At 70.4% G+C, this 55,156-nt stretch carries 59 protein-coding genes (2 of these 59 only partly in view); 37 read left to right on the forward strand and 22 right to left on the reverse strand.

The features are described from left to right. Both ACFQGU_RS05215 and ACFQGU_RS05220 read left to right on the forward strand, forming a co-directional pair. On the forward strand, positions 1–177 hold the 3' portion of the coding sequence (locus tag ACFQGU_RS05215) for a mandelate racemase/muconate lactonizing enzyme family protein (protein ID WP_386764414.1). 912 nt of this gene lie to the left of the window's left edge; 177 of the gene's 1,089 nt are visible here — the last part of the coding sequence; the start codon falls outside the window, past its left edge; the stop codon is at positions 175–177. Continuing rightward, a complete protein-coding gene (locus ACFQGU_RS05220) occupies positions 174–863 on the forward strand; it encodes an HAD family hydrolase (RefSeq protein WP_386764416.1) in 690 nt (229 codons plus the stop codon). The genes ACFQGU_RS05215 and ACFQGU_RS05220 overlap by 4 nt, the downstream gene beginning before the upstream one ends. Here ACFQGU_RS05220 and ACFQGU_RS05225 read toward each other — a convergent pair. From ACFQGU_RS05225 to ACFQGU_RS05250, 6 genes are all read right to left on the reverse strand, one after another. Then, positions 860–1,258, reverse strand: a complete 399-nt coding sequence (locus ACFQGU_RS05225; RefSeq protein WP_386764418.1) for a thioesterase family protein — start codon at positions 1,256–1,258, stop codon at positions 860–862. The genes ACFQGU_RS05220 and ACFQGU_RS05225 overlap by 4 nt on opposite strands. Before the next feature lie 18 nt (positions 1,259–1,276). Continuing rightward, positions 1,277–1,978, reverse strand: a complete 702-nt coding sequence (locus tag ACFQGU_RS05230) for a cyclase family protein (protein ID WP_386764420.1) — start codon at positions 1,976–1,978, stop codon at positions 1,277–1,279. Between the two features lie 212 nt (positions 1,979–2,190). Next, positions 2,191–2,619 (reverse strand): MaoC family dehydratase, encoded by a 429-nt coding sequence (locus ACFQGU_RS05235; RefSeq protein ID WP_386764422.1) that lies wholly within the window; start codon positions 2,617–2,619, stop codon positions 2,191–2,193. After that, positions 2,616–4,259, reverse strand: a complete 1,644-nt coding sequence (locus tag ACFQGU_RS05240) for an AMP-binding protein (protein ID WP_386764423.1) — start codon at positions 4,257–4,259, stop codon at positions 2,616–2,618. Before ACFQGU_RS05240 ends, ACFQGU_RS05235 begins: the two co-directional genes overlap by 4 nt. Before the next feature lie 3 nt (positions 4,260–4,262). Further along, positions 4,263–5,243, reverse strand: coding sequence for an aldo/keto reductase (locus ACFQGU_RS05245; protein ID WP_386764425.1), 981 nt, complete (start codon positions 5,241–5,243; stop codon positions 4,263–4,265). Between the two features lie 2 nt (positions 5,244–5,245). Beyond that, complete coding sequence (locus ACFQGU_RS05250; protein WP_386764427.1) at positions 5,246–5,554, reverse strand: NIPSNAP family protein; 309 nt, start codon at positions 5,552–5,554, stop codon at positions 5,246–5,248. Between the two features lie 113 nt (positions 5,555–5,667). Between ACFQGU_RS05250 and ACFQGU_RS05255 the strand changes: the two genes are divergently transcribed. The 7 genes from ACFQGU_RS05255 (at position 5,668) to ACFQGU_RS05285 (ending at position 11,869) form a co-directional block, all read left to right on the forward strand. Next, a complete protein-coding gene (locus ACFQGU_RS05255; protein WP_386764429.1) occupies positions 5,668–6,618 on the forward strand; it encodes a sugar kinase in 951 nt (316 codons plus the stop codon). Continuing rightward, entirely contained in the window at positions 6,615–7,358 is a 744-nt protein-coding gene (locus ACFQGU_RS05260) for an IclR family transcriptional regulator (RefSeq protein WP_386764431.1), read from the forward strand. Before ACFQGU_RS05255 ends, ACFQGU_RS05260 begins: the two co-directional genes overlap by 4 nt. Further along, positions 7,358–7,972, forward strand: a complete 615-nt coding sequence (locus ACFQGU_RS05265) for a bifunctional 4-hydroxy-2-oxoglutarate aldolase/2-dehydro-3-deoxy-phosphogluconate aldolase (protein WP_386764433.1) — start codon at positions 7,358–7,360, stop codon at positions 7,970–7,972. Before ACFQGU_RS05260 ends, ACFQGU_RS05265 begins: the two co-directional genes overlap by 1 nt. Positions 7,973–8,061: 89 nt before the next feature. Further along, entirely contained in the window at positions 8,062–8,826 is a 765-nt protein-coding gene (locus ACFQGU_RS05270; protein WP_386764435.1) for an electron transfer flavoprotein subunit beta/FixA family protein, read from the forward strand. Then, complete coding sequence (locus tag ACFQGU_RS05275) at positions 8,823–9,767, forward strand: electron transfer flavoprotein subunit alpha/FixB family protein (RefSeq protein WP_386764437.1); 945 nt, start codon at positions 8,823–8,825, stop codon at positions 9,765–9,767. The genes ACFQGU_RS05270 and ACFQGU_RS05275 overlap by 4 nt, the downstream gene beginning before the upstream one ends. Positions 9,768–9,794: 27 nt before the next feature. Next, the gene (locus ACFQGU_RS05280) at positions 9,795–11,420 is read left to right on the forward strand and encodes a GMC family oxidoreductase (RefSeq protein WP_386764439.1); all 1,626 of its coding nucleotides are present in this window, start codon (positions 9,795–9,797) and stop codon (positions 11,418–11,420) included. A 14-nt stretch (positions 11,421–11,434) separates the two neighbouring features. Beyond that, entirely contained in the window at positions 11,435–11,869 is a 435-nt protein-coding gene (locus tag ACFQGU_RS05285; RefSeq protein ID WP_386764441.1) for a hypothetical protein, read from the forward strand. Positions 11,870–11,875: 6 nt separating this feature from the next. On the opposite strand, the gene ACFQGU_RS05290 is transcribed toward ACFQGU_RS05285, so the two are convergent. Further along, positions 11,876–12,823 carry a phosphotriesterase family protein gene (locus ACFQGU_RS05290; RefSeq protein WP_386764443.1) on the reverse strand — a complete coding sequence of 316 codons (948 nt, stop codon included), beginning with the start codon at positions 12,821–12,823 and terminating at the stop codon, positions 11,876–11,878. Positions 12,824–12,850: 27 nt separating this feature from the next. Here ACFQGU_RS05290 and ACFQGU_RS05295 point away from each other — a divergent pair, with 27 nt between their 5' ends. Further along, positions 12,851–13,822: a shikimate dehydrogenase gene (locus ACFQGU_RS05295; RefSeq protein ID WP_386764444.1), complete on the forward strand. Its 972-nt coding sequence runs from the start codon at positions 12,851–12,853 to the stop codon at positions 13,820–13,822. Here ACFQGU_RS05295 and ACFQGU_RS05300 read toward each other — a convergent pair. Continuing rightward, complete coding sequence (locus ACFQGU_RS05300; RefSeq protein WP_386764446.1) at positions 13,809–14,600, reverse strand: GntR family transcriptional regulator; 792 nt, start codon at positions 14,598–14,600, stop codon at positions 13,809–13,811. The two genes, ACFQGU_RS05295 and ACFQGU_RS05300, sit on opposite strands and share 14 nt — an antisense overlap. Positions 14,601–14,700: 100 nt before the next feature. On the opposite strand from ACFQGU_RS05300, the gene ACFQGU_RS05305 reads away from it, so the two are divergent. Genes ACFQGU_RS05305 through ptsP form a run of 6 tightly spaced genes read left to right on the forward strand, consistent with a single transcriptional unit; the run spans position 14,701 to position 19,869 of the window. Next, positions 14,701–15,105, forward strand: a complete 405-nt coding sequence (locus tag ACFQGU_RS05305; RefSeq protein WP_386764448.1) for a DUF2620 family protein — start codon at positions 14,701–14,703, stop codon at positions 15,103–15,105. Next, positions 15,098–15,520, forward strand: coding sequence for a PRD domain-containing protein (locus ACFQGU_RS05310; RefSeq protein ID WP_386764450.1), 423 nt, complete (start codon positions 15,098–15,100; stop codon positions 15,518–15,520). Before ACFQGU_RS05305 ends, ACFQGU_RS05310 begins: the two co-directional genes overlap by 8 nt. Then, on the forward strand, positions 15,520–16,722 hold the full coding sequence (locus ACFQGU_RS05315) for a phosphopentomutase (protein WP_386768161.1): 1,203 nt from the start codon (positions 15,520–15,522) through the stop codon (positions 16,720–16,722). The genes ACFQGU_RS05310 and ACFQGU_RS05315 overlap by 1 nt, the downstream gene beginning before the upstream one ends. Next, positions 16,707–17,915, forward strand: a complete 1,209-nt coding sequence (locus tag ACFQGU_RS05320) for an alanine racemase (RefSeq protein ID WP_386764452.1) — start codon at positions 16,707–16,709, stop codon at positions 17,913–17,915. The genes ACFQGU_RS05315 and ACFQGU_RS05320 overlap by 16 nt, the downstream gene beginning before the upstream one ends. Continuing rightward, positions 17,912–18,187 carry an HPr family phosphocarrier protein gene (locus ACFQGU_RS05325; protein ID WP_386764453.1) on the forward strand — a complete coding sequence of 92 codons (276 nt, stop codon included), beginning with the start codon at positions 17,912–17,914 and terminating at the stop codon, positions 18,185–18,187. The genes ACFQGU_RS05320 and ACFQGU_RS05325 overlap by 4 nt, the downstream gene beginning before the upstream one ends. Continuing rightward, positions 18,184–19,869, forward strand: a complete 1,686-nt coding sequence (gene ptsP, locus ACFQGU_RS05330; RefSeq protein WP_386764455.1) for a phosphoenolpyruvate--protein phosphotransferase — start codon at positions 18,184–18,186, stop codon at positions 19,867–19,869. Before ACFQGU_RS05325 ends, ptsP begins: the two co-directional genes overlap by 4 nt. A gap of 26 nt (positions 19,870–19,895) precedes the next feature. Here the strand turns inward: ptsP and ACFQGU_RS05335 are convergent, their stop codons facing one another. Genes ACFQGU_RS05335 through ACFQGU_RS05355 form a run of 5 tightly spaced genes read right to left on the reverse strand, consistent with a single transcriptional unit; the run spans position 19,896 to position 24,669 of the window. After that, positions 19,896–20,564 carry an HAD family hydrolase gene (locus ACFQGU_RS05335; RefSeq protein WP_386764457.1) on the reverse strand — a complete coding sequence of 223 codons (669 nt, stop codon included), beginning with the start codon at positions 20,562–20,564 and terminating at the stop codon, positions 19,896–19,898. Continuing rightward, positions 20,564–21,505, reverse strand: coding sequence for a phosphoglycerate dehydrogenase (locus tag ACFQGU_RS05340; RefSeq protein WP_386764459.1), 942 nt, complete (start codon positions 21,503–21,505; stop codon positions 20,564–20,566). The genes ACFQGU_RS05335 and ACFQGU_RS05340 overlap by 1 nt, the downstream gene beginning before the upstream one ends. Next, a complete protein-coding gene (locus ACFQGU_RS05345; protein WP_386764461.1) occupies positions 21,502–22,038 on the reverse strand; it encodes a glucose-6-phosphate isomerase family protein in 537 nt (178 codons plus the stop codon). Before ACFQGU_RS05345 ends, ACFQGU_RS05340 begins: the two co-directional genes overlap by 4 nt. A 56-nt stretch (positions 22,039–22,094) precedes the next feature. Beyond that, positions 22,095–23,291 carry an aminotransferase class V-fold PLP-dependent enzyme gene (locus ACFQGU_RS05350; RefSeq protein WP_386764463.1) on the reverse strand — a complete coding sequence of 399 codons (1,197 nt, stop codon included), beginning with the start codon at positions 23,289–23,291 and terminating at the stop codon, positions 22,095–22,097. Further along, positions 23,281–24,669 (reverse strand): aminotransferase family protein, encoded by a 1,389-nt coding sequence (locus ACFQGU_RS05355; RefSeq protein ID WP_386764465.1) that lies wholly within the window; start codon positions 24,667–24,669, stop codon positions 23,281–23,283. Before ACFQGU_RS05355 ends, ACFQGU_RS05350 begins: the two co-directional genes overlap by 11 nt. A gap of 92 nt (positions 24,670–24,761) precedes the next feature. Between ACFQGU_RS05355 and ACFQGU_RS05360 the strand changes: the two genes are divergently transcribed. The 7 genes from ACFQGU_RS05360 to ACFQGU_RS05390 all read left to right on the forward strand — a co-directional run bounded on the left by ACFQGU_RS05360 (position 24,762) and on the right by ACFQGU_RS05390 (position 33,014). Further along, the gene (locus ACFQGU_RS05360; protein ID WP_386764467.1) at positions 24,762–25,808 is read left to right on the forward strand and encodes an SIS domain-containing protein; all 1,047 of its coding nucleotides are present in this window, start codon (positions 24,762–24,764) and stop codon (positions 25,806–25,808) included. An 82-nt stretch (positions 25,809–25,890) separates the two neighbouring features. Next, positions 25,891–27,435, forward strand: a complete 1,545-nt coding sequence (locus tag ACFQGU_RS05365; protein ID WP_386764469.1) for a sugar ABC transporter ATP-binding protein — start codon at positions 25,891–25,893, stop codon at positions 27,433–27,435. Then, positions 27,432–28,421 (forward strand): ABC transporter permease, encoded by a 990-nt coding sequence (locus ACFQGU_RS05370; protein WP_386764471.1) that lies wholly within the window; start codon positions 27,432–27,434, stop codon positions 28,419–28,421. The genes ACFQGU_RS05365 and ACFQGU_RS05370 overlap by 4 nt, the downstream gene beginning before the upstream one ends. After that, on the forward strand, positions 28,418–29,227 hold the full coding sequence (locus ACFQGU_RS05375) for an SDR family NAD(P)-dependent oxidoreductase (RefSeq protein ID WP_386764473.1): 810 nt from the start codon (positions 28,418–28,420) through the stop codon (positions 29,225–29,227). The genes ACFQGU_RS05370 and ACFQGU_RS05375 overlap by 4 nt, the downstream gene beginning before the upstream one ends. Further along, positions 29,224–31,296 carry an oxidoreductase gene (locus ACFQGU_RS05380; RefSeq protein ID WP_386764475.1) on the forward strand — a complete coding sequence of 691 codons (2,073 nt, stop codon included), beginning with the start codon at positions 29,224–29,226 and terminating at the stop codon, positions 31,294–31,296. The genes ACFQGU_RS05375 and ACFQGU_RS05380 overlap by 4 nt, the downstream gene beginning before the upstream one ends. Positions 31,297–31,335: 39 nt before the next feature. Then, entirely contained in the window at positions 31,336–32,049 is a 714-nt protein-coding gene (locus ACFQGU_RS05385) for an electron transfer flavoprotein subunit beta/FixA family protein (RefSeq protein ID WP_386764477.1), read from the forward strand. Then, complete coding sequence (locus ACFQGU_RS05390; protein WP_386764479.1) at positions 32,046–33,014, forward strand: electron transfer flavoprotein subunit alpha/FixB family protein; 969 nt, start codon at positions 32,046–32,048, stop codon at positions 33,012–33,014. The genes ACFQGU_RS05385 and ACFQGU_RS05390 overlap by 4 nt, the downstream gene beginning before the upstream one ends. 79 nt (positions 33,015–33,093) lie before the next feature. Here the strand turns inward: ACFQGU_RS05390 and ACFQGU_RS05395 are convergent, their stop codons facing one another. The 4 genes from ACFQGU_RS05395 to ACFQGU_RS05410 all read right to left on the reverse strand — a co-directional run bounded on the left by ACFQGU_RS05395 (position 33,094) and on the right by ACFQGU_RS05410 (position 37,220). Next, complete coding sequence (locus tag ACFQGU_RS05395) at positions 33,094–34,176, reverse strand: Gfo/Idh/MocA family protein (protein ID WP_386764481.1); 1,083 nt, start codon at positions 34,174–34,176, stop codon at positions 33,094–33,096. Beyond that, positions 34,169–35,329, reverse strand: coding sequence for a Gfo/Idh/MocA family protein (locus tag ACFQGU_RS05400; RefSeq protein ID WP_386764483.1), 1,161 nt, complete (start codon positions 35,327–35,329; stop codon positions 34,169–34,171). The genes ACFQGU_RS05395 and ACFQGU_RS05400 overlap by 8 nt, the downstream gene beginning before the upstream one ends. A gap of 86 nt (positions 35,330–35,415) precedes the next feature. Continuing rightward, a complete protein-coding gene (locus tag ACFQGU_RS05405; protein ID WP_386764485.1) occupies positions 35,416–36,255 on the reverse strand; it encodes a sugar phosphate isomerase/epimerase family protein in 840 nt (279 codons plus the stop codon). 44 nt (positions 36,256–36,299) lie between these two features. After that, positions 36,300–37,220 (reverse strand): sugar phosphate isomerase/epimerase family protein, encoded by a 921-nt coding sequence (locus ACFQGU_RS05410; protein WP_386764487.1) that lies wholly within the window; start codon positions 37,218–37,220, stop codon positions 36,300–36,302. Between the two features lie 108 nt (positions 37,221–37,328). Between ACFQGU_RS05410 and ACFQGU_RS05415 the strand changes: the two genes are divergently transcribed. Together ACFQGU_RS05415 and ACFQGU_RS05420 are read left to right on the forward strand one after the other, a co-directional pair. Beyond that, complete coding sequence (locus tag ACFQGU_RS05415) at positions 37,329–38,588, forward strand: ROK family transcriptional regulator (RefSeq protein WP_386764489.1); 1,260 nt, start codon at positions 37,329–37,331, stop codon at positions 38,586–38,588. Then, entirely contained in the window at positions 38,585–38,872 is a 288-nt protein-coding gene (locus ACFQGU_RS05420) for a putative quinol monooxygenase (protein WP_386764491.1), read from the forward strand. Before ACFQGU_RS05415 ends, ACFQGU_RS05420 begins: the two co-directional genes overlap by 4 nt. Here ACFQGU_RS05420 and ACFQGU_RS05425 read toward each other — a convergent pair. After that, the gene (locus ACFQGU_RS05425) at positions 38,859–40,187 is read right to left on the reverse strand and encodes an ROK family protein (protein WP_386764493.1); all 1,329 of its coding nucleotides are present in this window, start codon (positions 40,185–40,187) and stop codon (positions 38,859–38,861) included. The two genes, ACFQGU_RS05420 and ACFQGU_RS05425, sit on opposite strands and share 14 nt — an antisense overlap. 675 nt (positions 40,188–40,862) lie before the next feature. Here ACFQGU_RS05425 and ACFQGU_RS05430 point away from each other — a divergent pair. Both ACFQGU_RS05430 and ACFQGU_RS05435 read left to right on the forward strand, forming a co-directional pair. Continuing rightward, positions 40,863–42,341 carry a sensor domain-containing diguanylate cyclase gene (locus tag ACFQGU_RS05430; RefSeq protein WP_386764495.1) on the forward strand — a complete coding sequence of 493 codons (1,479 nt, stop codon included), beginning with the start codon at positions 40,863–40,865 and terminating at the stop codon, positions 42,339–42,341. A gap of 289 nt (positions 42,342–42,630) precedes the next feature. Next, positions 42,631–44,007, forward strand: a complete 1,377-nt coding sequence (locus tag ACFQGU_RS05435; RefSeq protein ID WP_386764497.1) for a GH1 family beta-glucosidase — start codon at positions 42,631–42,633, stop codon at positions 44,005–44,007. Positions 44,008–44,081: 74 nt separating this feature from the next. On the opposite strand, the gene ACFQGU_RS05440 is transcribed toward ACFQGU_RS05435, so the two are convergent. Beyond that, complete coding sequence (locus tag ACFQGU_RS05440) at positions 44,082–45,110, reverse strand: LacI family DNA-binding transcriptional regulator (RefSeq protein ID WP_386764499.1); 1,029 nt, start codon at positions 45,108–45,110, stop codon at positions 44,082–44,084. 95 nt (positions 45,111–45,205) lie between these two features. On the opposite strand from ACFQGU_RS05440, the gene ACFQGU_RS05445 reads away from it, so the two are divergent. After that, the gene (locus ACFQGU_RS05445; protein ID WP_386764501.1) at positions 45,206–45,616 is read left to right on the forward strand and encodes a hypothetical protein; all 411 of its coding nucleotides are present in this window, start codon (positions 45,206–45,208) and stop codon (positions 45,614–45,616) included. A 66-nt stretch (positions 45,617–45,682) separates the two neighbouring features. Here ACFQGU_RS05445 and ACFQGU_RS05450 read toward each other — a convergent pair whose 3' ends face one another. Then, positions 45,683–45,910, reverse strand: coding sequence for a hypothetical protein (locus ACFQGU_RS05450; protein ID WP_386764503.1), 228 nt, complete (start codon positions 45,908–45,910; stop codon positions 45,683–45,685). Continuing rightward, positions 45,897–47,000 (reverse strand): PspC domain-containing protein, encoded by a 1,104-nt coding sequence (locus ACFQGU_RS05455; protein ID WP_386764504.1) that lies wholly within the window; start codon positions 46,998–47,000, stop codon positions 45,897–45,899. Before ACFQGU_RS05455 ends, ACFQGU_RS05450 begins: the two co-directional genes overlap by 14 nt. Before the next feature lie 124 nt (positions 47,001–47,124). On the opposite strand from ACFQGU_RS05455, the gene ACFQGU_RS05460 reads away from it, so the two are divergent. The 8 genes from ACFQGU_RS05460 (at position 47,125) to ACFQGU_RS05495 (ending at position 53,812) form a co-directional block, all read left to right on the forward strand. Beyond that, a complete protein-coding gene (locus ACFQGU_RS05460; protein ID WP_386764506.1) occupies positions 47,125–48,525 on the forward strand; it encodes a PspC domain-containing protein in 1,401 nt (466 codons plus the stop codon). 53 nt (positions 48,526–48,578) lie between these two features. Further along, positions 48,579–49,181, forward strand: coding sequence for a LuxR C-terminal-related transcriptional regulator (locus tag ACFQGU_RS05465; RefSeq protein WP_386768163.1), 603 nt, complete (start codon positions 48,579–48,581; stop codon positions 49,179–49,181). Positions 49,182–49,434: 253 nt separating this feature from the next. Then, positions 49,435–50,526 (forward strand): S-(hydroxymethyl)mycothiol dehydrogenase, encoded by a 1,092-nt coding sequence (locus ACFQGU_RS05470; protein ID WP_386764508.1) that lies wholly within the window; start codon positions 49,435–49,437, stop codon positions 50,524–50,526. Beyond that, positions 50,523–51,149 carry an MBL fold metallo-hydrolase gene (locus ACFQGU_RS05475; RefSeq protein ID WP_386764510.1) on the forward strand — a complete coding sequence of 209 codons (627 nt, stop codon included), beginning with the start codon at positions 50,523–50,525 and terminating at the stop codon, positions 51,147–51,149. The genes ACFQGU_RS05470 and ACFQGU_RS05475 overlap by 4 nt, the downstream gene beginning before the upstream one ends. Before the next feature lie 109 nt (positions 51,150–51,258). Beyond that, positions 51,259–51,612 (forward strand): hypothetical protein, encoded by a 354-nt coding sequence (locus ACFQGU_RS05480; RefSeq protein ID WP_386764512.1) that lies wholly within the window; start codon positions 51,259–51,261, stop codon positions 51,610–51,612. A 269-nt stretch (positions 51,613–51,881) separates the two neighbouring features. Beyond that, positions 51,882–52,325, forward strand: coding sequence for a 50S ribosomal protein L25 (locus ACFQGU_RS05485; protein ID WP_386764514.1), 444 nt, complete (start codon positions 51,882–51,884; stop codon positions 52,323–52,325). Between the two features lie 90 nt (positions 52,326–52,415). Further along, the gene (pth, locus tag ACFQGU_RS05490; RefSeq protein ID WP_386764516.1) at positions 52,416–53,006 is read left to right on the forward strand and encodes an aminoacyl-tRNA hydrolase; all 591 of its coding nucleotides are present in this window, start codon (positions 52,416–52,418) and stop codon (positions 53,004–53,006) included. Then, positions 53,003–53,812 (forward strand): inositol monophosphatase family protein, encoded by an 810-nt coding sequence (locus ACFQGU_RS05495; protein WP_386764519.1) that lies wholly within the window; start codon positions 53,003–53,005, stop codon positions 53,810–53,812. Before pth ends, ACFQGU_RS05495 begins: the two co-directional genes overlap by 4 nt. Positions 53,813–53,892: 80 nt before the next feature. Here the strand turns inward: ACFQGU_RS05495 and ACFQGU_RS05500 are convergent, their stop codons facing one another. Continuing rightward, positions 53,893–54,198 carry a hypothetical protein gene (locus ACFQGU_RS05500; RefSeq protein WP_386764521.1) on the reverse strand — a complete coding sequence of 102 codons (306 nt, stop codon included), beginning with the start codon at positions 54,196–54,198 and terminating at the stop codon, positions 53,893–53,895. A 130-nt stretch (positions 54,199–54,328) separates the two neighbouring features. Here ACFQGU_RS05500 and ACFQGU_RS05505 point away from each other — a divergent pair, with 130 nt between their 5' ends. Then, positions 54,329–55,156, forward strand: partial view of a LysR family transcriptional regulator gene (locus ACFQGU_RS05505; RefSeq protein ID WP_386764523.1) — the 5' portion only. Its footprint extends 117 nt past the window's final position; 828 of the gene's 945 nt are visible here — the first part of the coding sequence; it begins with the start codon at positions 54,329–54,331; its stop codon lies off the right edge, out of view.

Raw genomic sequence — 55,156 nt, forward strand, 5'->3', positions numbered from 1 at the left:
ACGGTCCACCTGCTCGCGGCTGCTCCCAACCGGACCTTCATGGAGGCCCATGGCTTCTCGCTGGACCGCTACATCGCCCACCCCATGGCCGTCGTGGACGGGTTCACCATGGCGCCCGAGAGGCCCGGGCACGGCATCGAGCTCGACTGGTCGGCTCTGGAGCAGCACCGGTCGTGACTACGGGAGCGATAAGACGCCGCCTCGTCCTCTGGGATGTCGACGGCACGCTGGTGAGCAACGACGAGAGCGACGAGCGGCTGTTCGTGGCCACCACCGAGTCCGTCCTCGGCCCGTTGCCGCACATCGTGCACCCGTACCGCCATGGCAAGACCGACCGGCAGCAGGTGATCGAGTACCTCAAGGCCAACGGAGGCTCCTCCGCGCAGGCTGACGAGGGCTCGAGGCTTCTTGTCGAGCACTCACGGGTGCACTTCGCCGAGCCCGGAGAGCGTGTGACGCTGCCGGGGGTGCGAGCAACGCTCGAGGCGCTCGCTGCCGCAGGGCACGTCAACGCCATGCTGACCGGGAACAGCGAGGTGCGCGCACGGCTCAAGCTGCGATCCGCCGGCTTGTCATCGGAGCATTTCGACTGGGCGTCCAGCTTCTTCGGCGGAGCCGTCGCCTCCCGCCTAGACCTGACGCGTGCTGCCTCGGAGTACGCCGCTGGCCGCGGCCTGGTGCCGGTGGTGATCGGGGACACCGCCGCGGACTCGCACGCGGCCGAGATCGCGGGGATCGAGTTCATCGGCGTGGCCACGGGCGTGTACGACGCCTCGGAGCTACGAGCGACCCCGAACGTCCTGGTCGTCGACGACCTGGACGTGGGTGGCCGTTCCGTCCTCGACCTTCTCGCGACCCGTTAGGAGCCGACGGCTGCGGCCTTCTCGGCCAGCCTGGACCCGAACTTGTCCAGGTCGACGATGAACCGCTCATGAGTACCGGCGACGACGTCGTCGATACCGTCGTTCGCTGTGATCTCGAAGACGACACGGCGCCGATCGACCTCGGTGACGGTTGCCGTGCAGGTCACGGTCTGCCCCAGCAGTGTCGCGGCGGTGTGCGCGATGTCGACGCGCGTGCCGACGCTCGACTGGGTCGGCGGTAGGTGAGGTGCCAGCGCCTCGATCGCCGTGAGCTCCAGCAGCAGGACGAGATCAGGCGTGGCGAAGATGCGGTAGTCGCCTCGCTCCGTGCAGTCCTCGAGCTCGATCCGCTTGACCAGCGTGCCGCTGGTGCCCACGGTGATGTCGTCGATCATGGTGTCCTCTCGGGTTGTCTAGAGCACTGCCAAAGGGTTCACCGGAGAGCCGGTTCCCCCGGGGATGCGCAGGGGGGCCATGGCGAACAGGAACTCCCAGCGGTCGAGGTCCGCGCAGGCGACCGCGAGGTCCTCGAGGGACATGTTGTCGATGAGCGGCATGCCCATCGCATTGAGCGCCAGCGCATGGATGGGCGAGACGATGCCCGCGACCGGGCTCGGTCGGGCGTCGCTGTCGCCGTCCGAGCCGAGCAGGGCGGACCCGTCGCGGCTGAGCACCTGCATGCAGTCAGGCCCGAGACCCGCACTGAAGTTCGAGGGGTCCCAGGCGCCGAGGGCGTCCTTCCTCGCACGAGCGCCCGTGCGCACGAGGACGGCGTCCCCGGGACGCAGAGACACGCCCTGCTCAGCGAGCACCGATTCGAGCTCGTCGGCTCCGATGGCCGTGCCGGGATCCAGCCACGGCAGTCCGCGGCTGCGCGGGACGTCCACCAGGACACCGCGGGTCACTACCCCGTGTGCCATGTGGGCGACGGTTCCGACGTCGCCACCACGATCGCCGACGTGCGTCTCGGAGTCGTAGCCGTTGTAGAGACGTCCGCGGAACACGCAGTGGCACAGGGCGTCGAGGTGCGTCACGGACTTCCCGTGGAAGTCCATGCCCACGTAGTCGGTGTTGACGCTCGGCTCGGCGTCCCCCGTGGCCGCGTATCCGGTCATGCGGTGCTCGACGGGTCGAGCGTTGTCGGGGCCGGGATCGCGATCCAGGTCATGGCTCAGGCTGATCGAGCGGCCCACCCGGACGAGCGAAGAGGCCTCGACGACCGTGCGGTCCGAGATGTGATGGAGAGTCCCGCGCTGATCGTCGTGACCCCAGCGACCCCAGGTGCTGACCCGATCGAAGAGCGCGTCGAAGTCCGCGGACTCCATGGTCACGGGTTCCTGTCGATCTCGAACATCACGAGCTCCGCCTCGCCCTCGAGCACCACGAGTCCCTCGCCCTTGGAGACCGTGGTGGTGACGAATACCCGGCCGCGCTCCTCGTTCTTGTCGGTGACGACGCACTCCACGGTGATGCGGTCCCCGATGAGCACAGGTCCTCGGAAGCGCATGGTCTGCGACACATACGCGCTGCCGACGCCCAGCAGCTGGGCCAACGTCGCACCGATATAGCCGCCGCACTGCATGCCGTAGGCGACCCGCCCTCCGAAGCGTGTCGAGGCAGCGAACACCTCGTCCAGGTGCAGCGGACCTCGGTCGCCGATGATGCCGGCGTACATGACGACGTCGGCCTCCGTGACCGTGCGCGTCCACTCCTCACGGTCGCCGACCTGGACCTGGTCGATGGTCAGGTACTTCACGTCTGCGCTCCTGTGATGAGTTGCCGCAGGGACACCCCGGCGGCATGACGGTCCCACGTGTCCGGCGTGACGCCCTCGTTGCGCAGGGCGACCTTCTGCGGCTTCCCGTTAGGGGTCCTGGGCAGCTGATCGAGCACGCGGACGTAGCGAGGCACCATGAAGTGCGGCAGTCGTTGCGCGAGGTCGGTGATGAGAGCGCCCGGATCGAGCGGGGCGCCGGGCGCGGGGATCAGGCACAGCAGCACGTCGTCGTCGCCCGCGAACTCCGAAGGAACGCCGACGGCGGCGCACTCGGCCACGCCCGGATGCTCGAGCGCGGCACGCTCGATCTCGTACGACGAGATGTTCTCCGCTCGGCGGCGGATGCGCTCCTTGACCCGGTCCACGAAGTACACGTAGCCATCCTCGGCGATGTAGGCGAGGTCGCCCGTGTGGAACCACAGGTTTCGCCATGCGGCCAGAGTGGCCTCGGGCATGCGCAGGTAGCCCTGCATCATGGTGAAGGGCCGTCGAGGGCGCAGGACCATCTCGCCCGTGCTGCCCAGCGGGACCTCCTCGTCGGTGTCCGGGTCGACGATCCGCAGCTCGAAGTGCTCAGCACGCAGGCGCCCGCACGATCCGATCCGCAGTGGTTCGTCGAACGGCTGCCAGATCGGGATCGTCACCTCGGTCATCCCCCACGTCTCGATCCCGCGGATGCCGAAGCGCTCCTGGAAATCCAGGGCGATGCCGGCGGGGAACGGGGAGGCCATGATGCGGGTGATGGGGTTCTCGGCATCGTCAGCTCGCACCGGCTGCTGGTGCAGCATCTCGACGAGGGGGCCGTGCAGGAGCGCGATGGTGCAGTCGTTCTCGCGCGCCCGCGACAGGAACTCGTCGACCGCGAAGCGCGTGTCGAGGACGACGCGCCCGGCGGCCATCATCGAGCCCATGATCCCGATGAACTTCCCTGCGACGTGGAACAGCGGGATGAAGCAGTAGAAGGCGTCGTCCGAGGTCATCCGCGCGCCTTCGACGCCGAGGCGCGAGAACAGCCGCACCTGACCGTGAGGCATCATCACGCCCTTGGCCGGTCCCGTCGTCCCGGACGTGTAGATGATGGACGCGATGTCGTGGGGTCCGACGAGCCGCTCGGGCGCGGTGTCGGACGCGCCCAGGACGTCATGGAACGCCAGGGTCCTGGTGCCGGGGACCGTCACCGTCACCGGTCCGTCGCCGGCGGGGTAGACGACGACCGTGTCCAGATGGGTGAGCGAGTCGCTGATCTCGACGACCCGGGGGAGCAGCGCCTCCTCGACGAACATGACGCGCGCCTGGGAGTTCTGCAGCACATGCTCGAGGCTGTGGCCGCGGTAGCCGGTGTTGATCGCGACCTCGACCGCGCCTGCGAGGCTCGTGCCCAGCCAGGTGGCGATGGACTCCGTGGAGTTGTCGGCCATGATCACGACGCACTCGCCGTGCGCGACGCCCAGCGCGACGAGCCCGTTGCCGACGGCGCACGCGGCGCGGTAGGCCTCGGCGTAGGTCACCGGTCGGCCGCCGACCTGGCGGAAGAACTCGCGCTCTCCGTCCTCGCCGGCGCGGGCCCGGAGCAGATCCGGAAGAAGCGCGTCGAGCATGACGTCCACGGTGTGCGGCACCCTTCAGATGTTGACGGCGGACATGTCGCTGTAGCGGTCGCCGACGACGGCATCCGGCGGGACGAGATCGCCCAGCCGAGCCAGGTGCTCGTCCGTGAGCTGCAGCGACGCCGCGGCGACGTTGGACTCGAGGTTACGGCGGTGCTTCGTCCCCGGGATGGGTACGACGTCGTCGCCCTGTGCGAGCACCCACGCCAGCGCCAGCTGCGCGAGCGTGCAGCCCAGATCGTCGGCGATCTCGCGGGAGGCCTCCACGAGGGCGAGGTTGCGCTGCAGCGCATCGCCCTGGAAGCGCGGCGACGTGCGCCGCCAGTCGTCGGGCGCCAGGTCGTCGGCGTGGCTGATCGCACCCGTGAGCAGCCCTCGGCCCAGCGGGCCGTAGGCGACGAACCCGACGCCCAGCTCACGGCACACCGGGAGGATCTCCTGCTCCACGTCGCGGCTCTGGAGGGAGTACTCGCTCTGGATCGCCGCAACCGGGTGCACGGCATGGGCCCTGCGCAAGGTGGCGCCCGAGACCTCCGACAGCCCGATGTAGCGCACCTTGCCCGCAGCCACCAGGTCGGCCATCGCCCCGACCGTCTCCTCGATGGGAGTGTCCCGGTCCAGCCGGTGCTGCCAGTAGATGTCGATGCGGTCGGTGCCGAGGCGCTGGAGGGACAGGTCGCAGGAACGTCGGACATAGTCCGGGCGTCCGTTGACGCCGAGGTTCGTCCCGTCCGAGGCGCGCACCATGCCGAACTTGGTGGAGTAGAGGACCCGGTCCCGCTGTCCGGCGAGCGCATGACCGATCAGGGCCTCGTTGGCGAACGGGCCGTAGACGTCGGCGGTGTCGAAGAGCGTGACGCCGAGCTCCACGGCTCGCAGCAGCGTGGCGCGCGACTCCGCGTCGTCGAAGTCGGTGCCGTACGTGCCGGACATGGTCATGCAGCCCAGACCGAGGGACGACACCTCGAGCTCGGCGCCGAGGCGACGGGTGCGCACGGCTACTGCCCGACCGGGAAGACGGTCTCGACCCGGCGGACGGAGATGCTCAGGACGAAGGCCTTGGGCTCGTCGCCGATCACCGCGGCCCGCCTCTCCGACGCCCGGTAGCGGGCCTCCTGCTCCTCGGCGGTGCCCTCGCCGACGAACTCGCGCACCCACAGGAAGGTGGAGGTCGCACGGTCGGCCCACGCACCGCGCACGGGCAGCCCGAACTCCTCGTGGAGGGGCACGATCTTGTCGTGGAAGAGCGTCAGCCAGGCGTCCATCGTGCCTGGGACGATCTCGTACGTTCGATGCTCGACGGTCACCGGTATCCTCTCCTATGCGACATACGCACATTGATTGCATATGTCGCTGAGTGAGGCTAACGTCCATCGGAAAGGCAGGTCAAGGTGACCAGCCCCGACGCGCGAAGGCCGACGTGAGCGGGAGTGACCCAGATCTGGTTGCCGTCGGCGAGACGATGGCGACCTTCGTGCGCGCCGGCGCAGTCGATGCCTACCGGCTCGTGACGGCCGGGGCCGAGTCCAATGTCGCCGCCGGGATGGCCGTGCTGGGGTGCCGGACGCAGTGGCACTCGCGGCTCGGGGCCGACGAGCTCGGCGCGTTCGTCGCCGACTCGCTCGCGGCGGCCGGGGTCGACGTCGTCGTCGAGCGCGACCCCGAGCGTCCTACGGGTGCGGCGGTCAAGGAGATCGGCGACGCAGGGTCCCGGATGCGCTACTACCGCGCCGGCAGCGCGGCGAGCCGACTCGACCTGCTGGACACGCGTCCCGCTCAGGAGGCGCAGCGCCTGCACCTCACCGGGGTGACCCCGGCCCTGTCCCGCGAGAACAGCGGCGTGGTCGCGCGGCTGCTCGCCGACCGCCGCGGGGGCACCAGCTTCGACATCAACTACAGGCCGGTCCTCTGGGCCAGCGCCGAGCAGGCTGCCAGCGTCCTCATCCCGCTGGCACGATCCGCCGACGTCGTCCTCATCGGCGATGACGAGGCACGGGCGCTTCTCGGGTCCGACGACGTCGACGTGGTGGCGCGAGCGATCCTGGTGCGGCCCGACCAGGAGCTGGTGCTCAAGCGCGGGCCGTCCGAGGCCGTGCTCGCGACCGAGGACCGGCGCGTCTCCGAACCGGCTCACCGGGTCGAGGTCGTCGACGTCACCGGAGCGGGGGACGGGTTCGCGGCGGGCTACCTGACGGCTGCGGTCTGGGGCTGGCCCGCGCGTGCGAGACTCCGGCTCGGGCATTTCCTGGCCTCACGGGTCGTGGGAGTCCTGGGAGACACCGTGCCTGACATCGACCGAGAAGACCTGACCAGGCTCGCCGTTGACCTGGGGCAGACGTGGCCGAACCCGACGGAGGAGAGACGACGATGAGCCAGACCCTGGATCGAGCCCTGCAGATCCTTGACTACGTGGGGGAGAAGCCGCGGCGCATCGCGGAGATCGCGGAGTTCCTCAACGTCCATCACTCGACGGCGCTCCGCTTCCTGCACACGCTGCGAAACCACGGGTTCGTGCACGAGCTGCCCGACCACCGGTACCGCCTCGGCGCGGCGATGTTCCGACTGGGCTTCCAGGCGCTGGACGGGCTCGAGCTGAGGTCAGTGGCCCGACCGGCGATGGAACGCCTGAGCGCCGCGACGGGCGAGACCGTTCACCTCGGTGCGCTCGAGGACGGCGATGTCGTGTACATCGAGAAGGTCGAGTCGCAGCACCCGGTGCGCACCGTGTCCCGCATCGGTGCGATCGCCACCCTGCACTGCGCCGGAGTGTCCAAGGCCATCCTCGCGTTCCTTCCCGAGGCGGAGCGGGAGGCGTTGCTCGCCTCGCACGAGCTGGTGCGGCGGACCGACCACACCCTCACCAGCAGGGAGGCGTTGGAGGCCGATCTCGCGCTGAGCCGCGAGCGCGGTTACGTGCTGGACGACGAGGAGAACGAGCCCGGGATCCACTGCGTGTCCGCCCCCATCTTCTCGGGCGACGGGGAGGTCGCCGGCTCGATGAGCGTGTCGACGCCGATCAGCCGCATCGACCGGGACGCCCTGCTCGGCTTCGTCCCCGCGCTGCTCGACGCCACACGGTCCACGTCGGCGATGCTGGGCTGGAGCGGCTGATGCAGCTGCGGACCGTCGCAATCCTGCGATCCTTCGGCCCGGAGCGGTCGCGCGAGCTCGCTCTGCGTTGCTGGGACATCGGCGTCGACCTGGTGGAGGTGCCCGTCCAGGACGACAGGGGCTGGGCCTCCCTGGCGGCCGTTGCCGCTGTGTCGGAGGGGCGACCCTTCGGCGCCGGCACCGTGCTCACCACCCACGACTCGCATCGCGCCACCGATGCCGGAGCCTCGGTGGTCATCAGCCCGGGGATCGATGCTGCGGTCGTCGAGGCCGCCCGGGCCGCGGGGGCGATGCCGCTGCCCGGAGTGTTGACCCCGACGGACGTGACGCTCGCGCACTCCCTCGGCCTGTCCGTGTGCAAGCTGTTCCCGGCGTCGCAGGTGGGACCCGCCTGGCTCGGGGACATCCGCGGCCCGTTCCCCGCCATGCGGTTCGTCGCCGTCGGGGGCGTGGACCACGTCACTGCCGCGGACTACCTGCGGGCCGGCGCTGCCGGGGTCGGCTTCGGCTCGAGCATCGAACGAGTCCTGCAGGCGTCCGACCCGGCCGGGATCATCGCCGGGCTGCATGCGCTGTGCTCGCCGCCGGGGGCAGCGCCGGATGTACTGATGTAATGATGAGTCGCCGTTGACTCCTCCCGACGCATCTGGGTAATCTTCTGCACTATGCGCGGAGCATCTGCATATGCTGCATTGGAGGGCTCGTGAAGGTCCTGGTCTGTGTCACACAGACGCTCGAGGTGGCGACCTACCTCGAGTTCACCCCTGACGGGCGCGAGCTGGACCCTGCCTTCGTCACCGCTCTGGTGAACGAGGCGGATCTGTGCGCCGTCGAGGAGGCGCTAGGGCTCGTCGCGGCTGCCGGCGGCGGCGAGGTCGTCCTCGTCAGCGTCGGCGAGGACAGTGCCGAGGACGCGCTCCGCTCCGCGCTGGCGCTCGGTCCGGAGCGTGCTGTCCGGGTGTGGGGCGAGGGGGTCGTGCTCTCCGACGCCGGCTCGATCGCCGCCGCGCTGATGACCGCCGTCGAGGCCGAGTCCCCGGACCTCGTGCTCACCGGAGTCCAGTCGTCGGACACCGGCGCCCAGTCGGTCGGGCCGGCCCTCGCCGCGCGGTGGGGTGTCGCCTGCGTGCCCGTGGGCCGACGGCTGTCGGCGTCCGGATCGACCCTCAGCCTGGAGCGCGAGTTCGAGGCCGGCCTCGTCGAGCGGGTCGAGGTGGATCTGCCCGCCCTGGTGACGGTTCAGGTCGGTGCCAACACGCCTCGCTACGGGACCTTCAAGGACAAGATGCGTGCGAAGAAGGCTGACATCGGCGTGCTCGAGCCCTCGGTGATGCCGCCGGCGCGGACGACGCTCACCCGCCTTGAGGCAGCTCCGCACGGCTCCGGCCGCTCGATCGAGCTCATCGAGGGCGGCCCGTCGGTCGTAGCCGCCCGCATCGTCGAACTGGTTCGGGAGGCCCAGTCGTGACCCGTTCCCTGGTCCTTGCCGAGGTGGTGGACGGCGTCCTCGCCCCCGTGACAGCGCAGGCGGTCGCGGCCGCCGTGGGCCTGGGCGGCGACATCGTCCTCGGCCTCGTCGCGCAGGACCCTGAGGCGCTCGTCCTTGCCGCTTCTCTGGCGGGTGTCACCGAGATCGTGACGGTCGCGGTCCCAGGGACGGACCGTGATCACGAGCAGGCGCTCCAGGCGGCCGTGGCCCTCGTGGCCGACGTCCGGCCCGATCAGGTGATCGCCGGATTCACCATCCGTTCCTCGTCCTACGCGGCCGCACTCGGTCACGTCCTGGACGTGGGCGTGATCACCGACGCGATCGCCCTGCGCCGTGACGACTCACAGAACCTGGTCGCGACACGGTCGGTCTACGACGGCCGCGTCCAGGCCGAGGTGGTGCTCGACGGCTCCCGGCCGGGCGTCGTCCTGGTACGCCCGTCGTCCTGGGAGCCCGTCGAGCCCGGTGGCGCACCGGTCGTACGGGCGCTGAGCGTCGAGATCGCCCCATCGCGTGTTCGCTCCGTCGAGCTCGTTCGGCCGTCGGGCGACGTCGACCTCGCGCGCGCCGACGTGATCCTCTCGATCGGTCGCGGAGTGGGGAGCCAGGAGAACGTGGCTGTCTTCGCGGACGTTGCGGCCAGGCTGGGTGTGGCGCTGGGTGCCTCGCGGCCGATCGTCGATGCCGGATGGCTGCCGGCGGCGCACCAGGTCGGGCAGACCGGTTCGACCGTGAAGCCCCGCCTGTACCTGGCCTTCGGCATCTCCGGCGCGCTGCACCACCTGGCGGGTATGCAGAACAGCCGGACCATCCTGGTCGTGAACTCCGACAGGAACGCCCCGCTCTTCGGCCACGCCGATGTCGGTGCCGTCGAGGATATCCATGACGTCGTCGAGCAGCTCAACCTGCTGCTCGCCTAGCCAGCGCACCAGGGTCGGGAGGATCTCGTGAGCACGCACGATGTGCCAGACGTACTCATCATCGGCGCGGGAGCGTCGGGCGGTGTCGCGGCCAAGCATCTGGCCGAGGAAGGCCTCAGCGTCGTCATCCTCGAACAGGGGAACTGGGTCGACCAGAGCGACATGCCCGGGCTCCGTCCGGAGTACGAGCTCCTCGGCAGCGGTCCCTGGCATCCGAACCCCAACGTTCGTAACCGCCCCGAGGACTACCCGGTCAATCTCGACGACAGCGCGGCGGTCATCGGGATGTTCAACGGCGTCGGCGGCAGCACGGTCCTGTACGCCAGCTGCTGGTGCCGCGCCAAGCCGTCGGACTTCCGCGTGCGCACGCTCGACGGCGTGGCCGACGACTGGCCGTTGTCGTACGAGGAGCTCGCCCCCTTCTACGCGCAGGTCGAGCTGGAGCTCGGGATCTCGGGTCAGCCAGGGAACCCGGCCTACCCGCCGGGCTACGCGCCGCCGCTCCCCTCGCTGCCCATCAACATGGCGGGACGCGTCATGGCGCAGGGCATGAACAAGCTGGGCTGGCACTGGTGGCCCGGCTACAACTCGATCGCCTCCCGTGACCATCTGCATCAGAAGCAGTGCCAGCGCCTCGGCGTGTGCATGTACGGATGCCCTGAGGGGGCCAAGGGCTCGAGCGACGTAGCCCTCATCCCCGATGCGCTGGCGCACGGTGCGCGGCTCGAGACCGGCGCCCGCGTCGCCCAGATCACCCTGGACGAGAAGGGCCGTGCCAGCGGAGCCGTCTACTTCAAGGACGGCAAGGAGCACTTCCAGCCGGCCAAGGTCGTGCTCGTGGGCGCCAACGGTGTCGGGACGCCACGACTTCTGCTGATGAGCGAGTCCAACCGGTTCCCGGACGGGCTCGCGAACAGCTCGGGCCTCGTCGGCAAGCGGTTCATGACACATCCGTTCGGCACATCCGTCGGTCTCTACGAGGACGATCTCGAGGACTGGGTCGGCCCAACCGGCGAGGCGATCGAGTCGATGCAGTTCTACGAGACCGATGCCTCGCGCGGATTCGTGCGCGGCAGCAAGTGGCACATCATCCCGTCCGCGGGGCGCCCCCTCGGCATGATCAACCGCTTCACGATGGGGGAGGCGGGTGTCGCGGACGAGCCGTTCTGGGGGGAGCCCTTCACCGACCGGATGAGGTCGTCCGTCGGGCACCTCATCGAGTGGATGATCATGCCCGACGACCTGCCGGAGGAGACGAACTTCATCTCGCTCGACCGGTCGATGTCCGACTCCGACGGTCTTCCCGCCGCCAAGGTCACCTACGTGACATCGGAGAACACGCGTCGGCTCGTCGACTGGAACCTCCAGCGGAGCCTCGAGGCGCACGAGGCCGCCGGGGCGACGAAGGCGTGGATCACCAACCGCAACAACCCCTCGTGGCACAACATGGGCACCGCCAAGATGGGCGACGACCGTGAGACCTCGGTCGTGGACCGTTGGGGTCGGACCCATGACGTCCCGAACCTCTACGTCATCGACGGGAGCCAGTTCCCCACGGCGACGGGAGTCAATCCGACCGCGACGATCTGTGCGCTGGCCAAGCGGACGGCGACGTTCATCGCGAACAACCGTGACCAGGTGGTGGCGTGGTGAGCGTGGATGTGTCCGTGCAGGGTTCGGTGCCGCTCACCGCGGAGCAGCGGGCCCGGTTGTCCGCGCTGGCCGACGTCCTGATCCGCGGCGGTGCCGGTCTGCCCTCGGCCAGCGAGGCGGAGGTGCACTCGGTGTGGATCGACCGGGTGTTCGTGGCGCGCCCGGACATGGAGGTCGTGGTGCGCGGGGTGCTGGACGTGGCTGGGGATGCCGAGTCGGTCGTGGCCGGTCTGCGGGCCTCGGACGCGGAGCGGTTCTCGGCGTTCGCGTTCGCGGTCGCGGGGGCGTGGCTGATCAATCCGCGGGTGCGTCGTGAGCTGGGCTACCCGGGCCCGGTGCCGATGCGTCAGCCCGCCCTGCCCGACGAGGCCGACGCCTATCTCGAGGACGGCATCCTCGACGTCGTCATCGCCCGAGGCCCCATCTACCGCCCCACCCCGGACGCCTGAGACGGCTTATGGGCGGGCCGGCTCATGCCAGGTCAGGAAGCGCGCGGGGTTGTCGACGGTGATCCGGCGTACCGACTCGTCGTCGAGGCCCTCGCGGCGTAGCCACGGGATGAGTCGCCACGGGATGTAGCTGTAGCCGGGCCCACCACCCCACGACACCAGCGAGCTGCGTCGTGCCAGGTCGCCGGACAGGGTGATGTGGTCGACCAGGCCGTCCTCGACGAGGCGGAGGATCGCTTGGACTCGGGCGGAGTCCGGCTCGTACCACTCCTTCGACACGCAGTCGTAGCCGAGTGTGAACCCGTCCCGCGCCAAGGCGCGGTGCTCCGCCACGTCCAGCCTGCGGTCGAGATGACCGAGCGTGACGCGCTGCGGATCGGCGCCGGCACGGGTGAGGACCCGGGCCTGGTCGACGGCCATCGTCCCGGCCGTCGTATGGGTGGTGATCGGCGCGCCCGTGACGACCTGCGCCCGGGCTGCTGCAGTGAGGACGCGCTCCTCGGCGGCAGTCACGGTGTCCCGGGAGCTGCCTGCCTTGATCACCCCCGCGCGTACGCCGGTGGCACCGATCCCCTCGGTGAGCTCGACCGTCATCTCCTCGACGAGCTGGTCGACCCCGCGGTCCTCGATGTCGAGAACCCCGGACCAGTAGTCGACGGACACGTGGCCGGTGGTGGCGACGACATGCACCCCGGAGGCGCGCGAGATGCGCGCGAGAGCGGCGACGTCGCGGCCGAACTCGGCGACCGTCACCTCGACGAGGGCCCCGCCTCCGGCCGAGCGGTAGATGGCCACCTCCTCGGTCGCGCGAGCCTCGTCGTCGAGCAGCAGGTCGTCGTTGTCGCGCAGCCGAGGCGCGGGGGCGGTCATGAGGTGCTCGTGGCAGAGCGTCAGACCGAGAGCCGTCGGTGGGATGTCACCGAGCACCGTCCGTACGAATGCTTGACCCGTCATGGTCACTTATCATAACGTAGTGACAACATGATGACGAGACCATCGGAGCAGGACGTGGTGCAACGGCTCTACTTCGTGGGCGTCTCCACGGCCGCCTCCGGCATCATGACCATCTTCCCCGCCTGGGCCGAGGCGCTCGGCCTCCGCGCCGAGATGCACGGCGTCGATCTCCCCGTGCAGGCCCGCCCGGACGACGTGCGCGCGGTGATCGACACCCTGGCAGTCGACCCGCAGGCAGTCGGCGCGCTCGTGACGACGCACAAGGCCGCGGTCTGGGACGCCGCCTCGGACCGCTTCTCCGAACTCGACCCCTGGGCGCAGGTGTGTCGCGAGATCTCGTGCATCGCGGTGCGCGACCGGGGTCTGATCGGCTGGGCGAAGGACCCGATCACCTCGCGCCAGGCGTACACGCACCTGCTCGGCGAGGACCCCTGGGGCGGCGGTGAGCGCGATCTGGTCTGCCTCGGCGCGGGTGGTGCCGGGCTGGCTCTGGCCGCGGCAGTCCTGGACGGCGGGCACCAGCCGCGCCGGGTGGTGCTCGCCGACCGGGACCCCGGGCGACTGACGGTCTCCCGGGAGGTGCTCGACCAGCTCGACGTTCGGGCAGAGCTCGAGCTCGTCGTCACGAGCAGCCCGGAGCAGGCCGGGGACCTGGTGTCGGCGTCCGCCGAGGGCTCCCTGGTCGTGAACGCCACGGGCATGGGCAAGGACCTGCCCGGCTCGCCGGTCGGGCCGGACGCGGTCTTCCCCCGGGGCGCGGTGGCGTGGGACATGAACTACCGAGGCGACCTGGCGTTCCTGGACATCGCGAGGGCGCAGCAGCTCGAGCGGGGTCTCGTAGTCGCCGACGGGTGGCGCTACTTCCTCCACGGCTGGACCGAGGTCATCGCCGAGCTGTTCGGCGTCGCGATGTCCCCCGACGTGTTCGCCGAGCTCGCCTCAATCGCCGGTCAGGTGTCGGGTCGGGAGGTGGGCAGTGCCGGCGTCAGCCGTGGCTGAGGGAGTCGACCCCCGCGGAGCTGCGGCTGTCGCGGACGACGTCCATCTCGATGCGCATGCGGTCGGCCCGGTGCCAGGCCAGGAAGCACTCGATGACATCGCCCGCAGCGTTGCGGGCCACCGACTCGATGTAGAGCAGCGGGTCGCCGGGGCCGACCTCCAGAAGCTTGGTCAGCATGCCCGAGGCGGCGACCGCCTCGATGGACCGATGGCCGGTGTCGATGCGCAGGCCGAACTGGTCGGACAGGATGCGGTACAGCGACACCGTGGCGAGGTCGGCCGCGCGCAGCTGCGTCAGGATGGCCTCGTCGTCGCGGGCGATGTAGGACTTGGTGAAGGCGACGACCTCGTCATTGACAGCCCGGAGCCGGACGATCTCGATGCAGTGCGTACCGGGAGCGGCGCCGATCAGCTCACGAGCCCGCCCCACGACCTCGACACGGTCGATCGACAGGACGCTGCTCGAGACCGAGTGCCCATGGCTGGTCATGTCCTCGAAGAAGCCGACGGTGCTCTCCATGAACTGCTCGGAGAGCTTCGGCTTCGCCACGAAGGTGCCCTTGCCGCGCATCCGCTGCAGGACTCGCTCGTTGACCAGCTCGCCGACGGCCTGCCGCACCACGGTCCGCGAGACGCCGTAGCGCGCGCACATCTCGGCCTCGGACGGCATCAGGTGGCCGGGCTCGAGGTTGTCGCGCGCGATCTCGCGCACGATCAACTGCTTGAGCTGCTCGTAGTAGGGCAGCCGGGCGTCGTGGTCGATCCCCAGGTCCGTCACGGGGTAGAACGTAACATCCGGTCATGACGTCCTGTCGTCTCCCCGGTGGCACTCGCCGACCTGATCCCACCACCGCACGTACACGAGGAAAGAAGGCCTGATGGTCAAGGAACGGCTCGTTCGCGTCGTCGTCGCTGGTGTCGATGCCCCCTCCATGGCGCAGCTCGCCACGAACGCGGGCGGAGGCCGGGTGGAGGCGGCCGCGCTCGGCGACATGCAGGGCGCTCGGCTGGTCAAGAAGGGTCAGGCCGACTACTACCTCGGCACCTGCTGGTCCGGCGGCGGCGGAGCGCTGGCTGCGGCCACCGCCATCCTGGGCGCCAACCTCGTGGGGATCGTCGGAACACCCGGCATGATCGTCACGGAGGAGCGGGTGCGGACCGCGGTAGGCGAGGGCCGCATCGCCTTCGGGTTCGCCTACGAGCAGTCGACGGCCGCGATCCCCATGATCATCAGCGAGATCCTCGCCCACCGCGATGCGCTTGGCGGAGGCACGGATGACTGAGTCGGCCCCCACCTCGGCCGCAGCACTCGCGGCGGTGGCCGCCGAGTTCGCCGAGAGGCTCGATCTGCTCGAGGAGAGCGGGCAGGTGACCAACCTCGCCCGCCGTCTCACCGAGCTGTGCCTCGCAGAGCTGGCGACCGACCTCGGTCTCACGCTGACCGAGGACAACGCCGCCCAGTTCGTCACCCATCTCGCCATCGCCCTCACCCGCATCAACCGGGGCGACCCCGAGATCGCGTCGTCGGTCGTGGCGGCGGAGGAGATCGCGGACCGAACGCGCGAGCACGATGCGGTGATGCGCGTCATGCACGACGCCTCGCGCCTGCTCCAGCGCGAGGTCCCCGAGTCGGAGATCACCTTCATGACGGTCCACCTCTGCGGCTTGGTCGACGAGAAGGCAGCGTCCGGAGCGTGATGAGGCGCGCGGTCATCGTGGTCATCGACGGCTTCGGCATCGGGGCGACGCCGGACGCCGGCCCAGCCGACCTCGGGATGAACACGCTGGCGCACGTCGCTGACGCCGTCGACCTCCGGCTGCCGGTGCTCGCGTCGCTGGGCCTCGGACGTCTCGTGCCCGACGCGGTCGAGCCGGTGCAGGAACCGCGTGCGGCATACGGCCGGCTCACGCCTGTGCACATCGGCGCGGACACGTACATGGGCCATCAGGAGCTCATGGGCGGTGGCCTCTCACGGGTCGAGTTCCGGCTCATGGAGGAGCTCGGCGACGACGTCGCCGCGGCCCTCCGGTCCGCAGGGCACACGGTGGAACCCCTCGTCGTCGGGCAGTCGATGCTGCTGGTGGACGGTGCCGTGGTGGTGCACGACAACATCGAGGCACGTGCGCGGCTCAACGTGAACGTGACCGCGTCACTCGACGACATCGACTTCGACGCCCTTACCGAGATCGGGTTGATCGTGCGGCGCGCGATCAACGTCTCGCGGGTGATCGTCGTCGGGAGCCGCGGATACGACGTCGACAGCATCCGCTCCCACATCGTCCATCGCGGCGACGGGCACATCGGCGTCGACACCCCGAGCCTCGGCGTCTACAACGAGCACTACCAGGTGCGGCACCTCGGACTCGACCTGCCGATCGAGCGTCAGCTCCCGATGCGGGTCAAGGACCAGGGCGGCGATGTCGTCCTGCTCGGCAAGGCCGCCGATGTGGTGAGGTGCGAGGGGGCGACCCTGGAGAACATCGTGCCGACGGACGGGGTGTTCGATGCCGCTGTGCGGCATCTCGACGGGTTGAGCCGCGGCCTGATCGTCGCGAACGTGCAGGAGTCCGACTTGGCGGGGCACGAGCAGGATGCCGCGCGCTACGCCCGCGTCCTGGCAACCGTCGACGCCAGGCTGCAGGAGCTGCTCGACCGTCTCGGACCCGACGACCTTCTCGTGATCACCGCCGATCACGGCAACGACCCGACCTCGGGCAGCAGCAGGCACACCCGCGAGTACGTACCGGTCCTCGTCCTCGGCCAGCAGCTACGCCCGGTCGATCTCGGGATCCGGTCGTCCCTGGCTGACGTGGGGGCCACCGTCGCGGAGCTCCTCGGCACCGAGCCACTCGATTCAGGCACGTCCTTCGCCCGGGAGATCCTGTGTTCATCGATGTGACCCTGCGCCGCAATCCCGAGCTCGTGGGCGCCGCCGTCGACCTCCATCAGGCGGGGCGGATCCCGTCGAACTGCTACGTGGTGGATCTGGACGCCGTGTCGAGGAATGCGGCGCTGGTCGCGCGATCAGCGGCGTCGCACGGACTCACGCCGTACCAGATGACCAAGCAGTTCGGTCGCAACCCGATCGTGGCCCGGGCCGTGGCAGCGGCGGGTATCGAGAAGGTGGTGGCGGTGGACTTCGAGGAAGCGCGGCTGCTCCACAGCCACGGGCTGCGCATCGGGCATCTGGGGCACCTCGTGCAGGTCCCGCGAGACGAGGTCGGCCTGGCCCTCGACATGGAGCCGGACTTCATCACGGTCTTCGGCCTGGCCCAGGCTGCCCGGCTGAGCGCGGCGGCAGTGGAGCGGGGGCTCGTGCAGGACGTCACCCTTCGCGTGGTCGGCCCGGACGACACGTTCTACGCCGCGCAGCGCGGCGGCGTGCCGGTGCACGAGGCGGTCGAGGTGGCGACCCGGATCCGGGACCTACCCGGCGTCCGTCTGCGCGGAGTCACGAGCTTCCCCGTGGTCCTGTGGGACGAGTCCGTCGGCGCGTTCGCGCCGACAGCCAACCTCTCCACGCTGGGTGCGGTCTCGCAGGCTCTGCGGGCCGCCGGGATCGACGTGGACGTCCTCAACGCCCCGAGTGCGTGCTGCACCGCGACGTTCGGGATGAAGGCCGCAGCCGGTGCGACCCATGTGGAGCCAGGGAGCTGCCTCACCGGCCAGACACCGCTGCACGCGGTGAGCGACGAGCCCGAGCTCCCGGCCATGATCTACGTCTCGGAGGTGTCGCACACGACTGCCGACGCCGCCTACGCGATCGCCGGCGGCCTCTACCCACGGTGCAAGTCGCGCACCGCGCTGGTGTACGACGAGGCCGGTGCCACCCCCCTCGTCGCCCAGGTCGAGCTCGACCCGGCCGAGGCGATCGACTACTACGGCACACTGCGTACGGACGATCCGCCATCGGTGCGGGTCGGCAGCACCGTCGTCTACGCCTTCCGGGCGCAGGTCTTCGTGAGCAGGTGCTTCGTCGCGGTGGTGAGCGGCGTACAGGGGACCCCCACCGTGGAGGGCATCTTCACCAGCACGGGATTCCGGCTCGGCCCTGACCTGCTGCCGCTGTCGAACGGGAGAACCCACCCATGACCGCCATCCGTACCGCCGTCGTCGCCGATCCCCTGGGGCTCCACGCTCGTCCCGCAGCGGAGCTCGTGGCACAGGCCCGGGCCTACGAGTCCGACCTCGTCCTCGCGTCCGGCGAGAAGACGGGGAACTGCAAGAGCCTGCTGGCGGTGCTGAAACTGGGCATCGTGGGCGGCACCGAGGTGACGGTGACGGCAACGGGTCCCGACGAAGCCGTCGCGGTCGAGGTGCTCGCCTCGTTCCTCGAGCTGGTCCACGGAGAAGGCACATCGTGATCGTCACCGGCATCCCCGTCTCGGGAGGGATCGCTGTCGGCCGTCTCGTGGTGGTGGGCGCGCTGATGCCGACCGACGTCGACTCCGTCTCGGTCTCAGAGTCCGGAGGAAGTGCCGAAGAGCGGATGACCCGGCTCGTTGCCGCCGTCGCCGCCAGCCGCCAGGAGATCTCGTCGATCGCGGCCCAGACGCGGCAGCGCATCGGGAGCGACCCGGCTGCGATCATCGAGGCCCAGCTGCTCGTGCTCGACGACCCCGAGTGGTGGGAGCCGATTCGTGACGAGGTGCTCGGCGGGGCGGAGCCGACGACCGCGGTGCGGTCGGTGACCGAGGCCGTGGCCGAGGCCCTCGCCTCGCTCGACGATCCCTACCTTCGCGAGCGGTCGGCCGACGTGCTCGACGTCGGCCAGCGCGTTGCGGGCCATCTCGTAGGCAGGTCCCGCACCCACGCGCTGCACGGTCAGACCGGCGATGTCGTGGTCGCAGCCCACGAGCTCACTCCGACCGACACCCTCGACCTCGACCTCGACGTCGTCCGCGGCATCGTGACCGAGGCCGGGGCCCGCACCTCGCACGCCGCCATCCTGGCGCGCCAGCTGGGGATCCCCGCTGTGGTCGGAGCCGTCGGGGTGCTGGAGGCCGCTGCTCCCGGTGTGGTCGTGGTGCTCGACGGCGATGCAGGCACGTGCGAGATCGATCCGGAGCCGCACGCCCTCGACCTGGCACGGGCCAGGTCCCTGGGGCGTGCGACGCCGTCCGTCATCACCCAGTCGGTGACGACCCGGGACGGCGTGCAGGTGCACGTGCTCGCGAACGCCTCCAGCGTCTCCGACGTCGAGCGGGCCGTGGCCGAGGGTGCGGACGGGATCGGGCTGTACCGGACCGAGTTCCTGTTCATGCGGTCGGACGGGCTGCCGGACGAGGCGACCCAGGCTGAGCACTACGCGGCGGTGGCCGAGGCTGCCGGTGGGCGTCCGGTGACCTTCCGGACCCTCGACGTCGGCGGCGACAAGCCGGTTCCCGGGCTCAAGATGGACCCCGAGGAGAACCCGTTCCTCGGAGTTCGCGGCATTCGCCTGACCCTGGCGAACCGTCCGGTGTTCGACGCGCAGCTGCGCGCGCTCGCGCGGACCTCCGATGCTTTCCCGGGCGTGTCGGTGATGGTTCCGATGGTCTCGGGGCTCGAGGAGCTCGACGACGTGCGCCGCGTCCTGCAGGACGTGGCGCCTCGGGTCGCGTTCCGCCTCGGCGCCATGGTCGAGGTGCCGAGTGCCGCGCTGCTGGTCGATGCCCTGGCGCGGGAGGTCGACTTCCTCTCGGTCGGTACCAACGACCTCACCGCCTACCTGCTGGCGGCGGACCGCGGCAATCGCCACCTGCACGGGCTGTACTCGGAGTTCCATCCGGCCGTCCTTCGCGCGCTGCATCTCATCCGCGACGGCGCGAAGGAGACTCCCGTCAGCGTCTGCGGCGAGCTCGCAGGTGACCCGCGGGCTACGGGCCTGCTCATCGGCCTGGGGTATCGGCAGCTGTCCGTGTCAGGGCCGCTCGTGCCGGCTGTGAAGGAGCGGATCCGCACGATCGACACGGCGGCCGCCGAACGGGCGGCCGAGGAGCTGCTGAGAGCGCGCCGCCATCGCGATGTCGACGCGATCCTGGAGTCGCGCCCGTTCGAGGCTTGAGCGCGCCGAGGACGGCGGCGCCGCCCTCAGCCTGGCGGCCGAGGGCGGACGTCCAGGTTGGCCAGCGAGCCCGTCCGAAGGACGCCCGAGGGGAACGTCTGGCTCAGCGTCCACTCGCTGGGTATCACCACGGTTGTCAGGCCCGCCGCGACCGAGGCCTGCGCACCGGTGGCGGAGTCCTCCACCCCGACGGCGGCGCTCGGGCTCACGCCCAGACGGCGAAGTGCGGTGAGGTAGACGTCCGGCGCGGGCTTGGGGGCCGGACCGGCCGGACCTCCCCGCCCGACGACAGCACCGACGGCTGGCAGCAGGCCGAGCGCCTCGACGGCACGGGTGACCACCGAGAGATGACTGGACGACGCGACCCCGACGGCGATGCCCCGGGCGGCCGCCCGGCGCACGAAGTCGACGGCGCCAGGCATGGGCGTGGGATCCGCGTAGAACCGAGCCAGCCCGTCCTCGCGGCGGCGCAGTAGGTCTGTGACGGCCACGGCCATGCCGTAGTGGGCGACGAGTGCAGCGTAGAGACGGCTCGCGGGGCGGCCGACGTGCAGGGCGAACAGCTCACGGTCGAGGTGCGCCCCCTCGTCGGCAAGAATCCCTCGGGCGACGTCGAACGCAGCAGTCTCGCTGTCGACGAGGAGGCCGTCGAGGTCGAGCACGACTGCGTCCGCCTCCAGCCCGAGCGTCGTCATCAGCCAGCGACGTCGTAGAGCATCGGCTGCTTCGCCAGGCCGCGCATCAGCTCCTCGACCGCCAGGACCCCGGCGCGCACGATGGCATCGACCGTTGCTGCCCCGCAGTGCGGGGTGAGGACCACGTTGGGCACGCCGCGCAGCAGGCTGTCATCGGGCAGTGGCTCCTGCTCGAAGCTGTCCAGGGCCGCCGCGGCCAGCGGCCCCTGCACGAGTGCCTGCGCGAGGGCGGCCTCGTCCACGATGCCGCCGCGGGCCGAGTTGACGAGCAGGCTGCCAGGTCGCATGGCGGCCAGGAAGGCCGCATCCACGAGGTGGTGGGTCTCGGGGGTGTACGGCGCGTGGATGGAGATGACATCCGATCGTGCGAGCAGCTCGTCCAGACCGACCAGCGGGATGTCGCCGGCATCGGCCAGCGGGTCATGGCCGATCACCGTCATGCCGAAGGCGCGAGCGCGAACAGCCACGTCGCGTCCGATGCGTCCGGTGCCGACGAGCCCGAGGGTGCGCCCGGCGAGCTCGATGCCGCTCGGCCGGGACCAGGAGCCCGCGCGGATCGCGCGGTCCATCGTCGTGATCGACCGCGCAGCCGTGAGCATCAGCCCCAGGGTGAGTTCGGCGACGGACGTGGTGGTGGCACCCACGGTGCGCGACACGCGGATCCCCAGCTCGTCGGCGACCGCGAGATCGACGTTGTCCGTCCCGATGCCGAACCGCACGATCGTCGTGAGGTGCGTCGCCTGCCGGAGCACGGGCTCGGACGCGTCGTCCACTCCGAGGATCACCCCCGTGCAGCCCACGAGGAGCTCGGACAGCTCGTCCGCGGTAAGGGGGCGCTGCTGGGTGGCGTAGCGGACTTCCATGCCGCTCGACGCGAGCAGGTCCCGGTGCGGACCCGGCGTCTCGCGGAAGCCGCGAGGGGTGACGGCGACCGTGGTCACGAGGCCACGTATCGCGGATTGGGCCGGACCTCGGGGCCCTCCTCCCCTTCGACGACGATCACCGGGAACCCGCGCTCGGCGATCGTCGCGTAGTCGTACCCGGCATCGCCGATGTAGACGGCGTAGAAGACAAGGGGCGTGGTCCCGGTGTTCACCGAGCGATGCGCCCAGTGGCCGGGCACGTAGTTGGCGATGCCTGGGCGCATCTCCTTCGTGACGGTCCTGCCGTCCTCGAGGGCCATGACGAGCAGCCCCTCTCCCGACAACGTCAGGTAGATCTCGGCGCGATCCCGGATGGCGTGGAAGTGCCCCTTCGTGAAGAAGTACTCGTCGCCGACCTTGCCCGGCGCCAGGACCGTGGTCGACGAGAGCAGGTTGTTCCCCGTCGGGGGCACGCGGACCTCGTGCACGGTATAGGCACCGACGCCCGGGTCGTCGATGTCGGCGACGAAGTAGCCGTCCAGGTCGGCGAGCCGGCGGTCCAGCACGTCAGGGTCAGGGACGAGCGCTCCGGTGGCGAAGTCGATCGTCACTGCGAAGGGTTCGAGGGGGGCAGATGTCACGGCGGTTCTCCGGTCTCGATGGTTGCTCAGGCGCGCAGGGCTGTCTGGAACTCCGTGTCCGCGAGGGCATCGCGCAGCACGCGCATCACGGTCTGGGTCCCGCCTCGCATCGGGTTGATGCGTACGGCGTACTTCTCGAGACCGGGAGTGGCCTTGAGGAAGGTGCTCGTGAGATAGGTGAAGAGCGGCAGGAACTCGAACTGCGCCTCCTCGCCGACGGACTGGCTCGGGGAGCCGTGGCGCCAGGCGGAGCGCAGGAAGTGCTCGGCTGCGGGGCGATCGAACAGCAGGACGATGCAGCGGATCCCCGGCTGTGCCGAGTAGGCACCGGCCAGGAACGGCAGGTCACCGGCCGCGATCCCGGCGTTGATCTCGTCGACTGCCCGCAGGATGGTCTGGTTCTGGATCGCCAGCGCGACCGGCGCGTAGATCAGGGAGCGCAATGCGGCCATGGCATAGGGCCCTTGGACCTGAGCACCGGCCGAGGCGTTGTCCCGCCGGATCCGGCCGGCGGAGTCAGCGTCCGCGAGCACGGCTCCGATCGCCTGCGGCGCCAGCAGCTTGAACAGCGACAGCGCGGAGGCGTCCGCGCCCATCTCGACCCCGATGCGGTGCGAGCGCATGACGGCGTAGTTGTCGTCGACGAGGACGCGCAGGTCATCCCCTCCGACGGAGCGGGCGAGCTCGATCGTCTCCTCGATCCCGTAGGAGTCGCCCAGCTGCTGGGGAACATGCTGGAGGTAGAAGGTGGAGGGGGAGTGGGCGCGCAACGAACGCTCGAGCTCGGAGGCGTCGTTGAAGTCGACGTACTGCACGTCCAAGCCCATGTGCTGCATCGCGGGCAAGGTGGTCTTGTAGGGATGCGCCTTGTGCAGCAGTATCCGTGAGCCCGGTTCGACGATCCCGTTGAGCATGGCGCGGATCGACCCCGTCCCCGCCCCGTGCACGAGGACCGCCTCATCGGTCCCGAAGAAGCGGGCGAGCACCTCTTCGACGCGCGCGGTCGCCCTCGGTCGACCGCCTCCGCCGAAGCCGACGGTGGCGAGCTCACGGACCTGGCCGTAGTCCTCGACGAAGACCTCGTCGGATCCCATGACCTGCGCGGCTGTCTCCACCAGCCGGAACTGGTGCTCGGTGGCGTCCTCGACCGACATGTGGTCGCGGACGGCCGTCCGCTCGAACTGGTGAGAGATGTTCTCGACGAAGTCGCGGTCAGAGCTCACTGAGCACCTCGTCGATCGCGCGGCAGGTCGCCGACACCATTGCTCGTGCGTCAGGCATCGTGGTGACGAGCGCCGGGAACAGGGTGATGACGTCGCCGGTGGCGCGGAGCATGAAGAGGTTCTCCATCGCTCGGTCCATGACCCGGCGGCCGACGCCGGACTCCCGGGGGAAGGGAGTCCGTGTCGCGGCGTCCTGCACCAGCTCGATGCCGATGAGCAGCCCCTTCCCACGCACATCGCCCACCCTCGGGTGATCGGCGTAGATGCGCGCGAACTCCGCGATCATCCACTCGCCGACCCGCTCTGCGTTGCCGACCAGATCCTCCTTCTCGATGGCATCGAGCACGGCGATGCCCGCTGCACAGGCTGTGGGGTGCGCCGCGTAGGTGTGGCCCGAGACCTTCGCCTGGCCGCTCGCCTGGTCGCCGTAGATCGTCTCCATGACGCGCGAGGTGGCGAGTGCCGCGCCCAGCGGCACGTAGCCGCCGGTGATGCCCTTGGAGGAGGTGACGATGTCCGGTGTGACCCCGAAGTGCTCGAAGCCGAACCATCGACCCGTGCGACCGATCCCGATGAACACCTCGTCGTCGATCCACAGGATGTCGTGGCGGTCGCAGATCTCGCGCAGCCGACGGAGGTAGTTCGCCGGCGGGACCAGGACGAGCGCAGCCGGGATCGCCTCGGCCAGGATCCCGGCGATCCGCTCGGGGCCGATGTCGAGGATGGTGGCCTCGAGGGCGTCGGCGCAGGCGTCGCCGTACTCCTCCTCGGTCATGTGGTCCGGACGTCGGTAGGGGTAGCAGGCGTCGACCTCGGCGAACCCCGGCGCGAGGGGCGCGAACCACGTGCGGAACTCGGCGTTGTCGCTCGCGCTGGCTCCGACCAGCGTCGTGCCGTGGTAGCCCGTCTTCCGGTAGAGGAACATGTTCTTCCCGGGATTACCGCGAGCGCGGTGGAAGCTCTTCGCCAGCTGCGTCGCGCTCTCGACGGCCTCCGAGCCGGACGAGACGAAGAAGCTCGTCTGTAGATCCGCGTCGGTCAGACCGGCCAGTCGCCTTCCGAGCTCGATCGAGGGCTCGTTGATGAACGTCCGCAGCGAGACCCAGTGCAGTGTCGTCATCTGCGCGTGGACCGCGTCCGCGACGTCCACACGGCCGTGACCGAGGGTCGCGGCAGCCGATCCGCCCGACAGGCCGTCGAGGTACTCGTTCCCGTCCATGTCGGTGACGTATACGCCGCTCGCGGACACAGCCAGCGGGCCGCGACCCGTGCGCGTCGCGGCGGCTGAGACTCCATGACGCCAGACGTAGCGGATCGAATCCTCGACGAGGGCTTCTATTTGCTCGTCCGATGCCCTATTTTTGTCGACCACGGACACTTGCCCTCCTGAAGACGTCGTAACATCATTATCACTCTAGCCCCGCTCGCGACCGCTGACAACGCTCTGCCTCACACTCTGGAGCCCGCCGCATGACCGTCATCGCATCCACGCCGGGAGGCTGGATGGCTGCCGAGATGGCCGAGCAGCCGGAGCGCGTGCGCGCCGCCCTCGCGGGTGTGCGCGAGCAGGGCGGTGTTCTGGCACCCCTGGTGGCGTCTGCGCGTGAGGTGCTCGTGCTGGGCCGGGGGTCCAGCCGCTCCGCCGGCACCTACGCGGCCGAGGCGCTGCGGACGTTCGCGGGGGTCCCGGCATCGACGACGTCGCCGGCGCACCTCGCATGGTCGCAGCAGCGGCGCCTCGACGGAACGCTCGTCGTCGCGATCTCGCAGTCGGGCGAGAGCACGGAGATCATCGCTGCCGCACGCCGGGCCCTCGAGCTCGGCGCGAACCTCGTCGCCGTCACCAACTCGCCGGCATCGGAGCTGGCGGGGCTGGCTGGCCCGCGGCAGACCATCCACTTCCGAGCCGGGAACGAGATCGCGGTCCCGGCGACCAAGAGCTTCACGTCGTCGCTGGCGTGCCTTCTGGGCCTCGCGATGGCCCATACCCCGACGGGTCTCGTGGACGCGGAGGCGGAGCTGCCGCAGCTCATGGCCGAGCTGCTGGCCGATCCCGACGCCACGTTCACCCTCGACGGCACGACCGACATCGCTTGCGCGGGTGAAGGATTCGCCGAGGCGGTAGGGGAGGAAGGTGCGATCAAGCTGCGTGAGACCCTTCGGATTCCCGTCGCCTCGTTCGAGACCAGCGAGTTCCTCCACGGCAGCATCAACTCTGTCCGGCCCCGCTCGACCCTGGTGACGGTCGACGCCGACCCCTCTGGCCGGAGCCTCGCGGAGCAGGCGGCCGTAGGAGCGGCGAGCAGAGGCGCCGCGACCGTGAGCATCGGAGCGTCGGCCACGAGCTCCGCCGGGCGCCACATCCGCATCCCGCAGGTCCCGTCCCACTGGGTTCCCTTCCTGGCGGTCCTGCCGATTCAGCGTGCCGCGCGCGAGGCCGCGATCGCTCGCGGCGAGGACCCCGACCGGCCGCCGGGTCTCTCCAAGATCACGAGGATCGCCACGGGTCCGGCGTGAATCCCGTCCACGCCGTCTCGAGCGAACTCGTGATGCAGAGGGTGCCGAGCGCCAGGCGCGCCACAACTGGAAGGAAGCGCTGATGACCGAAGCGACACCACTCATCGACATGCGTGACATCGCCCTGAGCTTCGGCGTGGTCAAGGCGCTCCGAGGGGTCGACTTCGAGCTGCGGCCCGGCGAGGTGCACGCGCTGCTGGGCCAGAACGGCGCCGGCAAGTCGACCTTGATCAAGGTTCTGTCCGGCGTCTACCAGCGCGACAGCGGTGATGTCCGGATCCACGGCGAGCCGACCCAGTTCAAGTCGGCCCAGGAATCACGTGAGAGCGGCATCGCCATGGTCTACCAGGACCTCTCGCTGGTCCCGACCATGACGGTCGCTGCCAACCTGTTCCTCGGACGCGAACCGCATGGTCCGCTGAAGCTGGTGCGCAACGGCGACCTCGTGGCGAAGGCGCAGAAGTACCTCGACGAGCAGGGCTTCCCGGTGAAGGCGAACGCGACCGTCGACAGCCTGCCCTTCGCCTACCGGCAGCTCACGGAGATCGCCAAAGCGCTCATGGGCGACATCAGGATCCTGGTCCTGGACGAGCCCACCTCGGCCCTGTCCGCTGGCGAGGAGGAGATCCTCTTCGACGCGGTCAAGGAGGTCACCAAGCGGGGGGTCGGCGTCGTGTACGTCACGCACCGCCTCCACGAGGTCTTCCGCATCAGCGACCGCGTCACCGTTCTGCGTGACGGACTCAACGCAGGGACCTTCCAGACCGCAGACATCACCATGGAGGCGCTCGTCCAGTCGATCGTGGGGCCGGGCCACGAGAAGCTGACGCAGTCGACCCTGAGCCTCGAGGAGGGCGAGCGACGCGCGTCCCACGCAGCCGGGTCCAGCAAGAGCGCCACGCCGGTCATCGAGCTGCGGGATGTTCACAACGAACGGCTCCATGGTGTGAGCCTCGCCGTTCGTCCGGGGGAGATCCTCGGGCTCGCCGGCATGGTCGGCTCCGGACGGACCGAGATCCTCGAGACCATGTTCGGGCTGCGCCGGGCGGCCGAGGGCGAGGTGCGCTACCAGGGCGAACCGGTGGCGTGGCGAAGCCCCGCGCGCGCCATCGCCGCCGGCGTCGCGCTCATCCCCGAGGACCGCCATCTGCAGGGGCTCGTCCTCGGCGACACCATCGCCGCCAACGTGGCCCTGCCCCAGCTCCCCGGGCTCACGAGGTCCGGCATGTTCGCCAGGCGCGAGGCGGCCCGACGTGCCAGAGCAGCGGTGTCCGACCTCAATGTGAGGACACCGGGCATCTCCACCAAGCTGCAGAACCTCTCCGGCGGCAACCAGCAGAAGGTCGTGTTCGGCAAGTGGCTCACTCCCGAGCCGAAGCTCCTGCTGCTCGACGAACCGACCGTCGGGGTCGACGTCGGCGCGCGCGACGAGATCTACGGCATCATCCGCCGCTTCGCGCGGGCGGGCTGCGCCGTGGTGGTGATCTCCTCCGACCTGGTCGAGCTCGAGATGCTCTGCGACAACCTGGCTGTCGTCCACGACGGCCGCATCGTCACCACGGTCCATACGTCCGACATCGAAGGTGAAGAAGGCCTCCACCAACTCGTTCAGGAGTCAGCGCGATGAGCACATCCACTACCCCGGCGCCCGAGAGCCTGCGCGAGCCCAGGACCAACCCGTTCAAGGCCATGCTCAACAGCGACCGCCCCTACCCGCAGGCGCTGGCTCTGGTCGTACTGATCATCTTCTTCTCGGTGATGTCACCGGTGTTCTTCTCGGCCGCCAACTTCGCCAACATCGGCCGGCAGACGACGCTTGTCACGGTCATGGCGGTCGGCATGACCTTCGTGATCATCTCCGCGGAGATCGACCTGTCCGTCGCGTCGATCCTGAAGCTGTCGGGTGTCTCTGCGGCCCTGTTCATGCAGGAGTTCGGCGAGAACTGGATTGCAGGCGCCCTCGTGGGCATTGGGGTGGGCGCGCTGATCGGCTTCACCAACGGGCTGCTGACGACGAAGCTGCGCATCCCGAGCTTCCTCGTGACACTGGGAATGTTGGGCGTGGCAAAGGGTCTCGCGTTCGTCATGACCGACACGGCTCCGGTCCTGGTCGACAACACCACGTTCTGGAACGTCTTCTGGGAGGGCAGCGTCCTCGGCCTTCCGGTCCCGATCATCTGGACGGTGGTGATCCTGGTCATCGGCGGGGTCCTGCTGCACCTCACCACGTTCGGCCGGAAGGTGTACGCGACAGGTGGCAACGCGGTTGCCGCGCGCTACTCGGGCATCAGCACCGATCGCGTCAAGATCTACTGCTTCATGCTGTCCGGCGTCCTCGCCGGCCTCGCCTCCCTCCTCTTCGCAGCACAGGCGCATGCCGCGCGCCCCGACTTCGCGGACGGACTCGAGCTCGATGTGATCGCCGCCGTGATCCTGGGCGGCACCAGCCTCTTCGGCGGTCGCGGCACCATCATCGGAACCTTCATCGGCTCGCTGATCATCGGTGTGCTCAACAACGGCCTCGTGATCATCGGCGTCAGCTCGTCGTGGCAGATCGCCGTCAAGGGACTGATCATCATCCTGGCGGTCGCTTTCGCGGCGCGTAAGAAGTGAGCACCGCCACGGCGCCGCTCGCACACGGCCGTCTCCAGGGCAAGGTGGCGATCGTCACCGGTGGGTCGCGGCAGATCGGTCTCGCCATCGCGAGACGGTTCGCCGCCGAGGGGGCCAAGGTCGTGATCGCGGCGCGCGGCGAGGATGACGGACGCGAGGCCGAACTGTCCATCCGCGGTGCGGGAGGCGAGGCGACGGCGCTGGTCTGCGACGTCGCCGACGAGTCGAGCGTCGCTGCCACTGTCGACAGGGTGCTCGAGCTGTACGGGCACGTGGACATCATGGTGAACAACGCCGGAACCGGTGTCGCCGAGGCGATCACGGACCTCTCGTGGGACGACTACCGGCGGGTGATCGACATCAACGTGGGTGGCGTCCTCCTCGGCACGAAGTACGCCGCGCGCGCTATGCAGCGCGGCGGTCGCGGGGGAAGCATCATCAACATCTCGTCGATCCAGGGGGTCTTGCCGTTGAGGCAGTCGGCGGTGTACGCCGGCAGCAAGGGTGCGGTGAACCTGATCACCCAGCAGACCGCAGCGGACCTCGGCGCGTTCGGCATCCGCGTGAACGCCATCGCGCCCGGCTACATCGACAGCCCGATGATGCACGGCTACCACGACCTCGTCAGCGAGTCTCCCGGCGAGGCCATCGGCGCGGCGCGGCGCTCCATCGTCCTGGGGCGTCTGGCGACGACCGATGACGTCGCCGGTCCGGCACTCTTCTTCGCCTCCGACGACTCCGTGTACGTCACGGGGACGCTCCTGCTCGTCGACGGAGGCTCGCAGTGCCACGGGGCGATTGCGTGAGCGTGACCCAGTCCTCCCTGAACTCCGGTACGAGCGAGTTTCCACACCTGTTCACCCCGCTGCGCATTCGCGGACACGAGCTGCGCAACCGGATCGTCTTCCAGCCGCACTTCAACTGCCTGGCGGATGTCCACGGGATGCCGACTCCAGACCTCACCGCCTATCTCGAAGAGCGAGCATGGGGCGGCTCGGGTCTCATCGTGGACGGCTCGATGGCGACGATGTACGAGGGCCAGATGTCCCGGAAGTACCTCGCGGCCTGGGACGAGCGGTCGGTGGAGGGGAACCGGCGCACCACCGACGCGGTGCACGCGCACGGAGCCACGATCTTCGCCCAGCTCAATCATGGCGGCCACACGTCGCTGGAGCACCCCCCGCCGGTGCTGTGGGCGCCGACGCAGATGCCTGAGCCGTCCAGCGTGCACACGACGAAGGCCATGGATGCGACCGACATGCGCAGGGCGGTCGAAGGGTTCGCCACGTCCGCACGCAATCTCGCGGCTGCCGGCTACGACGGTGTCGAGCTGAAGATCGCCCATGACGGGCTGCTCCGCAGCTTCGCCTCCCCGTTCTTCAACCGTCGCACGGACGCATACGGAGGTTCGTTCGAGAACCGGATGCGCTTCCCCCTCGAGTGCGTGGCCGCCGTTCGCGAGAACATGCCCGACGACATGGCGCTGGGCATCCGGATCTGTCTGCACGAGTACACGCCCTTCGGATACGAGCTCGACTACGGCCTCCGGATGGCCGAGCACCTCGAGGCGAGCGGACTGGTCGACTACTTCAACTGCGACGCAGGGTCCTTCTCGAGCTTCTGGATGGAGATCCCGCCGGCCGCCGTGGCGCAGGGGTTCTTCCGGCCGCTGAACCAGGCCCTCAAGGCCCAGTCGGATCTTCCAGTCGTCGCCTTCGGGAGGATCAAGGACGCCGACCTCGCCGAGCACATGCTGGCTTCCGGCGAAGCGGACATGATCGGCATGGCGCGGCAGCTCATCGCCGATCCGGAGACGCCGCGCAAGCTGCTGGAGGGCCGGGCAGGCGAGGTGCGGGCGTGCATCGGCTGCAACGACGGCTGCCTGCACGCGGTGGCGCAGGAGAAGCCGATCCGCTGCGTGCAGAACCCTGCTGCCGGCCAGGAGCTCCTCTACAGCGAGCGGTTGCTGGTGCACGCATCCCAGCCGCGTACCGTCGTCGTCGTCGGCGGCGGCCCCGCGGGGCTGAAGGTAGCCGAGATCGCAGCCCGGCGCGGGCACCGTGTGTCGCTGTTCGAGCGCGACACTCAGCTGGGCGGCCAGGTCCGCCTGGGCTCGCGCCAACCGCACCATCAGGAGTTCGCCGAGGTCGTGCACTACCTCGAAGCAGCCGTCCGGAGGCTCGGCGTCGAGGTGTGGACCGGCGTCGACGTCGACGCCCAGGGCGTCCTGGACCTCGGGCCGGACGTCGTCGTCGTCGCAACGGGCTCTCAGCCCAACCTGCCCGACTCCGACCGTCGGTCGCACGCCGACCCGGACGCAGGGGTGGTCGCGCGCGAGCGCGGTCTCACCGTCGGCCCCGAGATTCGAGGTCTCGAGCTGTCGTGCGTCTACTCGGCGGATGAGGTCCTTGCCGGCGAGGCCCTTCCCGGGACGCACGTGCTCGTCGTGGACGGCCAGGGGCACTGGGAGGCTGCCGGCACCGTCGAGTTCCTGGCAGCGGCCGGGCACCAGGTCACCGTCATCACCACGCGGGCGTCGGTCGGCAGCGAGCTCGAGGGGACGAACCACGCGATGTTCATGCAGCGCGTGGGGAAGTCGCAGATCGTGATGCGGCCGTTCACGGGCCTGCGCGCGGTCGAGCCAGGTCGGGCGCTGCTGATCGACGCCGTGACAGGCGAGGAGTCGTGGCTCGCGGTCGACGCCGTCGTCCCGGTGTCCTGGCGGCGCTCGCGCGATGACCTGTTCTACACGCTCCACGACCTGGTGCTGGAGTCCGGTGCAGCGGTCCAGGTCGAGCGGGTGGGTGACGCCGCCGCCGCACGCATGGTCCAGACGGTCCTTCTCGAGGCGCACCAGATGGGCACGGTCCTGTAGATGGGGCTGACGATCGCGGTGTGCGTCAAGCCTGTGCCCGTGAGCACCACCCTCGATCCCCGAACTGGACGCCTCGACCGGACCGGCGCGCATCGCATGAACTCGGTCGACGAGAACGCGGTCGAGGCCGCCTTGAGCCTCCGCGACGCCGTGGCCGGCAGCGAAGTCGTCGTGGTCGCCGTGGCACCCGATCGGCTCGCCGAGTCACTGCGGCCCGCTCTGGCGATGGGCGCGGATAGAGGTCTCTGCGTGTCAGGACCTGAGCTCGAGGGCGCCGACCTGCTGGGCGTCAGTTCGGCTCTCGCGAACGCACTCTCGGGGATGAGCCCCGATCTGGTGATCTTCGGATCGTGGAGCAGCGACGGGTACGGCGCCATGCTGTGGGCGGCGGTCGGCGAGCGACTCGGGTTACCGGTCGCGTCACGTGCCGTCCGGTTCGTCCTCGACAACGATCGCTTGACCGTCACACGTCAGATCGAGCAGGGGAGCCAGGTCCTGGAGGTCGAGCTGCCTGCGATCCTGGCTCTCTCCGGAGAGGTCAACACGCCCCGCTACCCGTCGTTCAAGGACGTCATCGCCGGGAAGAAGAAGCCGATCGACCAGGTCACGGCCACCCCATCGGTGATCGCGGCGGGGACGACCGTGCTGTCCGTCGAGCCGGCGCCGCCGCGTGCCCGAGGTGTCGTCATCGAGGACGATGGGCAGGCGCACGAGCGTCTGGTCGACTTCCTGGTTCAGCGAGGTCTCGTATGACCTCGCGCGCGCTTGTCCTCGCGGAGCTACGGCGGGGCGCGGTGACGGCGGGGAGCCTCGGTGCGATCGCTGCAGCCGCCCGCTGTGCGGACGAGGTGGACGTGCTGGTGGTGTCCGGGACGGACGAGGTCGTGGACGACGCGCTCTGCGGGGCCCTCGGTGGCCAGGGCGCGACGTCGGTGCACAGCGCACTCCTCGATCCGGCTCTGGCCTCGGTGTGCACGGACGTCCTGGACCAGCTCGTGTCTGAGCTGCGACCCGGCATCGTCATCCTCGAGAGCTCGTCGCTGGCGTCGGACGCCGCGGCGGCGCTGGCTGCTCGTCGCTCCGCCGGCGTGAACTGGGACCTCGTCGGCCTCGAGCGGGACGAGACAGGCTCATGGATCGGAACCCGGTTCGCGCTCCAGGACAGCCTGGTGGTGCGGGTCGGTTGGACGACCGAGCTGGCGATCGCCGTCCTGAGGCCAGGGGTCTTCGAGGCGCGGGATGCGACGGAGGACATGCCTCGCCGGGGAGCTCTGCTTCGGGATGTGCGAAGCAGCACGGCCGGCCGGGTCATCTCCACCGACGGCGGCGAGTTCGAGTCGTCCGGCCTGGACTCGGCCGACATCGTGGTCTCTGGCGGCCGCGGCGTGGCGACGCGCGAGCAGTTCGCTCTGCTGGAGGAGCTGGCGGCCCTCCTGGGTGGAGCGCTCGGGGTCAGCATGCCCGTGGTGGACAAGGGCTGGTACCCGCACTCGTACCAGGTCGGTCAGACCGGGCGGACCGTGCGGCCCCGCGTGTACATCGCCTGCGGGATCTCCGGTGCGATCCAGCACCGGGTCGGCATGGCCAGGTCGGGCACGATCGTGGTCATCAACAGCGACCCCCAGGCACCTCTGTTCGGTGTCTGCGATTTCGGCATCGTCGGCGATCTCACGCAGGTGGTTCCTCGTCTGACTGCCGCTCTTCGGGACCGAGGCTAGCTGGCGACCGGCGAGAGGCCCGTGCCGTCGATCCGGCACGGGCCTCTCGTGGTTCGCCAGGGCCGTCGGTCTGCTCGCCCTAGGGGACGTCGACCCACCGACCATGCTCGGCCGAGTCCAGGACGGCCTGCGTGATCCGCGCCGCGCGAAGGCCGTCGCCGAAGGCGGGCAGCCCATCGACAGCCTCCCCGCGCACGGCGGCGTACACGTCGCCGACGAAAGCGTTGAAGCAGTCCTGGTAGCCCTGCGGGTGCCCCGGCGGCAGCGGAGCCAGCAAGGGGGAGGCCGACGGCATCGGGGTGACGCCGCGAGGCACGACCGTCGCCTGGGAGCGCGCGCCCACCCAGAGGGTCTCCGGCTGCTCCTGATCGAAGGCGATCGACTGGTCAGCGCCGTCCATCGAGAACCACAGCCGGTTCTTGCGGCCGGGAGAGACCTGACTGACGACCAGCGAGCCGATGGCGCCCTGGTCCGTCTCGAAGACCACCGTGGCCAGATCCTCTGTCGTCACCCGGGTCGTCGCGTCCCGGGACTGGATGGCGGTCTTGGTCTGCGCCACCAGCCGGGAGATTCGGTGACCGCTGACGAACTCGACGACATCGCACCAGTGCACGCCGATGTCGCCGAATGCCCGCGAGGAACCGCCCACAGCGGCATCGACGCGCCAGTTGATGTCGGCGGAGCTCGAGAGCCAGTCCTGCAGGTACGACCCGTGCAGCACCCAGAGCGGACCGACGTCCCCGCGCTGCACGCGCATCCGCGCTTCGCGCACGGTCTGGTAGTAGCGGTAGACGAACGGGACGCCGTTCACCACTCCGTGCCTCGCCGCGAGGTCGACGACCTCCTCGGCGTCGGCCACCGTCGTCGCGAGAGGCTTCTCGCAGATGACGGCCTTGCCCGCCGCCGTCGCCTTGCGCGCAAGGGCCGCGTGCAGGTTGTTGGGAGTGCAGATGTGGACGACGTCGACATCGTCAGACTCGATGAGAGCCTCGGCCGATGCGGCGGCGGCGCGGGCTCCCATCCGTGCCGCCGCCGCCATCGCCGCCTCAGGGGTAGCGTCAGCGACGGCTGCAACGATGCCGCCCGAGGCGCGGACCGCCTGAGCGTGCACATTGCCGATGAAGCCGGCGCCGATGATCCCTGAGCGAACTGCGTCACCCATCGACATCGACCCACTGCTGGGTTCGCGACGACTCCAGGATCGCGTCCGCGACGAGCGAGATCCGGTAGCCGTCCTCGAAGTTGGGCCGCACGGGAGTGCCGTTCACGATGGCGCTCACGAAATCGTACGCCTCGATGATCTTCGTCTCGCCGTACCCGATACCCAGCGCCGGGATCGGCCAGAGGCCCTCGCCGTACGGGTGAGCAGGTCCGGTGTAGACGGTTCGGAACCCGCGCCTGTCGCTGGGATCGTCGGCGAAGCACACCTGGAGCTCGTCGCGGCGCTCGTAGTTGAAGAAGAGCGAGCCCAGGGTGCCGTGGATCTCGAACGTGATGAAGTTGTTGCGGCCGTAGCCGTTGCGGGTGGCCTCGAGCGAGCCGACGGCGCCGTTGGCGAATCGCAGCATCGTGACCATCTCGTCGTCGACATCGACCGGACCGAGCTCGCCACCGGTGCGCGACGTGCCGAGGGCGTCGCGGCCGCCGGACTGCTTCGGGCGCTCCGGGACGATGGTTCGAGCGATCCCGATCACCGACGTGATGTCGCCGGCGAGGTATCGCGCGAGGTCGATGATGTGCGTACCGATGTCGCCCACCGCCCCCGAGCCGGCGATCGCGCTCTGGAAGCGCCACGACAGCGGCGACGCGGGGTCCGCGCTCCAGTCCTGGAGGTACGTGCCGCGGAAGTTGAGGATCTCGCCGATGGCCCCCTCGTCGATGTACTTCTTGGCCAGCGCCACAGCCGGTGTCCGGCGGTAGTTGAAGGCAACCATGTTGACCACGCCCGCGGCAGAGACGGCGTCCAGCATCGTCTTCGCCTCAGCCGCGTTCCGTGCCAGCGGCTTCTCGCAGATGATGTGCTTGCCAGCCTCGGCAGCAGCGATGGCCATCTCGGGGTGCAGGTGGTTGGGCGTCGCGATGTCGACGATGTCGATGGAGGGGTCCTCGATCACGCGGCGCCAGTCGCCCGTGCTCGATTCGAAGCCGAACCGTGCGGCGCCCTCTGCGGCGAGCTCCTCAGTGGCCTCAGCGATCACCGCCCGCACCGGGATGGCCGGTGCCGGCCAGAAGAACATGGGCATGGCCGCGTAGGCCAGTGAGTGGGCCTTGCCCATGAAGCCGGCCCCGATGAGGCCTACGCGCAGTTCTCGCATGCTGTATCTCCGTCCATGAGGGGTAGCTCCGCCCACGGGCCCGCGCGTAGGCGGCCCCGGTGGCGGTGGTCTGGGGTCTTCTTCGGTCAGCCGAGGGTGATGCCGAGTTCGGTGATGATCTGGTCGAGGTGAGCCTTGGATGCCTTGGCCGCCTCGAGGTTGGATCCGGCATACTCATCCAGCTCGACCATGAGCCAGCTGTCGTAGCCCGTCTCGGTCACGGCTCGCACGATGTCGGTGAAGTCGAGGGTCCCTGCACCGAGCGGGGTCCAGGTGAAGGGATCGGGCTTCCAGTCCTTCAGGTGGACGTGCTTGATGCGATCGGAGTGCGAGCGGATCATCGCGGCGGGGTCTCCGCCGGCTGCTGCGAGGTGCCCGGTGTCCGGGCACAGGCCGATCTCGCTCAGGTCCATGATCCGTGCGAGCTCGACCGGGTTCTCGACGATGGTCGTCAGGTGGGGGTGGTACGTCGCGACGAGTCCCCGGTCGGCAGCCATGCGGTCGACGAGGTCCAGGCCGTTGCCCAGCGCGATGTAGTCCTCGTCGGTGGTGCCGGCGGCACGACGGGCACCTCCACCGACCACGAGCCGCTCGGCTCCGAACCTGACGGCGAGCTCGATGGCGCGCGAGATCTTGTCCATCTCGTCGGGAAGGATGTCGGCGTAGATGAAGTTCGCGCCGGTGTAGACACTGACCAGCTCCAGGCCGTTCGCCTCGAGCAGGCCGAGCAGGTCGTCCGGTCGGTCTGCGTACTTGGCCACGTCGCCGTCGAACATCTCGGTGCCGGTGTAGCCGGCCTCGGCGATGTCACGGGCGGCGTCGGCGATATCGCCCACCCCGCAGTAGAAGAGGTCCTTGATGCTCGTCACGCCGACCGGATGGCCGAGGACGCCGCCCCAGGTGATCGAGTGGTAGCCGAGCTTCACGAGGTCTCCTTGTGCTGCAGTGGATGTGTGGGGGCCGTCGGATGTCAGCCGACGATGAGTGGTGCGAGCGTGCGATGAGCGATCTCGAGGCCTGTCTTGACCTTGTCCTCGGTGCCGCCCCAGATCGGGTCCTCATGCTCGACCGACAGCACGCCCTCGAACCCGCCTTCGTAAAGGGCATCGACGACCGCGGTCCAGTCGACCTGGCCGAGGCCGGGGACGCGATACCGCCACCAGCCGACGTCCCAGGGATCCGGTCGGTCGATGGCCTTGCCGGGCCATCCGTACCGGTTGCGCAGTTCCGGGAAGACCTGGATGTCCTTGGCCTGCGCATGCGGGATCCGGTCGATGTAGGGGGTGAGCGCAGCCACCGGATCGATACCCATCCACACCAGATGCGACGGGTCGTAGTTCAGGTACAGGCCGATCGAGAACATCCACTCCCACAGCTCAGGGGAGTAGGCGAGGTTGCCGGGGTAGCCGTCGGGGTGCCAGCCCTCCATGACGCAGTTCTCGATCACGAGCTTGACGCCCTTCTCGCCTGCTGAGTCGACGAGGGGCTTGAAGACCTCCTCCGCCTCCGCGAGGTTCGCCGCGACCGACCGGGAGGGGTCGCGGCCCACGAAGGTCCCGACCGTGGGACAGCCGAGGAGGGCGGCGGCGTCGATGCATGCGAGCACGTGCTCGTTGATCGCGGAGCGCTCGGCGGGGTCCGGGTGCAGGTTGTTGTCGTAGAACGCCAGCGAGGACAACGTGAGTCCGGAGGTGTCGAAGCGCTCCCTGATGTCCTCGGCCGCGGAGCGATCGAGCGTCTCGACGGCGATGTGCGTCGCGGTGAAGGGGCGATTCCCGACGGCAGGCCAGGCGGCGACCTCGAGGGCCTGGTAGCCCGCAGCGGCCCCCCACTCGATGATGGCATCGAGGGGCTGGTCGGGCAGGCAGGCGGTGAGGAAGCCCAACTTCATGACCCTGTCTCCTTCGCTCGGCAGGCGGGAGCCACTGTAATGTCACTCACCGACAAAAAAAAGTCCCTGAACGGAGAAAGTCCGATGGTTTCCGTCTAATATGGCGCCGTGCCAGCGGACCTGTCCCCCTCGGGCGATCTCATCGCCGTGCTGCGCAGGGTCCGTGAGGCGGGGCATACGACCCGTGCCGACCTGGGTCGGGATCTGGGCCTCCGTCGCGGGGTCGTGACCCAGCGGGTCTCGGCTCTGCTGGACCTCGGGCTCGTCGACGAGGCGGTGACCCGTCGTTCCTCGGGCGGCCGCGCCCCCCGAGAGCTGGCCTTCCGGCGGGACGCAGGGTTCGTGCTGGTGGCCGACCTCGGCGCGACCACCTTGGTAGCCGGGGTAGCCGACCTGTCCGGAGCGCTGGTCGCGACTCGCGAGAGCCCAGCCGATGTCACCGATGGCCCGGAACGCGTCCTGGAGCAGCTCGAGTCGACCTGGGTGGACCTGGTCCAGGAGTCGGGAGTCGGACGGGAACGGATCTGGGGCGCGGGGATCGGGGTCCCCGGGCCCGTCGAGTTCGCGACCGGTCGGCCGATCTCGCCGCCGATCATGCCGGGATGGGACTCCTACCCGGTGCGCGAGCGGCTGGCGACCGCCTTCGACGTACCCGTGTGGGTCGACAACGAGGTGAACCTGGAAGCCCTCGGCGAGTCCCGGATCGGCCTGGGGCGCGGAGTCGCCGAGATGATCTTCGTGAAGATGAGCGTCGGGATCGGTTCCGGCGTGATCTCGCGGTCCGTGCTGCATCGTGGCGCGAACGGGGCGGCTGGCGACATCGGCCACATCGCGGTCGTCCAGGACGAAACCGCCACCTGTCGATGCGGGAACACCGGATGCCTCGAGGCCGTAGCCGGCGGGCTCTCGCTGGTGCGAACCGCGACCGAGCGGGCCGCGCTCGAGAGGTCGAGCGTCCTGGGGCGCATGGTCGATGAGGGCCAGTCTCTGGCTGTCGACGACATCACCTCGGCCGCCGGGAGCGGTGACGCCGTCGCTGTCGACCTGCTGACGCATTCGGGCCGCCTGGTCGGGGACACCCTCTCGACGCTGGTCAACTTCTACAACCCGGGGCTGCTGGTGCTCGGGGGACGCCTCGTGCAGGGCAACGACGTGGTGCTCTCGACGGTGCGCGAGACGGTCTACGGGCGATCACTTCCGCTCGCCACGCGAAACCTCGTCATCGCCCGCAGCGAGCTCGGGCCGCTGGGCGGTCTCGTCGGAGCAGCCGTGATGGTGGTCGACGAGCTCTTCTCGCGCACCCGCTTCCCGCTCTGGTCCCCTCAGAAGTCCCCTCATGGACATCCCGAGATTGCGAATCCCCGATGAGTCTCTTCACGGTCGCCCACTTCCACTGCCTCGCCGGACGCGGGCCGGAAGTCGAGGCCTTCCTCGCGCCGCTCGTCGAGCCGACCACGTCGGAGGACGGCTGCGTCTACTACCGCTACTTCCGCGACACGAGCGATCCGGACCACTTCGTGTTCTGGGAGCAGTGGCGGGACGACGACGCACTCGACACGCATATCGGAACGGCTCGGGTGCAGTCGATGCTCGTCTCGGTCCAGCCCTTGCTGGCCGCCCCGGTCGCCGCCTATCGGCTCAGCCTTCGGTGACTCTCGGCTCACGGCCCTCGGTGGGCAGCACCGGGGGGACGCGGTTCTCCCCAGCCCATGCAGCGAAGTAGGCGGGTCGGAAGATCTCGTCGAGTGCGAGGGCCGTAGCCCCGTGCAGCGCCGCCCGCTCCCCGAGCGCCACCTTGGCGATGACGAGTTCCCGCGTCGCGAGGGGGAGGGAGCGGGAGTAGACGATGTTCCGGACGGTCGCCAGGTAGGCGTCCCCGGCGAGCATCAGACGCCCGCCGAGAAGGATCAAGGACGGGTTGAAGAAGTTCACGATCCTGGCCAGCGTGTCGCCCACCAGTCGCGCCGACTCGGTCATCAGCACGACGCTCGCCCGGTCGCCGCTCACTGCGCCGGCAACGACATCGGCGGCGGCGAGTGGGCGGAGCTCGGCCCGCTCGGCAAGGAAGGGGCTCTCGCCACGCGCAGCCAGCTCAGCGCCACGCCGCGCCAGAGCCCACCCGCTCGCCAACGCCTCGAGGCACCCGGTGTTGCCGCAGCGACACTGGATAGTGGGATCGTCGCTCACCTTGACGTGGCCGATGTCGCCCGCAGAACCCTGCGCCCCACGATGGAGCACGCCGTTGGAGACGAGCCCGGCACCGATCCCTGTGCTGATCTTGACCACCACGATGTCGCTGTGATCGACGGCCGCCCCAGCACGGAGCTCGCCGAGAGCCATGACGTTGACGTCGTTGTCGATCCAGACGGGCACGTTGTAGCGGTCCTGCATCACGCCGCGGATGTCGAACTCGTTCCAGCCCGGCATGATCGGCGGGCTGACTGCCCGGCCTGTCGCGAACTCGACTGGACCGGGGATGCTGATGCCGATCCCCCACAGATGGACGTCGAAGATCTGGCGGTTGTGGAGGATCTTGTCGAACTCCGCGATGACGGTCTTGAGCGTCTCCTCGGGGCCGGTGCTGATGTCGTTCGGCAGGTAGACCCGCTCGAGGATGCCGCCCGCAAGGTCGGCCAGGCCGACGAACATGCCCTGTGCGCCGATGTCCGCGGCGAGTACGAAGCCGCGCAGCTTGTTGAACTGGAGGCCGCGCGGTGAACGCCCGCGAGGGACGGCCAGCACGTCGCCTTCGACGATGAGATCCAGCTCGATCAGCTGCTCCAGGCGCTGGGTGATCACAGCCCGCCCGAGCTCGCTGCTCCTCACCAGATCCGGCCTGGTCACGGCGGATCCGGAGCGCACGAGGTTCAGCACCTGCAGCAGGGTCTGTGCCTGCTCTTCCGCTACCACGCCGCCACGATAGCCGGATCCTCGCAGCGCTTGTTCATGCTCGGGGTCGCTCGCCATCCGGTTCGGATGGTGCGGGCGGAGGTCTGCGATCGCCAACCAGACGAGAAGACCGCAGCCGATGGCTGGATCCGTCCCCTGACGAATCCCGACGTGGCCATGGTTGCGGACCGATGTCGACCGTGGCGCCGCTACTGCCGACTCTGCCCTCGCTCATGACCAGCCCAGGTTGAGTTGAGTGGGAGTAGCGGGCGCCCCGCGTCGTGACGTCCGTACGGTCGCGTGCGGACCTGAACGACGTGGCTCTGCCGCTGTACCGGAGGTCGTAGGGCAACACGTCCGTGCGGACGGCCTGCTCGGCTGTCCACGAACCCGAGGGGCCGGACCGCGCGTCACCGCTCACCCTGATGCGGCGAGCGTTCCGCCTGGAGCGCGAGCCCGGCCCCGGCATCTCGACGGAGCGGGACGGACTGATCGACGAGGACGGCTCGACCGGTGCGGGCGTCCGGGCTCCGCTCCCACCCACGAGGCCTCGCAGCATCCGAAGGCCGAGTCCGACGACCCACGCGACGACCCGATCGAGCCTCTCGTTCATCACGCTGCGTCCATCAGCCTCTGCGTCGGCTCAACGCTGCGTAGCCGCACCATTGCGAATCGCTCCTGAATGGTCCGTGTGGGTGGTGGCCGAGGGCGACATCGTCGGCCGTACCTGTTTCGCTTCAGCCTCCAGCAGCGATGAGCGAGGGGGACGGCGTGGCGGTCGGTGACGGCACGGCAGCGGCGGCGCTGCTGCGCGCGATGGTCCGCGACGTGCCCACGGCGGTGCTCGTGACCGACCTCGAGGGCAAGGTCCTGCTCGCCAACCGCTCGGCCCGCCGGCTGATCGGCAGGCCCGGCCACGTGAGCCTCGTCGAAGGTGTGCACGCCGACGACGCCCACCGACTCCGCGCCTACATCGCCATGCTCGCCGGCGACGCCACGCACCGCTCGGTCCACCTCGCCGAGCTCCAGGTGCGCTGGGGCGACGTCGAGCGCGTGGTCGCCGTCGACGGCCGCCGCATCAAGGGGCTTCCGGGCTTCCGCGGCCTGGTGTTCTCGTTGCAGGACGTCTCGCAGTACGTCGAGGAGCTGCAGTCGCTGAGGCGGTCGGCGTACGTCGACGCGCTCACCGGGCTCCCGAACCGCGCCGCGATGTGGAACGCGATCCAGCAGGCCTTCCGCACCCGCCAGAACGGCTCGGTGCTCATGGTCGACCTCGACGACTTCAAGGGCATCAACGACCGGTTCGGCCACGCGGCCGGCGACCAGGTGCTCACCACGGTCGCCGGGCGTCTGCGGCGCGCGGTCCACGAGATCGGCACGGTGGCCCGGTTCGGCGGCGACGAGTTCGTGATCCTGCTGCCCGCCGGCGGCGAGGACGACGCACGTCGCGTGATGAACCTGGTCGTGCACGAGGTCGGTCGCCCGATCCCGGTGGGCCTCGACGACCTGGTCGTCGGGGTCAGCGTCGGCGGCGCCGTGCTCGGCGGTCGTCATCCCGACGACGCGCTGCGCCGTGCCGACGAGGCCCTCTATCGCGCGAAGTCCTCCGGCCGCGGCCAGACCTGCCTGTGGTCCGACGACGACGAGGAGTGGCGGGTGCGGCGCGCGGACGTGCGCCATGAGCTCGACCGGCTGCGCAAGGCGCTCGAGGCCGAGCGGCAGAAGGCGCGTACCGACGTCGGCACCGGGCTGCCCAACACCCGCCGTCTGCTCGAGGACCTCCGAGCCCTCTGCGACCCGGCGCGGCCGCAGCCCGTCGGGCTCGTCTTCATCGACCTCGACCACTTCGGCGCGGTGAACAAGACCCACGGCGACACCGCGGGCGACGACGTCCTGCGCCAGGTCGCGGACGTGTTCCGCGGCGCGTGCCGAGGCATGGACACCGTGTACCGCAAGGGCGGCGAGGAGTTCGTGGTCGTGCTCCCCGGGGCCGACCACGACCAGGCCGTGCGGGTGGGGGAGCGGTTCCGCCGTCGCCTCGTCGAGAACGGCATCACGCACGGCGGCCTCGAGGACATGCCCTTCGTGACGCTCTCCGCCGGCGTCGCCACGGCTGAGCTCGTCGACGACGGGTCGGTCGACGAGCTCATGCGCATCGCTGCGATGCGGATGCTCACGGCCAAGCAGTCGGGCCGCAACCGTGTCGTGAGCGAGGGCGGCGCCTCGACCTGACCGGTCCGGGCCCGACCCCGACGCGGTGCCCCCGGCCCGTTGACATCGCGCGTCGCGTACGAGAGTGTGGGAGCGCTCCCACGCGGGGCAGGGACGGCACTCTCGGGCTGAGGGGGCTCCGTCTCCGCACCGCGCGGGATGCGTGCGGGTGGCCGGTCGGGGACGAGGGAGCCCCGACCGGCCACCACACACGCTCCGGAGCGGGCACGATGGGCAGCCGGCGGCTCCCGCGAGCGCCCGCCCACCACCCAGTCACGCGGCTCCGCGCGCCGCGAGGAGGCAGTCGACCGTGAGCACCCGTCAGTTCCCCGAGGGCTTCGTCTGGGGCGCCGCCACGGCGTCCTTCCAGATCGAGGGCGCCAGCACCGAGGACGGCCGCGGCCCGTCGATCTGGGACACCCTCTGCGCGAAGCCGGGCGCGATCCTCGACGGCTCCGACGGCACGGTGGCGTGCGACCACTACCACCGCTGGGAGTCCGACCTCGACCTGCTGCGCGACCTCGGGCTCTCGGCGTACCGCTTCTCGATCGCGTGGCCGCGCATCAAGCCCCAGGGCAACGGCACGGTCGAGGAGCGAGGGCTCGCGTTCTACGACCGCCTCGTCGACGGCATGCTGGAGCGCGGCATCGAGCCGAACGCGACGCTGTACCACTGGGACCTGCCGCAGGCGCTCGAGGACAAGGGCGGCTGGACCAACCGCGACACGGCGTACCGCTTCGCGGAGTACGCAGCCGTCGTCCAGCACCGCCTCGGCGACCGCGTGAAGAAGTGGGCCACCCTCAACGAGCCGTGGTGCTCGGCCTTCCTCGGCTACGCCTCGGGCGAGCACGCACCCGGCCTCACCGACCCGGCCAAGGCGGTGACCGCGGCGCACCACCTGCTGCTGGCCCACGGCCTCGCCGCCCAGGCGCTGCACGGGGGGCGCCGTCCCGCGGAGGTCGGCATCGTCCCGAACCTCTACCGCGTGCGGCCGGCCTCCGGGTCGGCAGCCGACCTCGACGCGGCCCGGCGCATCGACGGCCAGCAGAACCGCTGGTACCTCGACGCGCTGTTCACGGGCGAGTACCCCGCCGACATCGTCGAGGACTACGCGCGCTTCACGGACATGTCCTTCGTGCAGGACGGCGACCTCGAGACGATCGCGACCCGCATCGACTGGCTCGGCGTGAACTACTACAGCTCGTTCGTCGTCCGCGGCCTCGACGCCCCGGCGCCGCGGGCCGAGGGGGCCCGCCCGACCCCGTGGATCGGCACCGAGGACGTCGAGATCGTGCCCAACGGCCGTCCCGTGACGGCGATGGGCTGGGACATCGAGCCCGCCGGCCTCACCGACACCCTCGTGCGGCTCTCGACGGAGTACACGCCGCTGCCGCTGTTCATCACCGAGAACGGCTCGGCGTGGGAGGACGTCGTCGTCGACGGCCAGGTGCACGACCCCGAGCGCATCGACTACCTCGAGCAGCACCTGGCGGCGGCGCACGACGCCCTCGGCGCCGGCGTGAACCTGCGCGGCTACTACGCCTGGTCGCTCATGGACAACTTCGAGTGGGCCTGGGGCTACGAGAAGCGCTTCGGCATCGTGCGCGTCGACTACGACACCCAGGAGCGCACCCCCAAGGACAGCGCGAGGCGCTACGCCGAGATCGTCCGCAGCAACAGCGTCTAGCCGATCCGAGTTACTGCCCAAATCGTCGCTGAGCGGCCTCCTTCAGCGTGCAATTGGGCAGTAACTCGCGGACCTCAGGCGGAGTCGCGGACGACGAGGGTGGTCGGCAGCACCTCGTGCACGGGATCGAGCTCGGGGTCGGCGAGCTGCTGCAGCAGCAGCTCGGCCATCCGCCGCCCGATGCCGGCCATCGGCTGCGACACGGTGGTGAGGGGCGGGTTCGACGTGCGGGCGGCCTCGACATCGTCGAAGCCGACGACGGCGACGTCGCCCGGCACCGACCGGCCGTGCTCGGCCAGGACCGCGATCGCACCGAAGGCCATGAGGTCGTTGGCCACGTAGACGCCGTCGAGGTCCGGCATAGCGGCAAGCAGCCGCGTCATGGCGGCACGGCCGCTGTCGGTGCTGAAGTCCCCGACGGCGACATGGTCGTCGGACGACGGCAGCCCGGCATCGGTCACGGCATCGAGCCAGCCGAGATGGCGGTCGTGCCCGGCGGCCATGTCGCGCGGACCGGTGATGGTGACGACGCGTCGGCAGCCTCGGGCGAGCAGGTGCTCGGTGGCGGCCCGGGCGCCGCCGCGGTTGTCGGCGTCGACATACCAGACCGTCGACGTCCCGGTGATCGGCACGCGGCCGGAGAACACGGCGGGGATGTGCATCCGCTCGATGCCGCGCACGAGCTCGACGTCGCTGTGCCCGTGGATGACGAGCAGGCCGTCGAGGCGCAGTGCCGCGAGCTCGATGAGGCGGTCGCGCTCGCGCGCGTCGCCGGCGAGGGTGAGCACCATCGCGACGTCGGCCTCGGAGAGCGCGTCGTGGGCGCCGCGCGCGACCTCGGCGAAGTACGGGTCGCTGAACAGGTGGTCGTTGCTCTCGTTGACGACGAGGCCGACGAGACCCGTGCGGCCGGTCACGAGCGAGCGCGCCGACAGGTTGGGCCTGTAGCGCAGCTCGGCCGCCGCCTTGTGCACCGCCTCGACGGCCGCGGGGCTCACGTTGGTGGCGCCGGAGAGCACCCGGCTCGCGGTGCCCCGGGAGACGCCTGCTGCCGCCGCCACCATCTCGAGGGTGGGGCGGGGGTTCTGGACGCGGCCTGCCACCTCATGATCATCCCAGGGGAGCGCTGCCTCCCGCGCGGCAGGGCGGTCGGCCGCTTCCGGCGCCGTACGTCGGAACCGCGGTGCACAGTGGGCGCATGACCGACCGGCACGTCGACGTCTGGCTCGAGGTCGACGAGCACGACGCCACCTCCCGCGCCGATCTCGAGCGCCAGGTGGCCCTCGTGCGCGCCGCGTGGGAGCTGTTCGACGAGGTGCAGGACGCCGCGCCGGAGGCGCTCGCCAAGGGCCCGCGGGGCGGGGGCCGCGACACCAGCGAGATCGCGCGGCACGTGGTGGAGGCCGAGCGTGCCTACGTCCGCAAGGTCGGCGTACGGCAGATGCCGTTCGACGTGCACGACCGTGCCCTCCGCGACGCCATGCGTGCCGACGTGCTGTCGGCGTACCTCCGCGACGACCCCGACTCGGGCTGGCCGGTGCGGTACGCCATCCGTCGCGGCACCTGGCACGTGCTCGACCACCTGCGGGAGATCCAGGACAGGTCCTGACGTGCAGCAGGGCCGCACCTCGTGGGTGCGGCCCTGCATCGTGCGGACGAGCGTGCGGGAGGGGGGTCAGCCCGGCTCGTCGGTCGGGGCGAGGGGGAACTGCTCCTCCTCGCGCTGGTTGGCGCGGATCGCGGACGCGACGCCGGCGGCGCCGAGGGCCACGAGCACGACGGGCCAGACGAAGCGTCCGTCGACCGTCGCGTCGGTGATCCCGGTGATCAGGTAGACGAGGGCGAGACCGGTGAAGACGGCTCCCGCGATGAGCGAGACCCAGTCGAGGTCATGACGTCGCACGACGAACCTCCATGCTTCCGAGGCCGATCTCGGTGGTGAGGTCGACGGTGGTGACGGTCGGCGTGGTGCCGATCGGGGTGACGGTGTGGGAGAACGACAGGCCCACGCCGGACTGCGGGTCGGCGTCGGGGACGTCGTACTCGCCGGCTCCGATCGAGCCGTCGATCCGCACCTCGGTGTCCGCAGGCACGAGCACGATCAGCTCGCCCGCGCCCATCTGGACGCTGATGTCGGCGGGACCGCTCGGGAGCTGGCGCAGGTCGAGCGTCGCGCTGCCCGCTCCGAGGTCGAACGACTGCGTCGCCTCGGTCGGGATCCACACGCGCTCGCCCGCGCTGCCGGGCTCGTAGCTCGAGACGGCTGCTGCGCCCTGGGTGATGAGCAGCATGAGCAGCGCCGGGAAGATCAGCCAGCGCGCCCGTCCGCGCCACGCGCCGACCAGGAGGCCGGCTCCGAGGACGCCGAGCATGGCGGCGGCGACCACGACGCCGGGGATGCCGGCTCCGGCCGCGGCTGCGATGCCGAACATGCCGCCTACGACGATCGCCGCGCACAGGGCCACGAGCCCGAGGTAGCTGCGCGGCTCGGTCCGCGGCTGCGGCGCCACCGGGGTGGGCGGGCCGTAGACGGCACCGGTGCCGGGGTCGACGTACGTGCCGGTCCCGCCGGCCGCGAACGACGCGGGTGCCGCGGGTGCGGCGTACTGCGGGGCGTAGCCCGGGGCGTACGCCGGGGCGGCGTACACAGGGGTGTCGGGCATCAGGGCCCAGGCGATGATGTAGGCGATGATCAGTGCGCCGCCGGTGAAGACGGTGCCGACCACCACGAGGATGCGGATGAGCACCGCGTCGATGCCGAGGTTCTCGGCGAGACCGCCGCAGACGCCGGTGAGGACGCGGTCGGTGCGGCTGCGCCGCAGGGCCGGCTTCGGCGGGCGGTACTGCGGCGGCGGCGCGTACGGCGGGGGAGAGCCGTACGACGATCCGGTGCCGCTGTCGGACTGCGTACCGGTGCCCGGGTTCTCCGTGGCTCCGGTGGCCGCGCCGGTGGGGTCGACCGGCTCGGCGATGGTGGGCTGGTTCTCTGTCATGGCTCCACCGTCCACCCCGGCGCCGTGCCCGGGCATCGGGGACCACCCCTGACGCACCCCTGAACCCGCCCGGGGAGTTCCGGCGGGCGCTACCCCGATGTGCGCGAGGGTCGCGACGGGGATCATGGGTGCCGTGAGCATCCCTCCGCCCCCGCCGGCGCGCCCCGCGCCCGGCCCGCGCCCCCGCACTCGTGCGGTGCGCCTCCGCCGCGGACGCCTGCTCGGCGGGGTGTGCTCGGGGCTCGCCGAGCACGTCGGCTGGCAGGTCACCTGGGTGCGGGTCGCGTTCGTCGTGCTCGCGCTGTTCGGCGGGTTCGGCATCGCGCTGTATGCCGCGTACTGGGCGTGGCTGCCGCTCGCCGCCGCCGACGGCTCGGTGGCGGACAGGGCCGAGAACGGGCGAGACCTCGCCGGAGTGCTCGGCCTGGCCGCCCTCGCGCTCGGCGTCGTGCTGTTCCTCGCCGCCCGCGGCGCCGACGTCACGACGTCGTGGATCGTGCCGCTCCTGCTGGGGGGTGCAGGTGTCGCGGTGCTCTGGCGCCAGTCCGACGACAGCCGGCGGTCCGAGCTCATCGCCGGAGTCAACGCGAGCGCCCGGGCCACCACGCGCACGGCGCTGCGCAACTCCTACCCGCGCATCGGCCTCGGCGTCGCGCTCGTCGTGCTGGGCGCGCTCGGCGTCGTCGCGTCGCAGGGCGACCTCGGGGCGTCGCTGCGCGGGCTGGCCGCGGCGATCCTCGCCCTCGTCGGCATCGGACTCGTGCTGCTGCCGTTCGGGCTCGGCTGGTGGCGCGACCTCGCGAGCGAGCGGCGTGCGCGGATCCGCAGCGAGGAGCGGGCCGAGGTGGCCGCGCAGGTGCACGACTCCGTGCTGCAGACGCTGACGCTCATCCAGCGCGCCGCCCACGACCCCGACGAGGTCGTTCGGCTCGCGCGGACGGAGGAGCGGGCGCTGCGCCGCTGGCTCTACACGCCGACCGCGGACCCGACGTCCACCCTCGTCGGCGCGCTCGAGGCGGAGGTCGCGACGGTCGAGGGGATGTTCGCCTGCGCCGTCGAGGTCGTCCACGTCGGCGACGTGCCGCGCGACGACAGGGTCGACGCGCTGGTCGCCGCGACGCGCGAGGCCGTGGTGAACGCGGCGAAGCACGCGGGTGGCCAGGTGTCGGTGTACGTCGAGTGCGGGCGCGACGAGGTCGAGGTGTTCGTGCGCGACCGCGGCCCGGGCTTCGACCCCGACGCCGTGGCCGACGACCGGCTGGGCCTGCGCGAGTCGGTGGTCGGGCGCATGGCCCGGGCCGGCGGCACCGCCACGATCCGCTCGGCGCCGGGCGAGGGCGCGGAGGTCGCGCTGACGCTGCCGATGTCGCTCGGGGCCAAGCCGCTCCTGGTGGCGCCCGACGCGACCGCGCCATCGGCCGGCTGGCCGCCTCCCGCGCCGGCCTCGGCGCTCGCGCCGCCGCAGCCTGCTGCACCGACGTACCCCGCACCGCTCGAGCACGACCCCCGAAGGAGCACCCCGTGAACGAGACCCCCGGCATCGGCCCCCTGCGCGTGGTGCTGGTCGACGACCACCAGATGTTCCGGTCGGGCGTGCGCGCCGAGCTCGGCGACCGCGTCGAGGTGGTGGGCGAGGCGGGCGACGCCGACGAGGCGATCGCGGTGATCATGCGCGTGCGGCCGGACGTCGTGCTCCTCGACGTCCACCTCCCCGGTGGTGGTGGGCGAGCGGTGCTCGACTCGTGCGTGACCGAGCTGCCCGCCGTGAAGTTCCTCGCGCTGTCGGTGTCGGACGCCGCCGACGACGTGATCGGCGTCGTACGCGGCGGTGCCCGCGGCTACGTCACGAAGAACATCTCCGCGGACGACCTCGTCGACGCCATCCGGCGCGTGGCCGACGGCGACGCCGTCTTCTCGCCGCGGCTCGCCGGCTTCGTGCTCGACGCGTTCGCGTCGGGGGAGCAGGACCCGGCCGGGCACGAGGGCCTCGACCAGCTGAGCCCCCGCGAGCGCGAGGTGATGCGGCTGATCGCCCGCGGCTACACCTACCGCGAGGTCGCCCGCGACCTGGTGCTGTCGGTGAAGACGGTCGAGACCCACGTGTCCGCCGTCCTGCGCAAGCTCCAGCTCTCGAACCGCCGCGAGCTCGCCACCTGGGCCGCCGCCCGCCACCTCGTCTGACTCGTTCTGTATGAAGGCTGGGCCCCCGCTGGGCGACGATGGGCGAAGCCCTCGCCCAGTAGGGGACTTCATCCAATAGAGCCGAACAACTCCTCCCATCACCTCGGCGTTGTGGATGAAGGTCGCCTTCATGTGAAACCCGCGGGGTTGCGGTGCGGGGCACGGGGGCGGCGGGTAGGTTCGCTCGGGCCAGGGGGCGTACGGCGCTCCACGCGCGTACGGCGTACCCACAGACGAGCAGCGGGAGCGGACGATGGCGGTTCAGGTCCAGGGCGTGGTGGCGCGGAGCAAGGGTGCACCGGTCACCCTCGAGACCATCGTGGTGCCCGACCCCGGCCCGGGAGAGGCCCGCGTGAAGGTGCTGGCCTGCGGGGTCTGCCACACCGACCTGCACTACCGCGAGGGCGCAATCAACGACGAGTTCCCCTTCCTGCTCGGGCACGAGGCGGCCGGCGTCGTCGAGTCGGTCGGCCCGGACGTCACCGACGTCGCGCCCGGCGACTACGTGATCCTCAACTGGCGCGCGGTCTGCGGGAACTGCCGGGCGTGCCTGCGCGGCCGTCCGCAGTACTGCTTCTCGACGTTCAACGCCACGCAGAAGATGACGCTCCTCGACGGCACCGAGCTCTCGCCCGCGCTCGGCATCGGCGCGTTCGCGGAGATGACCCTCGTCGCCGCCGGCCAGTGCACCAAGGTCGACCCCGCCGCGCCGCCGGAGGTCGCGGGCCTCCTCGGCTGCGGCGTGATGGCCGGGCTGGGTGCCGCCATCAACACCGGCAACGTCGGCCGCGGCGACACCGTCGCCGTCATCGGCTGCGGCGGCGTCGGCGACGCCGCGATCGCAGGCTCCCTGCTCGCGGGCGCCCGCACGATCATCGCCGTCGACATCGACGACCGGAAGCTCGAGACCGCCAAGAAGTTCGGCGCCACCCACACGGTCAACTCGCGCACCGTGGACGCCGTCGAGGCGATCCGCGAGGCCACCGGCGGCTTCGGGGCCGACGTCGTCATCGAGGCGATCGGCCGCCCGGAGACGTACGAGCAGGCGTTCTACGCGCGCGACCTCGCCGGCACCGTCGTGCTCGTCGGCGTGCCCGACCCGTCGATGAGGATCGAGCTCCCGCTCATCGAGTTCTTCGGCCGCGGCGGCGCGCTCAAGTCGAGCTGGTACGGCGACTGCCTCCCCTCCCGCGACTTCCCCATGCTGATCGACCTCTACCTGCAGGGCCGTCTCCCGCTCGGCGACTTCGTGTCCGAGACGATCGGCATCGGCGACGTCGAGGCCGCGTTCGAGAAGATGCACCACGGCGACGTGCTGCGCTCCGTCGTGGTGATGGGGTCGTGACCGCGAAGGTCGAGCGGCTCGTCACGAGCGGCGTCTTCAGCCTCGACGGCCAGGACTTCGACGTCGACAACAACGTCTGGCTGATCGGCGACGAGTCCGAGGTGGTCGTGATCGACGCCGCGCACGACTCCGGCGCGATCATCTCCGAGGTCGGCGGACGACGCGTCGTCGCGATCATCTGCACGCACGGCCACAACGACCACATCACCGCGGCGGCCGACGTCGCAGCCGCCACCGGCGCCGAGATCAGGCTCCATCCGGACGACACGATGCTGTGGGACGTCGTCCACCCCGGGGTCGAGTTCACGCCGCTGGCGGACGGCGACGCGATCGAGGTCGCGGGCACGAGCCTGCAGGTGCTGCACACCCCGGGCCACTCGCCCGGCGGCGTCTGCCTCTACGCACCCGACCTCGGCGTCCTCGTGTCGGGAGACACCCTCTTCCACGGCGGCCCGGGCGCCACGGGCCGGTCGTTCAGCAGCTTCCCGACGATCCTCGGCTCCATCCGCGACCGGCTTCTCACGCTGCCCGCCGGCACCCGTGTCCTGACGGGCCACGGCGACGAGACGACGATCGGCGCCGAGGCGGACGACTACGACGCGTGGGTCGCGCGCGGCCACTGACGGCAACCCGGCACCGGGTAGGGCGCGTCCGCTGCATCGGGGACGCCCCCTCGCTCATCCCGACCCGAGGTGGGCGGGGACCGGTGCCGGACGGGGTAGCCTCCGAGACGTGGAGATCCTGTTCAAGATCCTTGTCGTCCTGCACTTCGTCGGCCTCGCGAGCCTGCTCGGCGGCTTCCTCGTGCAGATGAGCACCAAGCCGCGCGGCATCAACAACGCGATGCTGCACGGCGTCCTGACCCAGGTGGTCACGGGCATCGCGATAGTGGGGATCATCTCCGCAGACCTCCTTGAGGACGAGACGGTCGACAACAGCAAGATCGGCGTGAAGCTCCTGATCGCGCTCTTCGTGCTCGGCGCCGTCCTCCTCGGACGTCGCAAGCCCGCCGACGAGCAGCAGCCCTACTGGGCCGCCGCGGGTGCGTTGACGCTGGTCAACGTCATCGTCGCCGTCTTCGTCTAGGCGGTCCGAGCGCCCGGTTTGGGCGATCCCGGACCCCGGGCCTAGACTCATGGGGCTCCCCGGCGAGGGTGCGCCGGCCGCGAGGCCAGCGTGTCGTGATCGACGCGGACCGCGCGGTTGCTGCGCGCCCGCATCTGTCACTGCCGAGGCGCCGACCGCCCCCGCCGCGAGGCGCGGCACCCCACGTTGCACGTGGCCTCCCCGGCCACGAACCCCTGCGTGCTGCGCATCTCACGCGTGCAGCCCGCGAACGACAGATGGAGACACCAGTGACCCAGGTCAGCATCACGGCTGAGCCTCGTTCGGACTTCGGCAAGGGTGCGGCCCGCCGCTCCCGCCGCGCGGGCCTCGTGCCCGCCGTCATCTACGGCCACGGCCAGGAGATCCAGCACGTCGCCCTCCCGGACCACGACCTCGCCCTCGCCCTGCGCAAGCCGGGCGTCGTGCTCGAGGTGACGTTCGAGGGCAAGACCGTCCTCGCCGCCCCGCGCGACGTCCAGCGCGACCCGGTCCGCCGCATCCTCGAGCACGTCGACCTCGTCGTCGTGTCGAAGAAGGAGGCCGAGGCGATCGCCGTGGCCGCCGAGGAGCACGCGGCCGAGCTCGCCGCCGAGGACGCCCACATGCTCGAGGTCGGCACCGCCGAGACCACCGAGGACGTCGAGGGCGACGCCGCCGAGGCTGCGGCTGCGGCCGAGACCACCGAGGCCTGAGCCCCACCCAGCATTTCCCGAGCGCCCCGCACCCACCCGGTGCGGGGCGCTCGGCATGAGCGGGCGCTCCGCGCGTCCGGATGAGGGAGGATGCACGGCGTGAGCACCGAGACCGCGCCCTGGCTCGTCGTCGGGCTGGGCAACCCGGGCCCGGACTACGCCGACACCCGGCACAACGTCGGCCAGCTCGTCGTCGACGAGCTCGCGGCCCGGTGCCGCGGGAAGTTCGCGGGCCACAAGCGCGCCCGGGCCCAGGTGGCCGAGGAGCGGCTCCAGGGCCAGCGCGTGATCCTCGCCAAGCCGTCGTCGTACATGAACGAGTCGGGCGGCCCGGTGAAGGGCCTGCTCGACTTCTACAAGGTGCCGCTCGAGCACCTCGTGGTCGTGCACGACGAGCTCGACATCCCGTTCGCGGCTCTGCGGCTCAAGCTCGGCGGCGGCGACAACGGGCACAACGGGCTGAAGTCGGTACGCCGGTCCACGGGCACCGGCGACTGGTACCGCGTGCGCGTCGGCATCGGCCGCCCGCCGGGCCGGCAGGACCCCGCCGACTTCGTGCTCAAGCCGTGGGGCTCGGTCGAGCGCAAGGAGCTGCCGCTGCTCGTGGTCGAGGCTGCCGACGCCGTCGAGCTGCTGGTGCACGAGGGCCTCGAGCGCGCCCAGAACCGGTACCACGCGTGAGCACCGACGACGCCGTCCTCTCCCGCGCGATCGCGCGCGAGGCGGGGGCGCTCGTCGTCGGGATCCGTGAGTCGTACGGCGAGATCGAGCGGAGAGACCGCGCGCGCATCCGGGCCCTGTGCGACCTCGCCGACCGCGAGGCGCACCTCCTGATCGAGCAGCGGCTGCGCGACGCCCGGCCCGACGACGCGCTGCTCTCGGAGGAGGGCGACGGCGACCTCGCCAGGCTCGACGCCGACCGCGTGTGGATCGTCGACCCGCTCGACGGCACGTGGGAGTACGGCCAGGGCCGCGCCGACTTCGCGGTGCACGTCGCGCTGTGGAGCCGAGCCGCAGACGCGGCCGGTGCCCTGTCCGCCGGCACCATCGACCTGCCGGCGCAGGGCCAGACCTGGTCGGTGCTCGACGACGTCGTGGACGGTCCGGCGGCTGCGCTGCCGGTGGGCCGGCCGGTGCGCGTGGTCGTGTCGCGGTCTCGCGAGCCGCAGGACCTCGACCGCGTCGTGCGCGGGCTGCGGTCGGGTCTCGGCGTCGACGTCGAGGTGCTCCATGTGGGCTCGGTCGGCGCGAAGGCCGCGGTCGTGCTGCGGGGCGAGGCCGAGCTCTACCTGCACGACGCCGGCTTCCACGACTGGGACCTGGCCGCGCCGCTCGCCGTCGCCCTGCACCGGGGCCTCGTCTGCCTGTCGCCCGAGGGTGACGGATTCAGCTTCAACGGCCGCTCGACCGTGCAGCCCGGCATCGTGATGGCCACGCCGTCCGTGGCGCCGGCCGTACGCGACCTGCTGGGGCTGCCCACCCCCTGAAACCGATCGATCCGTCGCTTCCCGGGGTGGGAAGCAACGGATCGATCAGGGTGAGCGTGCGGGGTGGGCCCGCGGAAGCGTCAGGCGCTGAGAATGTCGGCGGGGTGCGGCAGCGGGGCGCGCAGCGCCTCCACCGAGGCCGCGACGTAGCCGAACGCGCGCAGGCGCGCGATCTCGCTGGCGTGGTCGTCGGCGAGCACCGAGACAAGTCCGGCGTCGACGCCGAGCTCGCGGGCCTCGAGCACGAGGCCGAGCACGCGCGGCGTGTGCGAGACGATGCCGTCCTCGGCCACGGCGTGGGCCAGCGCGTCGAGGTCGATGCGGTCGGCGGTGGCCAGGCGGGTGACGGTGGCGACCGTGCTCGTCGTGGTGGTGATGGCGTCCATGTCGACCTCCGTCTCGTGCGGGCGAGTGGTCCTCGCTGGCTACGCCCCTGACGGTACGCGGAATTCTGCATAAGGAAAAACGACTGCTGTTGATTATAGTCATCGCGAATACTTATGAGACGCTGTGACCGTGAGCACACGGCTTCGCGACCTCGAGATCCGTCACCTGACCGCGCTGCGGGCGGTGGTGGAGGAAGGCACCTTCGCCGATGCTGCCGCAGTCCTCGGCTTCAGCCAGGCCGCGATCAGCCAGCAGATCGCCGGCCTCGAGCGCGCCGTGGGCATGCCGGTTCTCGACCGACCCGGGGGCCCCCGCCCCGCAACCCTTACTCCCGCAGGCCGTCTCGTGCTCGGCTACGCGCACCGGATCCTCGACCGGATCGACCAGGCTGCCCGCGAGCTCGACGACCTCGCGTCGGGCACCGGCGGTCGGCTGGTGGTGGGCACCTTCCAGTCGGTCTCGGTGCGGCTCCTGCCGCGCCTGATCGCCGCCATGCGCGCCGAGCGCCCCGACGTCGCCATCGAGATCGTCCCCGGCGAGCTCTTGCCCGAGCTGGCGGGCCTGCTCATCGAGGGCGACGTCGACGTCACGTTCCTCGACCAGCGCGTGAAGCATCCGGACGTCGCGGTGCAGGTGGTGCTGCACGACCCCTATGTCGTGGTCACGCGCAGGGACGACCCGGTGCTCGGGCACCTGCGCGGCGGTGCCTACCCGGTGGCCGCCCTGGGGGAGCGGCCGATCCTCGGCCCTGAGCCGCACCACGCGCACGCGCAGACCGAGGCGTGGCTCGCGCAGCACGGCGTCGTGCCGCGGTACTCGTTCCGCACCAACGACAACGGCGCGCTGCAGGCTCTCGTCGCGGCCGGCCTCGGGGCCGCGGTGATGCCGCTGCTCGCCGTCGACGAGTCCGACCCGGACGTGGTGGTGCTGCACACGCGGCCGAGGATGCCGCCCCGC

It is taken from the genome of Longivirga aurantiaca, from assembly GCF_042660085.1.
Classification (GTDB): domain Bacteria; phylum Actinomycetota; class Actinomycetes; order S36-B12; family CAIYMF01; genus Longivirga; species Longivirga aurantiaca.

What these genes read in the sequence shown, in the direction of transcription:
- ACFQGU_RS05225 (WP_386764418.1), bottom strand. Translation starts at nt 1,258, where the DNA reads ATGATCGACGACATCACCGTGGGCACCAGCGGCACGCTGGTCAAGCGG.
- ACFQGU_RS05230 (WP_386764420.1), bottom strand. Translation starts at nt 1,978, where the DNA reads ATGACCGGATACGCGGCCACGGGGGACGCCGAGCCGAGCGTCAACACC.
- ACFQGU_RS05260 (WP_386764431.1), top strand. Translation starts at nt 6,615, where the DNA reads ATGAGCCAGACCCTGGATCGAGCCCTGCAGATCCTTGACTACGTGGGG.
- ACFQGU_RS05265 (WP_386764433.1), top strand. Translation starts at nt 7,358, where the DNA reads ATGCAGCTGCGGACCGTCGCAATCCTGCGATCCTTCGGCCCGGAGCGG.
- ACFQGU_RS05290 (WP_386764443.1), bottom strand. Translation starts at nt 12,823, where the DNA reads ATGACGGGTCAAGCATTCGTACGGACGGTGCTCGGTGACATCCCACCG.
- ACFQGU_RS05295 (WP_386764444.1), top strand. Translation starts at nt 12,851, where the DNA reads ATGATGACGAGACCATCGGAGCAGGACGTGGTGCAACGGCTCTACTTC.
- ACFQGU_RS05305 (WP_386764448.1), top strand. Translation starts at nt 14,701, where the DNA reads ATGGTCAAGGAACGGCTCGTTCGCGTCGTCGTCGCTGGTGTCGATGCC.
- ACFQGU_RS05310 (WP_386764450.1), top strand. Translation starts at nt 15,098, where the DNA reads ATGACTGAGTCGGCCCCCACCTCGGCCGCAGCACTCGCGGCGGTGGCC.
- ACFQGU_RS05315 (WP_386768161.1), top strand. Translation starts at nt 15,520, where the DNA reads ATGAGGCGCGCGGTCATCGTGGTCATCGACGGCTTCGGCATCGGGGCG.
- ACFQGU_RS05325 (WP_386764453.1), top strand. Translation starts at nt 17,912, where the DNA reads ATGACCGCCATCCGTACCGCCGTCGTCGCCGATCCCCTGGGGCTCCAC.
- ACFQGU_RS05335 (WP_386764457.1), bottom strand. Translation starts at nt 20,564, where the DNA reads ATGACGACGCTCGGGCTGGAGGCGGACGCAGTCGTGCTCGACCTCGAC.
- ACFQGU_RS05360 (WP_386764467.1), top strand. Translation starts at nt 24,762, where the DNA reads ATGACCGTCATCGCATCCACGCCGGGAGGCTGGATGGCTGCCGAGATG.
- ACFQGU_RS05365 (WP_386764469.1), top strand. Translation starts at nt 25,891, where the DNA reads ATGACCGAAGCGACACCACTCATCGACATGCGTGACATCGCCCTGAGC.
- ACFQGU_RS05370 (WP_386764471.1), top strand. Translation starts at nt 27,432, where the DNA reads ATGAGCACATCCACTACCCCGGCGCCCGAGAGCCTGCGCGAGCCCAGG.
- ACFQGU_RS05390 (WP_386764479.1), top strand. Translation starts at nt 32,046, where the DNA reads ATGACCTCGCGCGCGCTTGTCCTCGCGGAGCTACGGCGGGGCGCGGTG.
- ACFQGU_RS05395 (WP_386764481.1), bottom strand. Translation starts at nt 34,176, where the DNA reads ATGGGTGACGCAGTTCGCTCAGGGATCATCGGCGCCGGCTTCATCGGC.
- ACFQGU_RS05400 (WP_386764483.1), bottom strand. Translation starts at nt 35,329, where the DNA reads ATGCGAGAACTGCGCGTAGGCCTCATCGGGGCCGGCTTCATGGGCAAG.
- ACFQGU_RS05410 (WP_386764487.1), bottom strand. Translation starts at nt 37,220, where the DNA reads ATGAAGTTGGGCTTCCTCACCGCCTGCCTGCCCGACCAGCCCCTCGAT.
- ACFQGU_RS05420 (WP_386764491.1), top strand. Translation starts at nt 38,585, where the DNA reads ATGAGTCTCTTCACGGTCGCCCACTTCCACTGCCTCGCCGGACGCGGG.
- ACFQGU_RS05425 (WP_386764493.1), bottom strand. Translation starts at nt 40,187, where the DNA reads ATGGCGAGCGACCCCGAGCATGAACAAGCGCTGCGAGGATCCGGCTAT.
- ACFQGU_RS05430 (WP_386764495.1), top strand. Translation starts at nt 40,863, where the DNA reads ATGAGCGAGGGGGACGGCGTGGCGGTCGGTGACGGCACGGCAGCGGCG.
- ACFQGU_RS05445 (WP_386764501.1), top strand. Translation starts at nt 45,206, where the DNA reads ATGACCGACCGGCACGTCGACGTCTGGCTCGAGGTCGACGAGCACGAC.
- ACFQGU_RS05455 (WP_386764504.1), bottom strand. Translation starts at nt 47,000, where the DNA reads ATGACAGAGAACCAGCCCACCATCGCCGAGCCGGTCGACCCCACCGGC.
- ACFQGU_RS05460 (WP_386764506.1), top strand. Translation starts at nt 47,125, where the DNA reads ATGGGTGCCGTGAGCATCCCTCCGCCCCCGCCGGCGCGCCCCGCGCCC.
- ACFQGU_RS05465 (WP_386768163.1), top strand. Translation starts at nt 48,579, where the DNA reads ATGTTCCGGTCGGGCGTGCGCGCCGAGCTCGGCGACCGCGTCGAGGTG.
- ACFQGU_RS05470 (WP_386764508.1), top strand. Translation starts at nt 49,435, where the DNA reads ATGGCGGTTCAGGTCCAGGGCGTGGTGGCGCGGAGCAAGGGTGCACCG.
- pth (WP_386764516.1), top strand. Translation starts at nt 52,416, where the DNA reads ATGCACGGCGTGAGCACCGAGACCGCGCCCTGGCTCGTCGTCGGGCTG.
- ACFQGU_RS05500 (WP_386764521.1), bottom strand. Translation starts at nt 54,198, where the DNA reads ATGGACGCCATCACCACCACGACGAGCACGGTCGCCACCGTCACCCGC.